Source organism: Arthrobacter sp. A5, from assembly GCF_051131705.1.
In the GTDB taxonomy this organism is placed as follows: Bacteria; Actinomycetota; Actinomycetes; order Actinomycetales; family Micrococcaceae; genus Arthrobacter_M.
The window spans coordinates 1662883-1719160 of record NZ_CP180316.1 but is presented as its reverse complement, the minus strand read 5'-3'; the positions used below and the strand labels follow the sequence as shown (position 1 = coordinate 1719160).

At 62.7% G+C, this 56278-nt stretch carries 57 protein-coding genes and 4 pseudogenes (2 of these 61 running past the window's edge); 31 read left to right on the top strand and 30 right to left on the bottom strand.

Going from position 1 to position 56278, the window contains the following annotated elements; translation table 11 throughout:
- Positions 1–774, bottom strand: a pseudogene (locus ACLLJI_RS07890) (IS1380 family transposase) (it extends 622 nt beyond the left edge of the window).
- Positions 775–903: 129 nt separating this feature from the next.
- Positions 904–1951: pseudogene (locus tag ACLLJI_RS07885) on the bottom strand (IS110 family transposase).
- Positions 1952–2623: 672 nt separating this feature from the next.
- On the opposite strand from ACLLJI_RS07885, the gene ACLLJI_RS07880 reads away from it, so the two are divergent.
- The 3 genes from ACLLJI_RS07880 (at position 2624) to ACLLJI_RS07870 (ending at position 4726) form a co-directional block, all read left to right on the top strand.
- Positions 2624–3706, top strand: a complete 1083-nt coding sequence (locus tag ACLLJI_RS07880) for an IS630 family transposase (RefSeq protein ID WP_434616348.1) — start codon at positions 2624–2626, stop codon at positions 3704–3706.
- Between the two features lie 185 nt (positions 3707–3891).
- Positions 3892–4065: an antitoxin VbhA family protein gene (locus tag ACLLJI_RS07875; RefSeq protein WP_434619954.1), complete on the top strand. Its 174-nt coding sequence runs from the start codon at positions 3892–3894 to the stop codon at positions 4063–4065.
- Positions 4031–4726: a Fic/DOC family protein gene (locus tag ACLLJI_RS07870; RefSeq protein ID WP_434619951.1), complete on the top strand. Its 696-nt coding sequence runs from the start codon at positions 4031–4033 to the stop codon at positions 4724–4726. The genes ACLLJI_RS07875 and ACLLJI_RS07870 overlap by 35 nt, the downstream gene beginning before the upstream one ends.
- A gap of 97 nt (positions 4727–4823) precedes the next feature.
- Here the strand turns inward: ACLLJI_RS07870 and ACLLJI_RS07865 are convergent, their stop codons facing one another.
- Positions 4824–5474 carry a hypothetical protein gene (locus ACLLJI_RS07865; RefSeq protein WP_434619948.1) on the bottom strand — a complete coding sequence of 217 codons (651 nt, stop codon included), beginning with the start codon at positions 5472–5474 and terminating at the stop codon, positions 4824–4826.
- Between the two features lie 2132 nt (positions 5475–7606).
- On the opposite strand from ACLLJI_RS07865, the gene ACLLJI_RS07860 reads away from it, so the two are divergent.
- The 3 genes from ACLLJI_RS07860 to ACLLJI_RS07850 all read left to right on the top strand — a co-directional run bounded on the left by ACLLJI_RS07860 (position 7607) and on the right by ACLLJI_RS07850 (position 9356).
- On the top strand, positions 7607–8044 hold the full coding sequence (locus ACLLJI_RS07860; protein ID WP_434621352.1) for an aldo/keto reductase: 438 nt from the start codon (positions 7607–7609) through the stop codon (positions 8042–8044).
- 351 nt (positions 8045–8395) lie between these two features.
- Positions 8396–8695 (top strand): alcohol dehydrogenase catalytic domain-containing protein, encoded by a 300-nt coding sequence (locus tag ACLLJI_RS07855; protein ID WP_434619945.1) that lies wholly within the window; start codon positions 8396–8398, stop codon positions 8693–8695.
- A 40-nt stretch (positions 8696–8735) separates the two neighbouring features.
- Positions 8736–9356 (top strand): hypothetical protein, encoded by a 621-nt coding sequence (locus tag ACLLJI_RS07850; RefSeq protein WP_434619943.1) that lies wholly within the window; start codon positions 8736–8738, stop codon positions 9354–9356.
- Positions 9357–9384: 28 nt separating this feature from the next.
- Here ACLLJI_RS07850 and ACLLJI_RS07845 read toward each other — a convergent pair whose 3' ends face one another.
- The 6 genes from ACLLJI_RS07845 to ACLLJI_RS07820 all read right to left on the bottom strand — a co-directional run bounded on the left by ACLLJI_RS07845 (position 9385) and on the right by ACLLJI_RS07820 (position 15886).
- Positions 9385–9783 (bottom strand): hypothetical protein, encoded by a 399-nt coding sequence (locus ACLLJI_RS07845; protein ID WP_434619941.1) that lies wholly within the window; start codon positions 9781–9783, stop codon positions 9385–9387.
- Between the two features lie 743 nt (positions 9784–10526).
- Positions 10527–10976 (bottom strand): iron chaperone, encoded by a 450-nt coding sequence (locus ACLLJI_RS07840; RefSeq protein ID WP_434619939.1) that lies wholly within the window; start codon positions 10974–10976, stop codon positions 10527–10529.
- Positions 10977–11229: 253 nt separating this feature from the next.
- The gene (locus ACLLJI_RS07835) at positions 11230–12189 is read right to left on the bottom strand and encodes an alpha/beta hydrolase family protein (RefSeq protein ID WP_434619936.1); all 960 of its coding nucleotides are present in this window, start codon (positions 12187–12189) and stop codon (positions 11230–11232) included.
- 651 nt (positions 12190–12840) lie between these two features.
- Positions 12841–13524 (bottom strand): maleylpyruvate isomerase family mycothiol-dependent enzyme, encoded by a 684-nt coding sequence (locus ACLLJI_RS07830; protein ID WP_434619934.1) that lies wholly within the window; start codon positions 13522–13524, stop codon positions 12841–12843.
- Between the two features lie 237 nt (positions 13525–13761).
- Positions 13762–14046: a hypothetical protein gene (locus ACLLJI_RS07825; protein WP_434619931.1), complete on the bottom strand. Its 285-nt coding sequence runs from the start codon at positions 14044–14046 to the stop codon at positions 13762–13764.
- Between the two features lie 436 nt (positions 14047–14482).
- The gene (locus ACLLJI_RS07820) at positions 14483–15886 is read right to left on the bottom strand and encodes an IS1182 family transposase (protein ID WP_434621093.1); all 1404 of its coding nucleotides are present in this window, start codon (positions 15884–15886) and stop codon (positions 14483–14485) included.
- Positions 15887–16592: 706 nt separating this feature from the next.
- On the opposite strand from ACLLJI_RS07820, the gene ACLLJI_RS07815 reads away from it, so the two are divergent.
- From ACLLJI_RS07815 to ACLLJI_RS07805, 3 genes and pseudogenes are all read left to right on the top strand, one after another.
- Positions 16593–17993, top strand: a complete 1401-nt coding sequence (locus tag ACLLJI_RS07815; RefSeq protein ID WP_434619928.1) for a glutamate decarboxylase — start codon at positions 16593–16595, stop codon at positions 17991–17993.
- Positions 17994–18014: 21 nt separating this feature from the next.
- Complete coding sequence (locus ACLLJI_RS07810; RefSeq protein WP_434619925.1) at positions 18015–18719, top strand: class II glutamine amidotransferase; 705 nt, start codon at positions 18015–18017, stop codon at positions 18717–18719.
- A gap of 51 nt (positions 18720–18770) precedes the next feature.
- Positions 18771–19852, top strand: a pseudogene (locus ACLLJI_RS07805) (IS630 family transposase).
- Positions 19853–20100: 248 nt separating this feature from the next.
- Here the strand turns inward: ACLLJI_RS07805 and ACLLJI_RS07800 are convergent.
- The 5 genes and pseudogenes from ACLLJI_RS07800 to ACLLJI_RS07780 all read right to left on the bottom strand — a co-directional run.
- Positions 20101–20763, bottom strand: a pseudogene (locus ACLLJI_RS07800) (transcriptional regulator); the annotation flags it as partial.
- Positions 20764–20860: 97 nt separating this feature from the next.
- Positions 20861–21073, bottom strand: a complete 213-nt coding sequence (locus ACLLJI_RS07795) for a hypothetical protein (protein ID WP_434619922.1) — start codon at positions 21071–21073, stop codon at positions 20861–20863.
- Positions 21074–21154: 81 nt separating this feature from the next.
- Positions 21155–21340 (bottom strand): hypothetical protein, encoded by a 186-nt coding sequence (locus tag ACLLJI_RS07790; protein WP_434619919.1) that lies wholly within the window; start codon positions 21338–21340, stop codon positions 21155–21157.
- Positions 21341–21765: 425 nt separating this feature from the next.
- Positions 21766–22623, bottom strand: coding sequence for a PhzF family phenazine biosynthesis protein (locus ACLLJI_RS07785; RefSeq protein WP_434619916.1), 858 nt, complete (start codon positions 22621–22623; stop codon positions 21766–21768).
- A 10-nt stretch (positions 22624–22633) separates the two neighbouring features.
- Positions 22634–22774 carry a hypothetical protein gene (locus ACLLJI_RS07780; protein ID WP_434619913.1) on the bottom strand — a complete coding sequence of 47 codons (141 nt, stop codon included), beginning with the start codon at positions 22772–22774 and terminating at the stop codon, positions 22634–22636.
- A 135-nt stretch (positions 22775–22909) separates the two neighbouring features.
- Here ACLLJI_RS07780 and ACLLJI_RS07775 point away from each other — a divergent pair, with 135 nt between their 5' ends.
- Positions 22910–23449 carry a chloramphenicol phosphotransferase CPT family protein gene (locus ACLLJI_RS07775; protein WP_434619910.1) on the top strand — a complete coding sequence of 180 codons (540 nt, stop codon included), beginning with the start codon at positions 22910–22912 and terminating at the stop codon, positions 23447–23449.
- A gap of 75 nt (positions 23450–23524) precedes the next feature.
- Here the strand turns inward: ACLLJI_RS07775 and ACLLJI_RS07770 are convergent, their stop codons facing one another.
- Entirely contained in the window at positions 23525–24160 is a 636-nt protein-coding gene (locus tag ACLLJI_RS07770) for a dihydrofolate reductase family protein (protein WP_434619907.1), read from the bottom strand.
- A 433-nt stretch (positions 24161–24593) separates the two neighbouring features.
- On the opposite strand from ACLLJI_RS07770, the gene ACLLJI_RS07765 reads away from it, so the two are divergent.
- A complete protein-coding gene (locus ACLLJI_RS07765; protein ID WP_434619904.1) occupies positions 24594–25088 on the top strand; it encodes a hypothetical protein in 495 nt (164 codons plus the stop codon).
- Positions 25089–25275: 187 nt separating this feature from the next.
- Here ACLLJI_RS07765 and ACLLJI_RS07760 read toward each other — a convergent pair whose 3' ends face one another.
- The 3 genes from ACLLJI_RS07760 to ACLLJI_RS07750 all read right to left on the bottom strand — a co-directional run bounded on the left by ACLLJI_RS07760 (position 25276) and on the right by ACLLJI_RS07750 (position 29469).
- Positions 25276–27018: a CocE/NonD family hydrolase gene (locus ACLLJI_RS07760; protein ID WP_434619901.1), complete on the bottom strand. Its 1743-nt coding sequence runs from the start codon at positions 27016–27018 to the stop codon at positions 25276–25278.
- A 91-nt stretch (positions 27019–27109) separates the two neighbouring features.
- The gene (locus tag ACLLJI_RS07755; RefSeq protein WP_434619898.1) at positions 27110–28369 is read right to left on the bottom strand and encodes an acyl-CoA dehydrogenase family protein; all 1260 of its coding nucleotides are present in this window, start codon (positions 28367–28369) and stop codon (positions 27110–27112) included.
- 2 nt (positions 28370–28371) lie between these two features.
- Positions 28372–29469, bottom strand: coding sequence for a CocE/NonD family hydrolase (locus ACLLJI_RS07750; protein ID WP_434619895.1), 1098 nt, complete (start codon positions 29467–29469; stop codon positions 28372–28374).
- 609 nt (positions 29470–30078) lie between these two features.
- Here ACLLJI_RS07750 and ACLLJI_RS07745 point away from each other — a divergent pair.
- The 4 genes from ACLLJI_RS07745 to ACLLJI_RS07730 all read left to right on the top strand — a co-directional run bounded on the left by ACLLJI_RS07745 (position 30079) and on the right by ACLLJI_RS07730 (position 33290).
- Positions 30079–31380, top strand: coding sequence for an ISL3 family transposase (locus tag ACLLJI_RS07745; RefSeq protein WP_434613694.1), 1302 nt, complete (start codon positions 30079–30081; stop codon positions 31378–31380).
- A gap of 7 nt (positions 31381–31387) precedes the next feature.
- Positions 31388–31729 (top strand): MerR family transcriptional regulator, encoded by a 342-nt coding sequence (locus tag ACLLJI_RS07740; protein WP_434619891.1) that lies wholly within the window; start codon positions 31388–31390, stop codon positions 31727–31729.
- Positions 31726–32169, top strand: coding sequence for a redoxin domain-containing protein (locus tag ACLLJI_RS07735; RefSeq protein ID WP_434619888.1), 444 nt, complete (start codon positions 31726–31728; stop codon positions 32167–32169). The genes ACLLJI_RS07740 and ACLLJI_RS07735 overlap by 4 nt, the downstream gene beginning before the upstream one ends.
- Before the next feature lie 116 nt (positions 32170–32285).
- Positions 32286–33290 (top strand): SDR family NAD(P)-dependent oxidoreductase, encoded by a 1005-nt coding sequence (locus tag ACLLJI_RS07730; RefSeq protein ID WP_434619884.1) that lies wholly within the window; start codon positions 32286–32288, stop codon positions 33288–33290.
- A 306-nt stretch (positions 33291–33596) separates the two neighbouring features.
- Here the strand turns inward: ACLLJI_RS07730 and ACLLJI_RS07725 are convergent, their stop codons facing one another.
- Positions 33597–34652 (bottom strand): DNA polymerase IV, encoded by a 1056-nt coding sequence (locus tag ACLLJI_RS07725; RefSeq protein WP_434621349.1) that lies wholly within the window; start codon positions 34650–34652, stop codon positions 33597–33599.
- Between the two features lie 697 nt (positions 34653–35349).
- Between ACLLJI_RS07725 and ACLLJI_RS07720 the strand changes: the two genes are divergently transcribed.
- From ACLLJI_RS07720 to ACLLJI_RS07695, 6 genes are all read left to right on the top strand, one after another.
- Entirely contained in the window at positions 35350–36783 is a 1434-nt protein-coding gene (locus ACLLJI_RS07720) for a flotillin family protein (protein WP_434619881.1), read from the top strand.
- 9 nt (positions 36784–36792) lie between these two features.
- Positions 36793–37053 (top strand): hypothetical protein, encoded by a 261-nt coding sequence (locus ACLLJI_RS07715; RefSeq protein ID WP_434619878.1) that lies wholly within the window; start codon positions 36793–36795, stop codon positions 37051–37053.
- Positions 37054–37286: 233 nt separating this feature from the next.
- Positions 37287–37562, top strand: a complete 276-nt coding sequence (locus ACLLJI_RS07710; RefSeq protein ID WP_434619876.1) for a hypothetical protein — start codon at positions 37287–37289, stop codon at positions 37560–37562.
- Between the two features lie 1597 nt (positions 37563–39159).
- Complete coding sequence (locus ACLLJI_RS07705; protein ID WP_434619873.1) at positions 39160–39471, top strand: GNAT family N-acetyltransferase; 312 nt, start codon at positions 39160–39162, stop codon at positions 39469–39471.
- A gap of 99 nt (positions 39472–39570) precedes the next feature.
- Positions 39571–39828 (top strand): hypothetical protein, encoded by a 258-nt coding sequence (locus tag ACLLJI_RS07700; RefSeq protein WP_434619870.1) that lies wholly within the window; start codon positions 39571–39573, stop codon positions 39826–39828.
- A gap of 568 nt (positions 39829–40396) precedes the next feature.
- A complete protein-coding gene (locus ACLLJI_RS07695; RefSeq protein WP_434619867.1) occupies positions 40397–40690 on the top strand; it encodes an acyl-CoA dehydrogenase family protein in 294 nt (97 codons plus the stop codon).
- Positions 40691–40773: 83 nt separating this feature from the next.
- Here ACLLJI_RS07695 and ACLLJI_RS07690 read toward each other — a convergent pair whose 3' ends face one another.
- The 6 genes from ACLLJI_RS07690 to ACLLJI_RS07665 all read right to left on the bottom strand — a co-directional run bounded on the left by ACLLJI_RS07690 (position 40774) and on the right by ACLLJI_RS07665 (position 46130).
- Positions 40774–41061: a YrhK family protein gene (locus ACLLJI_RS07690; protein ID WP_434619864.1), complete on the bottom strand. Its 288-nt coding sequence runs from the start codon at positions 41059–41061 to the stop codon at positions 40774–40776.
- A gap of 710 nt (positions 41062–41771) precedes the next feature.
- A complete protein-coding gene (gene hxlB / locus ACLLJI_RS07685; RefSeq protein WP_434619861.1) occupies positions 41772–42356 on the bottom strand; it encodes a 6-phospho-3-hexuloisomerase in 585 nt (194 codons plus the stop codon).
- Positions 42353–42997, bottom strand: coding sequence for an orotidine 5'-phosphate decarboxylase / HUMPS family protein (locus ACLLJI_RS07680; RefSeq protein WP_434619858.1), 645 nt, complete (start codon positions 42995–42997; stop codon positions 42353–42355). Before ACLLJI_RS07680 ends, hxlB begins: the two co-directional genes overlap by 4 nt.
- A gap of 87 nt (positions 42998–43084) precedes the next feature.
- Positions 43085–44059 (bottom strand): sugar kinase, encoded by a 975-nt coding sequence (locus tag ACLLJI_RS07675; RefSeq protein ID WP_434619855.1) that lies wholly within the window; start codon positions 44057–44059, stop codon positions 43085–43087.
- Positions 44056–44826 (bottom strand): fumarylacetoacetate hydrolase family protein, encoded by a 771-nt coding sequence (locus ACLLJI_RS07670; protein WP_434619852.1) that lies wholly within the window; start codon positions 44824–44826, stop codon positions 44056–44058. Before ACLLJI_RS07670 ends, ACLLJI_RS07675 begins: the two co-directional genes overlap by 4 nt.
- Positions 44823–46130, bottom strand: coding sequence for an MFS transporter (locus ACLLJI_RS07665; RefSeq protein ID WP_434619849.1), 1308 nt, complete (start codon positions 46128–46130; stop codon positions 44823–44825). Before ACLLJI_RS07665 ends, ACLLJI_RS07670 begins: the two co-directional genes overlap by 4 nt.
- A gap of 245 nt (positions 46131–46375) precedes the next feature.
- Here ACLLJI_RS07665 and ACLLJI_RS07660 point away from each other — a divergent pair, with 245 nt between their 5' ends.
- The 8 genes from ACLLJI_RS07660 to ACLLJI_RS07625 all read left to right on the top strand — a co-directional run bounded on the left by ACLLJI_RS07660 (position 46376) and on the right by ACLLJI_RS07625 (position 52174).
- Complete coding sequence (locus ACLLJI_RS07660) at positions 46376–47179, top strand: IclR family transcriptional regulator (RefSeq protein WP_434619846.1); 804 nt, start codon at positions 46376–46378, stop codon at positions 47177–47179.
- A 419-nt stretch (positions 47180–47598) separates the two neighbouring features.
- Positions 47599–48150 (top strand): hypothetical protein, encoded by a 552-nt coding sequence (locus ACLLJI_RS07655; protein ID WP_434619843.1) that lies wholly within the window; start codon positions 47599–47601, stop codon positions 48148–48150.
- A 114-nt stretch (positions 48151–48264) separates the two neighbouring features.
- Positions 48265–48570 (top strand): hypothetical protein, encoded by a 306-nt coding sequence (locus ACLLJI_RS07650; protein ID WP_434619840.1) that lies wholly within the window; start codon positions 48265–48267, stop codon positions 48568–48570.
- A 153-nt stretch (positions 48571–48723) separates the two neighbouring features.
- On the top strand, positions 48724–48912 hold the full coding sequence (locus tag ACLLJI_RS07645) for a hypothetical protein (RefSeq protein WP_434619837.1): 189 nt from the start codon (positions 48724–48726) through the stop codon (positions 48910–48912).
- Between the two features lie 470 nt (positions 48913–49382).
- Positions 49383–50216 carry an alpha/beta fold hydrolase gene (locus tag ACLLJI_RS07640; RefSeq protein ID WP_434619834.1) on the top strand — a complete coding sequence of 278 codons (834 nt, stop codon included), beginning with the start codon at positions 49383–49385 and terminating at the stop codon, positions 50214–50216.
- A complete protein-coding gene (locus ACLLJI_RS07635) occupies positions 50213–50944 on the top strand; it encodes a mycothiol-dependent nitroreductase Rv2466c family protein (protein WP_434619832.1) in 732 nt (243 codons plus the stop codon). Before ACLLJI_RS07640 ends, ACLLJI_RS07635 begins: the two co-directional genes overlap by 4 nt.
- Before the next feature lie 150 nt (positions 50945–51094).
- A complete protein-coding gene (locus ACLLJI_RS07630; RefSeq protein ID WP_434619829.1) occupies positions 51095–51412 on the top strand; it encodes an NIPSNAP family protein in 318 nt (105 codons plus the stop codon).
- A 249-nt stretch (positions 51413–51661) separates the two neighbouring features.
- Positions 51662–52174 carry a hemerythrin domain-containing protein gene (locus ACLLJI_RS07625; protein WP_434619826.1) on the top strand — a complete coding sequence of 171 codons (513 nt, stop codon included), beginning with the start codon at positions 51662–51664 and terminating at the stop codon, positions 52172–52174.
- 492 nt (positions 52175–52666) lie between these two features.
- On the opposite strand, the gene ACLLJI_RS07620 is transcribed toward ACLLJI_RS07625, so the two are convergent.
- From ACLLJI_RS07620 to ACLLJI_RS07605, 4 genes are all read right to left on the bottom strand, one after another.
- Complete coding sequence (locus ACLLJI_RS07620) at positions 52667–52906, bottom strand: hypothetical protein (RefSeq protein ID WP_434619823.1); 240 nt, start codon at positions 52904–52906, stop codon at positions 52667–52669.
- Between the two features lie 119 nt (positions 52907–53025).
- Complete coding sequence (locus ACLLJI_RS07615; RefSeq protein ID WP_434619820.1) at positions 53026–53160, bottom strand: hypothetical protein; 135 nt, start codon at positions 53158–53160, stop codon at positions 53026–53028.
- A gap of 274 nt (positions 53161–53434) precedes the next feature.
- Positions 53435–53818 (bottom strand): hypothetical protein, encoded by a 384-nt coding sequence (locus ACLLJI_RS07610; RefSeq protein ID WP_434619817.1) that lies wholly within the window; start codon positions 53816–53818, stop codon positions 53435–53437.
- 230 nt (positions 53819–54048) lie between these two features.
- Positions 54049–54174 carry a hypothetical protein gene (locus tag ACLLJI_RS07605; protein WP_434619813.1) on the bottom strand — a complete coding sequence of 42 codons (126 nt, stop codon included), beginning with the start codon at positions 54172–54174 and terminating at the stop codon, positions 54049–54051.
- Positions 54175–54590: 416 nt separating this feature from the next.
- Here ACLLJI_RS07605 and ACLLJI_RS07600 point away from each other — a divergent pair, with 416 nt between their 5' ends.
- On the top strand, positions 54591–55679 hold the full coding sequence (locus ACLLJI_RS07600) for an IS630 family transposase (protein WP_434615665.1): 1089 nt from the start codon (positions 54591–54593) through the stop codon (positions 55677–55679).
- Between the two features lie 9 nt (positions 55680–55688).
- Here the strand turns inward: ACLLJI_RS07600 and ACLLJI_RS07595 are convergent, their stop codons facing one another.
- Positions 55689–56195, bottom strand: a complete 507-nt coding sequence (locus ACLLJI_RS07595) for a transposase (RefSeq protein WP_434619811.1) — start codon at positions 56193–56195, stop codon at positions 55689–55691.
- On the opposite strand from ACLLJI_RS07595, the gene fadE16 reads away from it, so the two are divergent.
- Positions 56188–56278, top strand: partial view of an Rv1679 family acyl-CoA dehydrogenase gene (gene fadE16, locus ACLLJI_RS07590; protein WP_434619808.1) — the start only. The gene runs 1043 nt beyond the window's last position; the window shows 91 of its 1134 coding nt (coding positions 1–91); it begins with the start codon at positions 56188–56190; its stop codon lies off the right edge, out of view. The two genes, ACLLJI_RS07595 and fadE16, sit on opposite strands and share 8 nt — an antisense overlap.

Sequence of the window (56278 nt, the reverse complement as noted above, 5' to 3'; positions counted from 1 at the left end):
ATGGCGCGTTTGACGGCCGGGTCCATGCGCACCGTCACCGAGACTTCGGCACCGCCGGCCAAGGCAGCGGCCACGGCGGCGTGGCCATAGTAGGCAGAATCAAAACGACACAACACCTTCCCCGCCACCGTGGTGCGTTTGAGTGTGGCCAGCGCGTCCGTGACGAAGCGCTTGGCACCGCGGGCCGAGTTCGTCCCGCCCCGGCGCAAACGTTGGGCCAGGATCACCGGGGCCGTGTCCTTCGTGGAAGCGGTCGCCAGCAGTGCGTTGAGCCCGCGGACCCCGGAATACCCGTACCCGGAGCCCTGCTTCTGGTACCCATGGACCTCCACGATCGTGTCGTCGACATCGATGAACACGAAGTCTTCCCCGGACGGCGTGCCGAACAAGGGTGTTTTCTGTGCCAGGTTCACCAGGAAACCGGGAGGCGCCCGCGTCGAGTTGGCGCACATGCCCGAACGTGAAGGCACGCAGGAACGCCCCCAACGTTGACGGCGCGTAAGCGCCGGTGAAGACCTTCTTCATCCCGCCATGGCGCAACACGGCCATGTCATCAATGCTGTCGGCCCCCGCGACCATGCCCGCCACCAGGGCAGCGACCTTCAACCCGGCATTCGCGCCCTTGTCCGTCGGCACGCTCAGCCACTCATCGGCCAGTCCGTGCAGGCCGGCGTCCTGGGCCAGACGCATCACCGGGACCAGCCCGCTCGGGGACACAAGATTCTCCTCATCAAAGGAAACTGATAGGGCCGCCGGAGTGTGGGAAACTTGCATCTGCGAGATGCTCCTCTTTTGCTGGAAATGAACTCTAGACAAGCTCCATTTTCCGCTAAAAGACGGGCATTTCGGGTTTAAACCGCCGGCAACCCCAAAGAACTTCGGTGGACCCTTTTATGTTCAAAGTCAAGCCGTTAGGTGTTGCAACTGACGGAATATGCTGCGGGCAACGTAGCGTTTCAGGATGCGTTTGATCTCCCGGTAGCTCATGCCCTCAGCGGTGCGGCGCTTAACGTATTTCTTGGTTTCCGCATCACATCGCATGCGAACCTTGGCGATCACGTCCAGGGCGCTGTTCAGTTGCCGGTCACCATGCCGGTTGAGCCGGTGGCGCACCGTGTTTCCCGAAGATGCCTGCAACGGTGCGGCACCGGCCAACGCGGCGAAGGCTGCCTCGGAGCGGATTCTGCCATGGTGTGAGTACGCGACAAGGATGGCACCGGTGGTGACCGGCCCGATTCCGGTCTGGTTCTGCAGTCCAGGGGCAAGTTCCTCGCCCAGCTCGGTCAGCTGCTCTTTGTTTCCGTTTCAGCTGCTTGTCGGCTTGGCAGATGGCCGTGGCTAGCATGACAGCCTCTTCCCGTGCGATACGCTGCTCAGTCGTATCGCCGGTACGGTGGCGCCATGCACTGATTTCGGTGAGCTGCCGGTCGGTCAGGGCTTTTCGGGTGTCGAGACCGAGGTTAATCTCGCGCACCAAGGCATTCAAGGCGTTGCGGTTAATGGTGCGTTGGTGATCGACACGATGCCGGCTGGCCAGCAGCACGCTGATCGCGGTACGCACTCCCTCAGCCCGCGGATGCAGTAGGTTGCTGAGGTCTTTGCCCAGCACGCTCATTGCGGCGGCTGTTGCATCGATTTCATCGGTTTTCCCGACCCCGGCACGGGCCTGCTTCTTCGGTGGTTTCACCTCGACCACCGGGATGCTCCCGGCGGTCAGTGCGGCTGTGATCGAGGACCCGTAGGAGCGGGTTCCTTCCACCGCGGCAAGTACCTCTCCGGTGGTGTTCCGACCGATCCATGTAATCGCCCGTCGCATCCCGGCAGGACTCACTGGGAAGGCTTCGCAACGCTCACGTGCGCCGGTGCGGGTGTTGATGACGGCGTAGGTGTGGGTCCGTGCATGGGTGTCGATTCCAACGACGTACTCGTATTCTTCTGTCACCATGGTCATGACGGTGATCCTCCAGTTCCGGTTGATGGCCGTTAAGGGCGGCATCGGTCTGGAATAGGGTTCTTGTCAGGCAAATCTCTAATGAGGCACGCAACGTGTGGTTGCGGCCAGCCTTTTATCAGGCCATGGCAAGAGGTCAGGTCGGTGCCGCTCCACCTTGATGGACGGGTCCACCGAAAGGCACATTGACTACTGTCAACGGCCAGATCAAGGCTGAGTCACATCCAGGTGGATTAGCACCATCCTGCCAGCGGGTACCAGACCTGCCAAGAACAATTAGAGATCAAGGTTTAGAGCAAGAAATCAGACTTGGATTTGGTACTTCGGTCGATGAGATTCAGGATGCCTATCGGCATCCGCTCAGGGGCTTTGCTGAGGCCCCGAATCAATACACGGGTAAGGCGCAGCAAGGTACTCAGTACGGCTAGGACAACGCCTGCGAGCACGCCACCGCCCCACGAAGTGTTGCCCCGTACGAGAGCTTCTGCAATTACTGAATCGACTGTCATGAGGTGGAGAGTATCTTGAGGGCGCGACATTTAGGTGTAGGACTGGACATGAGCCAACCCTTGCACTTCCCGGCCGCTCCCCTACGACGCTTCTCACCCGAGAATGACCTAGTGTAGCGTGTCGTTGATTCCTTTGGGTCTGATTGTTTGTCAGACTTGATCCATGGTTTATCTGGCAAAGGCACTTCAGTTGCGCGACGGGGACCGGGGCGCCCTGGAAGCGTTGACTCGTGGGAATTCTTCCACTGCGACGTTGGCGTTGCGGGCGCGCACGGTTTTGTTGGCTGCTGACGGGATGCCGAATGTCCAGATTGAGAAGATCACCGGGTTTTCGGCGCCCACGGTTTTGAAGTGGCGCAACCGCTATGCCGAGGGCGGGATCGAGGCCCTGTCCGATGTCCAGCGCCCGGGCCGGGAGCGGGAGATCGACGAACTCGCCCTGATTGCCGACACCCTGACCAATGACGGGAACCCGCCGGCGGAGCTGGGGATCTCGCACTGGTCCGCGCGCATCATGGCCGAACGCCACGGAATCTCTTTTTCGTCCGTGGCCCGAATCTGGCGCCGTTGGAAGATCCAGCCGCATCGGATCGAGACGTTTAAATTCTCCACCGACCCGGCCCTGGAGTCCAAGCTCCGGGACGTGGTGGGCCTGTACATGTCCCCGCCGGAAAACGCGGTGGTGGTGAGCATTGATGAGAAGACCCAAATCCAGGCACTGTCCCGCACCGGCCCGGACCAGCCGCTGTCCCCGACCCACCCGCTGCAGCAGACGCACGACTACAAGCGCAACGGCACCACCACCTTGTTCGCCGCCTTGGAGGTTCTCACCGGCAAACTCAGCGCGAACGCCTTCTACCCAAAGCACACCAACATCGAGTTCGTCGATTTCCTGAGCCGGGTCGCCCACGCCCACCCCGGGGTTGAGCTGCATGTCATCTGCGACAACTATGCGACCCATAAGCACCAGAACGTGAAGGACTGGCTGGCCGAAAACCCGCGCGTGAGCCTGCATTTCACCCCGACCAGCTGTTCCTGGCTGAACATGGTGGAGATCTTCTTCGGGATCATCACCCGCCAGTGCCTCAAACGCGGAGCATTCAGCTCCGTGAAAGAGCTGGAGGAAACCATGGAACGCTACATCGAGAACTACAACCAGGACGCCAAACCATTCACCTGGACCAAGTCAGCGGAGTATCTCCTGGGCAAGATGAAACGCAAACAAACCATTAACACGGAACACTAGTCTTCTAGGTTCGGATGAGCCAGAATTCTTCGGCGATAGCTGCGGCCCCACTAGGCCGTTCAGCACTGCAATCACGACCGAGGCCAGACCTAACTCAAAGGGTCAACCACACGCCATCCGCGTCATCAACCTCCGCGGGCAATCCACCTGGGTCCCGTATAGTGGAAACAGAAAAGGAGCAGGAAATGACTGTGACTGAAGCACGTGCAGAAATTGTTGAGGCTGCTATCCACAGCGGGGAGATCGAAGGCCTGACCGTGTCAGACGCCACCCGCGCAGACGCCGATTCATACATTGCCGGCCGCATTGATTCAAACGAACTTGTTGATCGCGTTCGTGCCCGGTATGGACTCGCCTAACTTCGTCGATCCATACCTCATACCCGGAACTGCAGTCCTTCGAAATCTCGTCGGGGCGAGGACTCCCGAGGAGCTCGCTGCGGCCGAAGCTGACCTGTCTTTTGTCCGCGCAACCCAGTTGCTCGATGAGCCAGTGCCACCGACCAACGATCTTGCCGAACTGAAGGCGATCCATTTTCACCTCTTCCAAGATCTCTTCGAATGGGCCGGCCAAACCCGAACGGTGGACGTCAGGAAGAACGTACCGGATGCAGAGTTCTTCCTGCCATGGGCCTTCATCGAAACTGCGTCAATTCACTGCTTTCAGGAACTCGCCTCAGAGAGGCACCTCAAGGGGTTGGCCCGTACCGCCTTCGTGGAGCGGATGGCTTATCACTACGAAAAGATCAACTACGTGCATCCTTTTCGGGAGGGCAACGGGCGAACACAACGGCTCTTTTGGAATCGTCTTGCCCTAGAAGCTGGATGGCAGCTTGATTGGCGACCAGTGCACGGAGAGGAAAATCACCGTGCGGCGCGAGCCGGCTCGGACGACGGTGACCTGGCCCTGCTTATCGAAATGTTCCACAAAGTCGTAGCGGTCCCGTCACGGCCCATGGGAGAGTCGTGGACTACTCAAGAACTTCAACGCCTCTCCATGAAGCCCCCAGACAACGCGTAAAGAGCGTTTAGTTACGCCTAATGGGAATCCCTTCCATGAATGACGGCGCCGGCATCCGTGTCCAACCGTGTCCGCCGTTGCAGGTGCCGTCAGAGTGCTATTCATCCAGTTGCTGAAGCCTGACGGCCGCGCGATCACCCGCAGCCGCCAGCCCGTCAACAATTCGATGGTACTGACTTCTAACCTCGCCCACGAGCATCCCAGCGCGACGAAGCTCAATCAGCCACTCCTCAAGGAGCCCCAGATGATTCGCAACCAGATCAAAGCGCCTATCAATGATCGTTTCGATCCATGTCATCGCGACGGTTGTCTGCCATGCACGCGGCGTGCCCTTTGCGAACTTGACGACCGCATCGACTGCTTTAGGTTCACGACGCGCGAGGACCAACCAACGGTTAGCGAGTTCACCGAGTGCTTCGGGTTGTATCCAGTTTTCGCGGCAGCGAACGAGGGTTCCATCGATGTCTGGGTCCAATGACCTCGGGCTCGGTGTGGGGAGCAAAGCCGCCGTCATATAGTCAAACCAGTGGTGCTTGGAACGCATTTGAGTTCCATCACCGACGGCATTTAGGGCAATCTCCAGCGCCCACGGCCAAAAGTCGGGCAGGGATCGTCGGAGATCCTCGTCATAGGTAAAGGCCGTCGCGAATCCGTCAAAGAGGAGGTGAAGTGCGTTTGAGTCAGCGGCTAATGCCTCAATGTGCGATCTGATGGGGTCGCGGTCACCTTCTAGGGCGAGAACGATCATTCGCCGAGCGATTGGCTCGTGGGCGATGTGCGACTGGTGGTCGTATCCCTCCTTCCACCAGTGGGCGAGGCCCCTTGAATGGGCGCCCCAAAGCGGTGCCCATAAATCTCCGACCGGGCTTTGGAGACAGGTGACCTTTCGAGCGTCCACAATGCAGGCAAGGGTCATGCGAAGGTGGTTGACTAGCAGCCCATCGCCTGGGACGCTCGGGAGTGACTTGTGGAACGGGGTCGGGAGAGGATCCGGCTCCCCTTGCCGAGTCTGCTGGTTCCATGGTCCTAGCCGGCAGTCGATTAGCCCTGCAGCTGCGGCTTCCCACGCCAACTGATGGCGACGGCATCGCCCGGTGGCTTCGTCCATGTCGCATGGCATGTCCCAAACCGGGCCGCAGCCCTTGACATAGATCGCACGTACCTCGTCGAACGTGCTCGTGGCGAGCAACCGAAGACAAGTCTCGATTCTCTGTCTGTCTAGGCTCATGTGGTCAAACGGTCCAAGGAGCAGCAGCGGCGCGGATGCGGCAGCTGCCCGATCGGCTCCCAGCGAGAACATCGATCCGCTGTAGCTCATGCCGTCGCTCTGTGGATTCTCGGCAGCCCACATCACGGCGTCAGCGGCCCATATTAGATCGGACGGTTCCAATGCGAAGAGCCCCAAGGCATGGGCTCGGACGGCCGCCGCGGCGACAGCCACAAGAGCATTCTCCGGCCACAGCATGCCCTCTGGAGTGTGATCGTCGTCGGCGATTTGGAGGGCGGTCGCCAGATCTTCATGAAGATTTTCGACTGGCCAGTTTTCGGGGGCGTCGTTATAGCGCGAGGCCTAAAAGTAATCAGCAAGTCATGTTGCATCCGGCCCTAGCTGCCATGAACTGGTGAAGACGAAAAAACCAAAGGGAAAGGACAATGAAGGATGAACTCCCAGAAGAAGCCCGTCCAAGCAGGACCCGGCCCACCGGACTGAGCCCACTCCCCCACAACCGAATACGGGCCTCCGGGAACCCACACACCCCGGAGAACCAGGTCGGAGGCTGGAGTGTGCACATTGTGCACACGGAAAGCACTAATTTCAGAGAAAAACGCCTCTGACCTGCGGAAACACTTGTGCCCGAGGTGGGACTCGAACCGGCTCCCAACCCCTGCAAACATTGGGAAGCCGCGTAAACATAACGAAACCGAAGCAGTCTGCCAGCAGTACGAACCGATGCGACGCCCAAAGTGTGCACATTGTGCACTCCCTCTTTTTGCACTCCGACAGCAACCCGCGAAGACATACAGATGTCAGCGACCGGACCGCGGTTCAGCAGCACTCCCCCGATCATCATCATGATCATCCCCCTTCAGGCTTGGAAATCGTTCCAATCGTCCATCGGGAGCTGGGCAGCATCCGACATGACCGCAGGCCATCCACATCGAGGACCGAACCTTTCAGTGCCACTGACGATCTTCACGGATTAAGTCCGTCGACGGCTCTGGCTGCCCGGGCTACAGTTGCCGCCCCTGCGGTCCCAATCGTCCCGCTGGGCATCTTCCTCATCCCAAAACGGCATGTCGACGCGACGGACGCGGATCAGGCGTCCAAGGAGAATCCCGCTGAATAAGGCGGCAGCCAGACGGACCAGGCCGACAACGGCCCACAACGAGAACCGAAAGCTACCACTGGTCATTCTTGGTTCAAGCCGTTTGGGAGCACCTGGATCCGCCATGTTCGCAGCCTACTGCCGTTGATCTGGGTAGTCGCGGTCCGCTTCGTCCTGCGCATCACGCGATTGGCCGTCGAGTCATTGTTCCAACTCGACTGCACGGCATGTTCAAAGCCGTCTGCGCCGCCGCCCAGCCCGAAAGGGGAACCCTGAGTGGGACACTCACCAGCTTGATTGTGGATCCGTATCAGACACGAGCAAGAAAATGATTCGCTCGATGGGACGACCTACTGTCCGACGTTCCATAGAGGTCCCCGACCGTTGGGGGTGCGAACCTCGGGGCGTATGGATACCCACGCTTTCGGCCCCTTCCGTGTTCACCGCATCGGCTTCGGTGCGATGCAACTCCCTGGCCCCCGCGTTACAGGGCCGCCGCGCGATCATGACGAGGCTATAGGGGTGCTGCGGCGGGCGGTCGAGCTCGGCGTCAATCACATCGACACGGCTGCGCGACGAGGGCAAGATCGCCGGCGTCGGCATCTCCACCGGCACCCGCGCTCAGGTCAAGCAGGCCATCGCGCAGGCGGACATCGTCTGCGCGCAGAACGCGTTCAGCCTAGTCGACCAACGCGACGGCGACGTTCTGGATCTCTGTCACGACTCCGGTATCGCCTACGTGCCGTACTTCCCGCTCGGCTCCGCCTTCCCGGGCCTGCCGAAGGTTACGGAGAATGCTGCCGTGCGGGGCGTTGCCGAGCGAGTCGGCGCTTCGCCCGCCCAAGTCGGGCTGCGGTGGCTTCTGGCGCGCCGCGACAACGTGCTGCTGTTCCCGGGCACATCAAGACTCGCGCATCTGGAACAGAATATGAAGATCGCCGACGTCACCCTTTCCGACGACGACATCGCCGAACTTGAGAAGGGTGTCTAGGGTTCTGAACGATGGAATCGCGGAACTGGTCGGCGCCCTTGTTCTGGTCATCGACTCACCGATCAGGGGAATCGCGCAACTGGCGACGTTGTCTGAGGACATCGGACGACGTACTGGATGCCGATCCCTCACCGGGTGACCTGTCGCCCGTCACTTCTCAGGCATTGTCAACCACTAAACGATGAGGATGTACCTAAATGCCTATGAACACGGCGGCCTGGCTTGGGCCGAAGCATGCCAAACTGGAGGTCGAAACCGCTCCGTACACGCGCCCTGATGAGGACCAGATTGTGGTCAAGAACCATGCAGTGGCCGTCAACCCCGTCGATTGGATACTTCAGCTCGCCGGCAATGTCATCTACCCTGGATCAGATACCCTTTATCCTGGGCGAGGATGTCGCGGGCGAGGTCGTTGAGGTCGGGACGAGTGTCACTCGTTTCAAGGTCGGCGACCGGGTTCTCGGTCTTGCTGTGGGAGCGGATAAGGACTACAACTCCTCGGCGGAAGGCGCCTTTCAGGCCTATACCGTTCTCCTTGCCGGGTTGGCGGCGCCGGTCCCGACCACTATGCCGTACGGGAATGCCGCTGTCATTCTTTTGGGCCTGTCCACTGCTGCGTGGTCTCTTCCAAAAGGACCATTTGGCCCTTGAGTATCCCTTGGTGAACCCAACACGTACAGGTAAGACTCTTATGATCTGGGGTGGTTCGACGAGCGTTGGCAGCAATGCCATTCAGCTCGCCGTCGCCGCCGGCTACGAGGTCATCACCACTGCTTGGCCAAAAAACTACGACTACGTCATCAAGCTCGGAGCATGCCAGATCTTCGACTTCAGGAGCGCGGGCGCCGTGCAGGACATTGTCGCCGCTTTCCAGGGAAAAACGCTCGCCGGTGCGCTGGCCGTGGGGAAGGGATCTGCCGAGCGTTGTGCTGATATAGCCCAGGCCTGCGCTGGCAGGAAGGTCATCTCCATGGCCAGTACGCCGGTCTCGTTTGAAAAGCTCGCCGACAGCAGCGGCAGGGGCTTGCGGCTTCCTGCCATCCTTCTTCGGCTTGTGTCCTCGAACGTGGCGCTGCGGGTGAGGTGCCGTCGCAGGGGCATTCACACCAAGTTCATCTACGGCTCCGACTTGAAGAAAAACGAGCTCAGCAAAATCATCTACGACGACTTCCTGCCGCAGGCTCTCGCAGACGGCAGCTACATCGCAGCCCCGGACCCGTACGTCGTCGGACAGGGGCTCGAGTCCGTCCAAGCCGGGCTCGAGGCCCAACTCAAAGGCGTGTCAGCCAAGAATGTGGTCGTCTCATTATGAGCTTTTCGATGGCGCTTTGCCGTTCATCTCAAGCCGATGCAGTGTGGAAGTAGTACCCCGCCTCCAGGTTGTCAAGGAGCCCGGGGTGGGTGGGGGTCGAACCGAGCAGCTGCTGCGTGAACGCGCTCGATGCGTGGACGTTAAGAGCGAAGAAGGCGCCGATCCAGCCGAAGTGCTCGGCGGCATCCTCGGGTGCGACTGACACGACCGGAACATCCAGATGGCGGCCGATGACCTCAGCGATGTCCCGGGTCGGGATGCCCTCCTCGGCCACTGCGTGCACGACGGAGCAGGCCGGCGCCTTCTCGAGCGCCAGCCGCACCACGCGGGCGGCATCGAGTCGGTGCACTGAGGGCCAGCGATTGGATCCGTCCCCGACGTAGCCGGAGGTGCCCTTCTCGCGCGCGACGCGCACGAGAGTCGACACGAGGCCGTGGTCGCCTTCTCCGTGTACCGTCGGGGCGAATCGCAGGCTGACGGAGTGCACGCCGCGTTCGGCCTACTCGAGCGCGAGTTGCTCGCTCCCGCCGCGAGGCGCATCGGGTCCACCCATCGGAGTCGCGTCGAGCTCGGTCAGTACGCGGCCAGGAACGACGATGGCGACGCCAGATGCGAAGAGCAGCAGCCGGCCTGAGCCCTCAAGTGCCTTACCGAGCGTTTCGATGGCGGCGCGCTCCGTGCGTCCGGCGCCAGCATAGTCGGAGAAGTCGTGCTTGAAGGCGAGGTGGATGACGCCGTCGAAGCCTCCGCAGCCGACTGCAGACTGTCGAGGTCATCAAGACTGCCGCGCCACACTTCGGCGCCCGCCCTCGTTAACGCCGCAGCCGCGTCATCGGAGCGAGCCCGATGATCTGATAACCTGCGGCGATGAGTTCAGGCACGACGGCAGAGCCGATCCATCCCTTTCGCAAGCGTCCCGGTATGTACATCGGGCGGGGCACAGCAGGCCGCGCCCGTCGATAAGTCTCGATCGGTGTTTCCGGTGGCGGAGCGCGCTCCATCGACGACACGGCTTCGCGTGGAAGTATCCACCTGAGGGCATCGTCCCGCCGGCGGTTCTCCTGCGGGCACCCAGCTGTCGATGACCCCCTGCCCTACGCAGCCAGCTGCGGTCCGGCAGTCCGACGAAGCGGTATGGGTTGCCCTCCTGACCCTGCGGTGACGGCGTTGTCAGGAGATCGCGGCCTTCACCAATTCAGCAATCTGCTTCTCCACCACCGGGCTCCATTTTTCCAGCGCGTACGACACGGGCCAGATTTCGCCGGCGTCGAGGTGTGCTGCATCCTGGAACTCCAGGGTCGAGTAGCGGGTGTTGAACTTGCCCGCGTTCTTGAAGCAGAAAACGACCTTGCCGTCCTCGTTCGCGTAGGCCGGCATCCCGTACCAGGTCTTCGGCGACAGCCCCGGGGCATTCTCAGTCACCGACACGTGCACGCGCTCGGCGAGCACGCGATCTTCCGGTGCCATTTTCGCGATGCTGTCCAGGACCGCCTGCAGCCCATCCGCCTTCTTGGCGCCCTGCTTACCCTCGGCACGCAACTCCGCAGCGCGCTCCTTCATCGCGGCATGCTCCGCTACTGAGAAGCCGACGGAATCGGACTTGTCATTCTTCGTGGGCATTCTTCGCTCTCCCTTTGTGATGCGCGGTGCTGGACGCCGCCGCCTTCTGTGAACAGGCTATGCCAGGCCACGCTTGGGTGCTTCTCCATTCCTGCTCGGATCGCGGCCCCTGAGTGCACCGTTCGCCCTTGCGCTCCCGGGATGCAGCTTTGGACACACAAAGTCCAGGTGTGGGGCTTCGTCATCGCACCGCTCTGCCCCGCGTCACACGCTGCGCACCAGGTGCGGGACGCCGTCGTATCCACCGCCTTTCTCAGCCAGCCATGATCATCTCCAGGCTTTCCGGGTCCAGATGCGTATCCGGATCGTTGTATCCATTCCCTGGTGACGCGGCGACTTCGGCAGGGCTGCGCATGTCTTCCTTGAACACATGATTTGCGTTGGGCGGGAACGCGAAGGTCACGTTCGACATCCCAGCGGCGGCCTCCTGAAGCGGATCGCCGTCGGCGTGCATATCAATCTGAACGTCACTCCCGCCGATCAGCACCAGCGTGGGAATCTGGGTTTTTCCAAGCGAGTCAGTCGTGGATTCGACCCACAGCTCACGGGCGAACGCGAGGTTCGCCGGAGTCTCGAGGCTGGACAGGACCATCTTCACACTGTCGGGCAGGGCTGGATCCGGATTCATCGGCTCGCCAGCCGCGTAGCGGGCGGCAGCTTCCCGAACCTTGGGCATCAGCTCGGCCCCTCCAGGAAACTGGGCAGATTGAAGAGCCAGTTGGGACAACAGCACGTCCTGGATCGGGCGGCCGGGCGGAGCCGCGAGCACGATCCCGGCGAAGGGAACAACCTGGGTACTTGTTGCGTAGTGGAGCACATGCAGAGCGCCCTCGCTGTTGCCCAGGCCGATAACTCGTGAGGAGCCGACAAAATCCAGCCTGGACACCACCTGGACGGCCGCGGCCAGCTCGTCCAAATGCGACTGCATGCTCAGCGACCCGATGAGCTTGGGAACATTGTCCCTGGCGTGCGGGCCCGACGCCCGCTTGTCATAACGCAGAGATGCGATGCCAGCACGGGCAAACGCCTCCGCGAACAGCCGGCCGCTCCCGTTGCTGCCCGGAAGCAACGGCGAACACCAATCCCGGTCGGTGGGACCGCTGCCGGCGACAAGGACCACCGCGGGGAACGGCCCATCACCATCGGGAAGGACCACCGTGCCTTCCATCGTGATGCCATCCAACTCCCAGGAAACGTCAACAGTGCTCACCATGGTCACAGTCTCACTGCGAAGCTCCAACGGCACAAGCCTTCCGCACGCAAGCCAGGCAGGTGCACGCTCCTGCCTGGCTTGTGAATACCGCTCTTGCAAGTCCGCCGCCCAGTTCCTTCTGGGCGATACCGCATGGGACGGCCACGTTGCGAAGTCCTGACGCCGGCGCCCCCTGTATGCCCACGGCCCCGTCCACGATCATTTTATGGACACGAACAACGGCAGCAGGAAACCTTAGGAGTGCCCCGGATTCTCATGAATCAGGCACATAATGTTTATATGGAAAATCCTTTAGTCATGGTTTGGCTCCCGGTCTTAGTGCTCCTTGTAACGCTGAGCGTTTGGGGCTACAGTCTGGTCGACTTTTCCCGGACGGACGAGAGTGAAATGCGGACGTTTCCAAAAGAAGTATGGCTACTGATTCTGGTCCTCGGCAGTTTCCTTGGCGGCGTCATGTGGATCGCTGCAGGGCGACCCCAGCGCCATTAAACCCGAAAGCGCTTACCCCGAAAAGCCATAACCAACGGATCTACTCTTGCCCGCAGGAAAGCAAGGATTCCAGGACACAGAACGACGACGTGTGCCCTCGCCTTCTGGCGTCATACACGTCCCATGTACGCACAGCCTCCACGTTCCAGAGATCAGGCGCAGCTAGGACACGTTGTCATCCTGCCGCCGGGGCGGTTCAGGTGCGATGCTGTCGAGGCGTGCCCGAAGCGTCGGCACGCCCGGGCCTTGGAGGTATTCAAGGTAAGGAACGCGACCGGCCATCGTCATCACCAAGGCAACGGTTGGCCCGGTAACCAGCGATCCCGTACCCGCTGTGAAGGCCCCGTCATCTGCCCTCAGCTGGAGGCCTGCAGCGTGCGTGCGGCTGGCAACCGTGAAGTTGCGGCGTGCGTAGAACTCCGCGACGGGTGTCAATGCATCAATGCTCGGAGTATGGGGAAGCCCCAGTGCGTGGCGAATATCTTGGGCGTGCACGACAACTTCCCCCAGGTAGGCCGGAATATCGGAGGACGGTGCAATGCTGCTATTGATGACGGCGCGAAACAGGTCCAGGGTCTCGGCCGAGGTGTTACCGTGGTGCTCCTGTAGCCGGCGCTGGTTGTGCACATCTGGCCGGAAACGGGCACCGAGCATGCTGCGCAGCCACTGCCACTGGTTCAGGCTCGCCGCGGCAGTCAGATGCGCGACGACTTGCTCAACATCCCACTGCCCACATAGCGTGTCGTGATGCCACTGCTCCGGGCTGAGGCCCGCTAAGTCCTCCGCCAGAGCGGCGCGCTCAGCATGCGCGAGAGCCCAAAGGTTACCGTCAGAAGATTTTGCCATAACGCCAGTTTCCTCTATTCCGTTTTCGTGGCTTCAATTCTACGCCGCCCTTACAGATGCTTTCAGGCAGAAGTTGGCGCCTGGTTGGGGCCTTAGTCGAAGGAAGAATCATTAGGTCAGCTCACGGCGCTACCGTGATGCCGGACGGTCGGGAGCGCGCCTAGTTTAGAATCCGCCAGCTGTCCCATGGGACGAACCGTTGGCGGACGCTTCTCGACGGGTCACCTTGGAGTTAGCTCAACTTCCTTGGCGGTGCAGGATGGCCTGCATGACGAAGGTGAAGAAGAAGATCAAGTACGCAATGAAGAACAACGCGCCCAGGCAGAACCAACCAATAGCGATCCACCCAAGCACCCTGCCGGTCTTGGCATCGATTCCATAAAGCTCGGCCTTTCTGGCCTGTGATAGGGCAAGAGGGCCGAACACGATTCCAAGCGTCAGGATGCCCAGAACACCGAACAGGGTTGCATCACGGGCATGCTGAACACCTTCCATATACCAACGGAATTGCCCGAACGTCATTGGCGGTTCATCCGATGAAGGACCGGGGTAAGTCTGCGCTCCGCCGGGCGGGGTGGCTGACATGGAGTACCTTTTCTCTTCGCTCGGATGGCGGGCTCAGCGTGATTCAACGGCCGCGGGCACCAACCTGCCGCGGACATCTCGTACCGCTGGCCTTCTCGTCAATGAAGACATGCTCACCCTATGCCGCCAAGAACGAGCCGAACGCCGAACGGGGTCTTTCGCCGGACGGGTCTGACGCCGCCGGGATTTCCAGCTAGGTGCATGGGTCGGTAGTGGTTTTAGCCGTTTGATGTTCGGCGGCGTGGCAGCCGATGAATCCTGATGCCGGTAATAATTTCCTTTGAAGGAGGCGCCCCCGCCCCGAGGGATCGTTCAGCGAGGTGTGAAGAGCCGCCGTTGGCGTCCCGGGGCTGCCCCGTTGCCGGCCCCCGTTCTACATCCGCGCCAGGGAGGCCGCCCGGGTGCGGTGGCTGAAGAGCTTCATTAGGTTGTGGCACCCTGCCAGCAACTCCCACTCACGCGCTGCCTTCTCCATGCCGCGCAGGAGCACGTTTTTGCCCTGCCGGGTCTTGATCTGGCCGAAGACCGGTTCAACGATCGCTTTGCGCCGGGCATAAATTTTCTTGCCCTTCTTGGTTTTGAGTTTCCGTCCCATCCGTTCTGCCAGGCTCGCGTTGGCCGGGATCCTGCCCCGGGGCGACTCGGGAATCGGCGTACCGTGTTTCATGCGTCGGGTGGAGATGAAGAACTCGGTTGAATGAGCCGTTTCAACGTCTTTGACGTGCTCGAGGTTGGCTGCCGAGCAATACCCGGCGTCGGCACTCCACGTCGTGGGCATTGCACCTACAGAGACAGCCGTGTGTTCGATCATGGGGGCCAGCTGCTGCACATCCACGGCCACGTTGTTCAATCTGGTGGCAACAATTACCTGGTGGTCAGCATCCACGACGGCCTGGCCGTTGTAGCAGTAATGGTATGAACCATCCGCGGTTTTCATGATCCGCGCGTCCGGGTCCGTGAAGTTCCGTTGCGCCGTGGGCTTCGGCTCGGCCTTCGCAGCGGCAGTGTCGCCGGCAGCGGTGATGTCCTCGTCATCATCGCCGCGGGACCGGGCCTTCTCTTCCGCGAGCTGGCGGGCCTTGGCAGCGGCTTCTTCCTCCAGTGAGGCACGGGCCGTGGCCATCGCCGCGGCCCGGGCCCGCCTGTTCGCCAGCTCCGCGGGGAGTTCGTCCCCGCGAGTGCCCGGCCCGAAGCGGGCGTCCTCGGCCGCGTCGACGGTCTTCGCCTCTTCCATCAGGTCGCTGATCTCATCGGCCAGGACCTTCTGCTTCGCGCTCAACCGGGCATAGCTCATGGCCTTGTGCCGGGACGCGTTGGCCCGCACCTTCGTCCCGTCCAGGGCCACCCTGCCCAGGGAGACCATACCCGCGGCCCGGCACAGTTCCAGGGCCTGGAGGAACACGTTCGCCAGGGCCGCGAGGTGGCGTTCGCGGAAACGGGCGATCGAGCGGAAATCAGGGGCCTGCTGCGCGGCCAGCCACCGGAACGCGACCACATCCGTACATGCCCGCTCCAACTCCCGCGAGGAGCGGACCCCGACACAATATCCGTACAGGACGATGCGCAGCATCAGGCGCGGATCATACGGCGGCTGGCCCTTGGCCTTCGCATAGGACTTGTAGAAGCGGGCCAGGTCCAGCTCCGTGTCCACCATTTCGGCAATGAACCGGGCCAGATGGTTTTGCGGCAGCCACTCATCCAGTGACGGCGGGACCAGCATCACCGCCTCGGGTTCAAACCCCCGGAACCGCTTCCTGGCCCCGCCGTTGGCATCCATCGGCTCATCAACGGCCGGAGGCACGAGGGGCCCCACGAGCGACTCGGCGAACAAACCATCCTGGGAACCGGCATCCATACCCCAATTCTCCCAGCCCCACATCCGGCAGCCCGGCTAATCCGCCGGCGTTTTAAATAATTCGCCGGCGTTTTAAAACTAGGACGGACTACTGACCCACGCACCTAGACGCGATTTGCGCACTTTATGACACGTCAGGGCCGGGCGAACTTCACCCGTTCCTCTGCGGATAGTGCCAGAACCTGAGCGTGCCCCTAATCCAGGTTCTCAATGCATCGCACTCCTCCACTGAAATAGCGCCAATTGATGGCGCGCTGACGGCCACTTCCGCCGAAGTCATGGAAATCTGCCCCGACACCATCCGTGCGGTTTTGCCCGAACTCCCCCGGCGGGAACCGGTGCGTTGACATCGAATACCTCAATGACTCTGAAGGGCTCACCGACGTGTCCGCCCCAGCTCGTGACGCGAATCGCTTTGGAGATCGAGCCTCGGCGGCGTCCAAGTCGAGGAAGACAGGGACGCCCCCCGGCGCTGAACCAGTCAATGCTGCCAACTGCTGCTCCGGCGCCCCCACCGGCGAGACGGATAACGACGACGACGGCCGGGGCTGCGTGGATCAGGGCACCTATGCCGATGATGCCGGCCGCAATCAGCACGCCATCATCAGACAGACCAGGGAGTTTCGAAATGCAGACCGGGCACGGTTCCCCGAAAGAGGAGTCAAACACGGCGGTTGGACTCAATCCCCTGTTCAGCAGGCCGGGCGAGGCGACGGAGTTTCCCCGGTTCGTCCTTCCGGACGGAGAGTCCCTGCCGGAGACCGCCTATCAGGTGGTCCACGACGAGTCCATGCTAGACGGCAATGCCCGGCTGAACCTGGCCACGTTTGTTGGCACGTGGATGGACGAGCCGGCAAAGCGGCTCTACGCCGAAGCCGCGGACAAGAACATGATCGATAAGGATGAATATCCCCAGACCGCGGCCATTGAGACCCGCTGCTGGCGGATGCTGGCCGATCTTTGGAACGCGCCGGACCCGCCCGAGGCCATCGGCACGTCCACGATCGGTTCATCCGAGGCGTGCTTGCTCGGCGGGCTGGCGCTCAAGCGGCGCTGGCAGCATCTCCGGAAGGCAGCGGGGAAGCCGGCAGACCGACCAAATCTGGTGCTCAGTTCCGCCGTGCAGGTGTGCTCGGAAAAGTTCTGCAATTACTGGGATGTCGAGGCGCGCTTCGTCCCCCTTTCGCAGGAGCAGCGGGTCTTCGATGGCCACGACCTGGACCGGTATGTGGATGAGAACACCATCGGCGTGGTGGCCATCACGGGCGTCACCTACACCGGCCTGTACGAGCCAGTCCAGCAGATCGCGGCGGCGCTGGACGCGATCCAGGCACGCACTGGGCTGGACGTCCCGATCCACGTGGACGGCGCATCGGGTGCGATGATCGCGCCGTTTCTGCAGCCGCAGATCGAATGGGACTTCCGGCTCAAACGCGTTGCCTCCATCAACACCTCCGGCCACGAGTATGGCCTGGTGTATCCAGGACTGGGCTGGATTGTCTGGCGCAGCGAGGACCGGCTGCCCGAAGACCTGGTGTTCAAGGTCAGCTACCTGGGCGGGGACATGCCCACCTTTGCCTTGAACTTTTCCCGCCCCGGGGCCCAGGTGCTGATGCAGTATTACCTCTTCCTCAGGCTCGGCTTCGAGGGGTACCGGACGTGCAGTCCGCCTCAAGGGACGTGGCCCTCTATCTATCAGGTGAGATCTGCAGCATGGCGCCCTTCCAGCTTTGGAGCGACGGCTCTGACATCCCCGTCTTCGCCTGGCAGCTCAAGGACGGATACACCGTCATACTGGAACCTGCACCACCTTTCCGAACGGCTGCGCATGAGCGGCTGGCTGGTGCCGGCCTATCCGATGCCGGATGCCCTTTCCGTCATCACGGTCCAACGGATCGTCGTCCGGAACGGCTTCACGCGCGACCTTGCCGGCAGTTTCCTGGCCGACCTACAAAAGGCGGTCGCCTACCTCGACGCGATGGACGGAACGATGCCGGCAACAGGCCACAGCGCCGCGTTCCACCACTGACTGCCAGAGAAAGGGAGGCCAATGATGTGCCGGTTGTTTGGTATGCACGCAGGCACCACCCCCGCTAAAGCGCCCTTTTGGCTGCTGAAGGCCCCGGACAGCCTGAGCGTGCAGAGTCACCGGGAGCCCGACGGCACCGGCATCGGCGTGTTCGACCGCGATGGGTCCCCACAGGTGACCAAACCGCCGATGGCGGCCTGGCAGGATCGCGTTTTTGCCCGGGCCGCACGGGAGCTGGAAGGCACCACCTTCCTCGCCCACGTCCGCTACGCGAGCACGGGAGCACACACCTCGGTCAACACGCATCCCTTCGAACAGGACGGACGCCTGTCCGCCCATAACGGTGCCTTTGGGGGGCCTGAAGTCCTTGATGGCAGACTCGACGAGCTCGGCAGCCGGGACCTGGTCCTCGGGCAGACCGACAGCGAACGCAAGTTTGCGCTCATCGCCGCCGAGACACGGCGCCACGGCGGCGACGTCGCGGCCGCGATCCAGGAGGCCGTGGCCTGGATCGCGGAGAATCTGCCGGTCTACAGCCTGAACCTGATAGTGGCATTCGGTACCGAGATGTGGACGCTTCGATACCCTGCCACGCATGAACTCTATGTCCTGGCGCGGACCGCCGGCGGGCACACTGGGGGCGCGCATTTGGAGGCCAAGAGCCACCGGATCCAGGTCCACAGCCGGGCCTTGGCGGAACGGCCGGCCGTCATCGTCGCTACCTAGTGTAGCGTGTCGTTGATTCCTTTGGGTCTGATTGTTTGTCAGACTTGATCCATGGTTTATCTGGCAAAGGCACTTCAGTTGCGCGACGGGGACCGGGGCGCCCTGGAAGCGTTGACTCGTGGGAATTCTTCCACTGCGACGTTGGCGTTGCGGGCGCGCACGGTTTTGTTGGCTGCTGACGGGATGCCGAATGTCCAGATTGAGAAGATCACCGGGTTTTCGGCGCCCACGGTTTTGAAGTGGCGCAACCGCTATGCCGAGGGCGGGATCGAGGCCCTGTCCGATGTCCAGCGCCCGGGCCGGGAGCGGGAGATCGACGAACTCGCCCTGATTGCCGACACCCTGACCAATGACGGGAACCCGCCGGCGGAGCTGGGGATCTCGCACTGGTCCGCGCGCATCATGGCCGAACGCCACGGAATCTCTTTTTCGTCCGTGGCCCGAATCTGGCGCCGTTGGAAGATCCAGCCGCATCGGATCGAGACGTTTAAATTCTCCACCGACCCGGCCCTGGAGTCCAAGCTCCGGGACGTGGTGGGCCTGTACATGTCCCCGCCGGAAAACGCGGTGGTGGTGAGCATTGATGAGAAGACCCAAATCCAGGCACTGTCCCGCACCGGCCCGGACCAGCCGCTGTCCCGACCCACCCGCTGCAGCAGACGCACGACTACAAGCGCAACGGCACCACCACCTTGTTCGCCGCCTTGGAGGTTCTCACCGGCAAACTCAGCGCGAACGCCTTCTACCCAAAGCACACCAACATCGAGTTCGTCGATTTCCTGGGCCGGGTCGCCCACGCCCACCCCGGGGTTGAGCTGCATGTCATCTGCGACAACTATGCGACCCATAAGCACCAGAACGTGAAGGACTGGCTGGCCGAAAACCCGCGCGTGAGCCTGCATTTCACCCCGACCAGCTGTTCCTGGCTGAACATGGTGGAGATCTTCTTCGGGATCATCACCCGCCAGTGCCTCAAACGCGGAGCATTCAGCTCCGTGAAAGAGCTGGAGGAAACCATGGAACGCTACATCGAGAACTACAACCAGGACGCCAAACCATTCACCTGGACCAAGTCAGCGGAGTATCTCCTGGGCAAGATGAAACGCAAACAAACCATTAACACGGAACACTAGCGGATGGATCAGGACCCGGGCTGGCGGCTGTTGGAAGCAGGTGAACTGCTCCACATCGACTCGCAACTGCGCCGACACAGTACCTATCCCGTGGGTGGCTGGGCCGGCACATCCGCTCGCTCTGGCGGACCTGGACCCGGTCGCTGCGGCGTCCCAGCATCCGTAGCCGGTGCGCTCACAGAACACCCCGTCGTGTCCTTGCCGGGGCCGTTCAGGTGCGGCTCCACTGAATGACCGCCTTCCCGTCCCTAACGGGCCGCGGCCGCTATGGATCCTGTAGCTGCCCAGCTAGCGAGCAGCCGCAGTCGCTCAGCGCTGGGCGAGCCGGGCTCGGCGGTGTAGATCATGAGGACGAACCCTGGGTCGGCAGTAATGTTGAGTTCTTCGTAGGCGAGAGTGAGCTCGCCGACGACGGGGTGGTTAAATCGTTTTGTGCCAGACCCGCGGGTCCGGACGTCGTGCGCTCCCCACAGCTGCCGGAATGTGTCGCTGCGCGTAGACAGCTCGCCAACGAGGTCGTGGAGCACTTTGTCATTGGGGTCGCGGCCGGCTTCGGTGCGCATGATCGCTACGCACATTTCAGCGAAGAGCTCCCAATCAGTATAAAAATCGCGGGATGCAGGGTCGAGGAACTGGAATCGGGCCACGTTCGGAGTGCGACCGCCGTCGCCGATGAGGGGCGAATAGAAGGTCCGGCCGAGCTCGTTCGTGGCAAGGAGGTCCTGGTGTTGGTCGCGCACGAACGCTACGCCGTCAGTGATCGTACTGAGCACCCAGTGAAGACTCGGACGACTTATGGCGTTTTTCGTGGAGCGTCGGCGGGGACGCCCGGATAGCGGAATACCGTCGGCCGCACGGGCCAGGTCGAAGAGGTGGGTACGCTCCGTGTCATCGAGGTTGAGGGCGCGAGTGTCGCAACTTCCGTGCGGCGAAGCCCGGCAACGCGTCTGTTCGACGAACTCGGTGCGCTACCGGATACCAGCACGGCCGAGGAAGTCGTCCCCTTCATTATCGTCGGAGCCGAACCAGGAGCACGCCATTGAACGCCTCACCAACGCGATTTGCACCCAACTGCAATGCCTTTGACGCGCCGTTCACCACTTCTGTGGAAATGACAACTGCACGCTTCAGCTGACTGTGCCGTCCCGCCAATGGTTCCTGGGTCGCGGCCGATCGCACCCGGCCGCCTGCGACGTAAATACCGTTGTCGATCTGTGCCATGGCGTACTTTATTCCTTGCAGCCCAACCGTGCGCAACCTCTCAGATGTTTGTTGCCGGCGCATCAGGACCGTAGAGGGTTCTCATTCGCCAGCCTCCTCGAGTGCCGCTTCTGCTCTTTCGGGGCTGCCTTCGGCGAGGCCGCGGCGGGATGCGAGACACATCACGAGACCGACCAGAAGCAGGGCGACCTCGGTGATCGTCAGCGCCCAGATGATGCCGCCGAGCCCGAACCATAGGTCTCCGAGGAACACGACTGGGATGAACAAGACACCTTGCGTCACCGACATCACGGTTGCCGCCAGGGCGCGTCCCGTGGCCTGGAATAGCGTGGACGAATGCCCTCCGAACGGGACAGGGCCCGGCTTCATCCGCCGGCCCTATCGTCTCTCTCCCGACGATCGACCATTGAACGCTGCCGCAACGACACCGATCACCGGCCGCCGCGCCGCCGCAGAAACGGGGGCTGGAAGGGGGTGAAAAGTGAAATATCCGTCGCAAAGGTCTGCTGCTCGGGCTGCACGGTTCAGAGATTGCTGATTGCCAGGTGAACCCCACAGATCCCCTCGCCTACGACGACGTGCACGCAACCGTGGTCGACGCACTCCGTTAGGACCTATCCGGCGAGGCCCTCGACCATGCCGCCCACGAAGTTCCGCAGCGACTCCGGGATACCTGTCGATGGTTCCTTTCGTTATTGAATGACGGAAGCGGTCCCAGAGACCACTATTCCGCCTGTCGCGGGGATATCGACAGCAAGGATACTTGGCCGCCCGACATGTCGGCCCTGGTGAATAGTGATTCGGGCCGGCACCCCGACCAGATGGAGCGCACGAAGGTATCCACCAACGGACGCCGCTGCGGATCCGGTGGCAGGATCCTCGCTCATCGTTCCAACAGGGAAAAGATTGCACGCCTCGAATTCCAAGGGGCTGATTGCATACAGCGTGGTCACTGTGCCCGCCCATCCCCGTTCATCCATCAGTGCTCGCATAGCATCCGGGTCGAAGGTGAAACTGTCGAAAGCAGAACGCTCTGCGAAGACGATCACGGGGTGAATGTTGCCGGCGAACGAGAGCCGCGGCGGGTAATGCGGGTGCAAATCTGCGGCAACGATACCCAAGAGTGTCATCAGGCGCTGAAGCACTGGCTCCTCCATCGACTCGACGCGCGGCTCGACGCTGGTGAAGGAAGCCATGGTGCCGGCAGCGGTTCGCTGAGTCTCGATCTTCACCTCACCGATCGGCGTCTCGAAGAGGAAAGTTTCGGCTTCACCGCGATTAGCCAGTGCGACGGCGGTCGCTATCGTGGCATGGCCGCAAAACGGCACTTCGGCCGTTGGGGAGAAGTAACGGATTCCAACGCGAGATGGCACGAGCGACGTGGCCGGCCGAGTGACGAATGCCGTCTCGGCATAGCCGATGTCCGTGGCGATCTGCTGCATCTCCGAGGTGGACAGGGCACTCGCGTCAAGCACAACGCCGGCGGGGTTTCCTCCGGACGGTTCGGAAGCAAAGGCCGTCAATCGCAACACCGTAGTTCCCTCGTCCATGTCCGCAATTCTAGGGCACCGGTATGACCACCCCCACTGCCGTCGGTTCGTGGCAGTCGACGGCGTCGATGGCGTCGATGGCGGCGGTAAGACTTCCTTCGCCGCCAACCGGGTAGCCAAGATCCAGGACAGACCCGGGATCGTCATGCACGCCGACGACTTTCTGAACCCCTCGCCAGGCAGGCGGGCCAAAGGATGCGCGTCACCGAAAGGCTCTGGGAGGACACTGACAGCTATGCCGTTTCTTGGCTAGGCTCGTGGGGTGTCTACCGGTTGGAATCCCCAAGTGATCGTACTGAACGGCGGGTCGAGCTCCGGCAAGTCCTCAATTGCCAGAGCGCTTCAGGAAATCCTCCCGGGCATCTGGTTGACGTTTGGCGTCGACACGTTCATCGATGCACTTCCTGGTGGGGGTAACAGCCCGAACGCAGGAATTACCTATGAGCAGGGCGGCACGATTGCTTTTAGCACTGCGCATCGCGCCTTGGAGCGCAGCTGGTATTCCGGACTCAGCGCTATGGCCCGGGCAGGGGCCCATTTGATCCTTGATGAGGTCTTCCTCTCCGGGGGCGCTGGACAGGAGCGTGTGCGGTCAACGTTCGGCGAAGCGGACCTGATCTGGGTGGGAGTGCACTGCGAGCCGGACGTCGCCGCATCCCGCGAGGCACAGCGCCTTGACCGTGTGGAAGGAATGGCGCGACAGCAAGCACTGAGCGTGCACGCCGGGATGGTCTATGACGTAGAGGTCGACACCACATATCGCTCAACCGATGAGTGCGCACGTGAGCTCGCGGGCCAGCTCTCGCTCGATGCTCTGCCCCGTTGAGGGATCCTCTGCTGCTTCGCAGGGACGCCCACGCTCCCCCTGACTTCCAGATCGAGGGAATCCCCACGGATTGACTCACTTCGGACCGCTGCCCGGCGGACCGCTGAGCACCGTGGGGACGTACTCAAGCAGCTGGAGCCGACCGTCGAAGGTCCTGCTGTCCACCATCTCAAGAGAAACACCCGGATAGCCGTCGTAGATCCGCTCCCGCCCGGTGCGCCCCGTGATCACCGGGAAGACGACCAGCCGGAACCGGTCCACGAGGCCCGCGGTCAGCAGCGACCGGCAGAGGCTGAGGCTGCCGAGGGTACTCAGGGGCCCGGTCCCGGTCCGTTTCATCTCGGTCACGGCCTCGACTGCGTCCCCGGTGACCAGCTCCGAGTTCGGCCAGGTCAGGGGCGCCTGCAGGGTGGAGGAGAAGATGACCTTGGGCACGGCGGCAAGGCCGGTCAGGCTGGCCCCCTCATCCTCGGAGAATCCCGAGCCCCCGGCCGCGGCCTTCTCCGACATGCCGGACATCAGCCGATAGGTGTTCGCCCCCAGGAGAATGGTGTAGTCCTTCTCCCCCTCCTGCTCGAGCCAGGCCAGGTATTCCGGCCCCTCCAGACCCCACCAGCCGGGCCACCCCTCGGCCGAGGCATACCCGTCCAGTGAGATGATCAGGTCGACCAGCAGGTCTGCTGATGACGTCTCTGCAGTTATCTCGCCCATCGCCGTCTCCTCGATCTGATCGACGCCAGTCGTCGCTGGGCCCCTCAGCCAGGGACGGCCGGTTCCCGTCCGGGTCGAACCACACCATGCCTCGCTCCCAGTCCTTGACCGGCACCATGCTGGACAGGTGCGTCATCGACCCCTTGCCGGCATGGTACCCCCGGAGCGATCAGACATCAACGTTCGAGGTCGCGTCGACTCATCAAAGATGCCCGCGTAGCTTGCACAGCTATATCCGCACGGGTTTTCCGATACGGACAGGTCGGCGCTGTGTTTGCGGCGCTGGACTTTCATTGATGCGAGGGGCTCAGTCGTGCAGGATAACTTGCTAGAGATTGTGGTCCTGCCATTTCCCGTGAATCTGCAAGTATCGAGGCGCCACCCCGATGTACCGTAAGCCCGCCTTCGTTAGCACCCGCTGCGAGCGAACATCGTGCAAGAGAGTACTCACTTCTATGTGGTGCAGTCCGCGATTCAAACATCAGCCAACGTTACTCGCGATCGTCGTTACCTTTATCAATCGGAAATTGATGCAGCGATATCCAGCGGACTTGAAGTTGTCGACAATGGGACCTGCGCGCCTTGCCGGCTTGTACGCTGGCGTCATGGCACCACTGGCGAACGAGCCATCGAAGAAGGACTCACGGCCATGGCCTGCGGATTCGCTCGAGGGGATGCCGCCGAAAAACGGCGGTTCATCGTCTGGTGGCTCGTCTTCTCCTGTGTGTTGTATCAGGTCGTCGCATTTCCTTTGAAGCTTATTGGCGTCCCATGGTTCTGGGCGGTGTTTCTTGCATTCCTCATCTTCTTCGTCGTCGCTATCCCGGTCATCAGGGCTGCGCGAAGTGGACATCGCGAGCTCCACCCCGCAAAGGACGACGACCCTCCCGAACATGAGGCACCAAGGTGTACCGCTCCCGACGCCTAACCAGCAGCAAGGCCACACAACAAACGATGCAGTGATCGATTCCTTGGACGTTTAGCCGGCTGGCGTCGGCCACGCATGACGGAGCCCGACGACGATGCCTGGACCGCCGACGTCGAACCGGAATCGCTACGTTCGGCAACCGTGAGCGCAACGAGATCCTGCGATAACTTGCTGCCCATGGGCCTGCCTACGAATCCGCATGAATAGGGAGTTGCAGATAAGAGGCGTGTTCGCCACCGGTGTGGATGACGTGCTGCCCTCTGTTGGCGCCGACGTATTCCTCGATTCCCGGCATCATCGTCCCCAGGAGGTTACGGGAGCTGATGACGAAGCGGAGCTGTTCGCCGGGATGGAAGGCGAGACCGATAGGGAGCAGCTCGACGTCGATTTCGACGATCTCGCCGGTCGAAAGCTTCTCGACTCGGTCAAAGGTGTGAGCGGGCACGTCGTCGGTCGACAGGGTCTCGTCGAGGTGACGGGTGGAGACGCGCAGGCGTCCATCCGATCCCTTGTAGCGCAGGATGGTCGCTCCGTGATCGGTGAGGTCGTGGGCCATTGGGCTCTGGTTGGGCACGGTGAAAGCCTGCAGCGGTGTTCCCCATTTATCGAGCTTCTGCACGAGCACGAACAGGTCCATGTCGTCGTAGCCCCGGGCTTCGACCCAGAGGTGAGCCTTCGGGTAGCCGACGAGCACAGTCTCCTGCTCGAATCGCGTGATGAACGACACCGCGGTCGGATTGGAGTCGACGGCATAGGTCACCGGCACCTCGCCCGCAGGCGCTTCGGCGGCCAGGGCCCGCGAGCGTCCGTCGAGGTAGTACTTCGTCGACGTGACATCTTTCGGGGGGAACTGGTCCGCGGCGACATTGACCCGGTCGCCGCCCTCGAGATCGAGCAAGGCGTAGCGGACGCGTGGCGTCTGCTCCCATCCGTTGTCCTCGTCCCTGAGGAATCGGTCGAAGAAGCGACGGAGGTCTTCCTGGTTCATCTCATCGTAGTAGTCGGGCCACTCCTGGCTGTTGTGCACGCGCAGCCATTTATCGTCAGAGGCGATGCGCCGCCAGGCGCGGAACGTCCCCGCGGTGTGCAGCGTGTTGGAGTAGCTGGCGACGACGTAGGCAGGCACGTCGATCCGGTCGAAGTCGGGGATCTTGTTCTCCCACAGGTCGCCCATGAGCGGGTAGCGCTCGGCCTCCGCGAGGATGTCCTCTTTCCGGCCCTTGCCGAAGAAGCTGCCGGTTTGCAGCTGGCGCGCGAATCCGGTGTCCGGCATCCCTCCCCGCCTGACCAGGTCGCGGTAGATGTCGCTCACGCCCTCCCATGGGTTGATGGCGGCGAGGTGCGGCGGCTGCTCGGCCGCTGCGAACCACTGCGTGGCCGCCAGGTATGACGTTCCGCTCATCCCGACCCTGCCGCTGCACCACTGCTGCTCGGCCAGCCACTCGATGATGTCGTAGCAGTCGCGACCGTCCTGACGATCCCACAACACGCTGTCACCGTCGGAGTCGACAACACCGCGGATGTCCGGATTGCAGATCGCATATCCCTGCGCGCACCAGAAGGCCGGGTCGGGGCCTTCGAATTTCTCCAAACCCGAGACGACACTGTTGTCCAGGCCGACGAGGCCGAAGATGCCCATCACGCTCGGCGAGGTGCCCTGGCCCTTGCCATAGGGGCTGTACGCCACGATCACGGGCACCTTCTCGCTGCCGGCCGGACGGAACACGTCGACGTGGATCCTCACGCCGTCGCGGAGCGTAACGGCGACGTCCCTTTCGAAGACGATGTCGACCGGCAGCGAGCGGAACTGCGGCGCGATCTGAAAACCGGCCTCGAGAGTTCGCGTTCCCGGATCGAACTCCGTCAGCAAGCCGGTCCTGGCCGCCGGCAGCGGGCCGGACGGCAGATAGATCTTCTTCTCATCGCTCATGAGAGTTCCTTCTCTTTCCTGGTCCGAAGACCGGTTCTCGCGTCAGTGCGGGCGTACGTCTTTTGGCCAGCTCAACGCCGCTTGAGTTATTTTATGGAACCGGCGAAAACCGGTCGAGTGTGGTGATCCCGGCGAACTGGTGCGGGCGAATGCCGGCCATCAGTCGTCCGTAGTTCTCGGACAACGCCTCGAGGTTGAGCGCTCCGTGCAGCGTGATGATCCGGGCATCACGCCAGGAACGCTGAATGGGCTCGAAGTCCATGATCGCCGTGGACCCGGAGTTGCGCTGCAGAAGCTCGATCGCCTCTGCACACCACTTGGCTGCGTAGGCCGTCTCGACAAGGACTCTGGCCCTGAACAGTTGCATGTACCCGGGGTCGGCCGGCGTGCCTGCTGCAGCGAGTTCGCCCAGTCGATCGGTCTCGTCGGCATTGGCCCGCGTCATCAACGTCGCGGACTGGATCTTGGAATGGACCTCCGCGAGCATCAGGTGCGTGAGGGGCGCTTCCAACTGGTTCTTGTACGTTGTCCCACGGATGGGGCGCCCGGCCGGGCGCTCGAGGAAACGCTCGAGCGCGCCTTGGGCGATGCCGATCGACATTCCCGCCATCAGGCTGAAGGACCAGCCGAGCGATGGCGCCTTCCAGAGGGATCCCGCCAGGCCGCTGTCGATTGCCCCCGAGGTGATCTTGCGGAAGTCGACGCCCCGATAGTCCGGGACGAACAGTTCCTCGCCCTTGAGCGTGACGGAGACGCTTCCGGTGCCGCGCATGCCGGCGACGTGCCAGTCGTCGAGGAACGTGAGCTCGTCGCGTGGCACCTGCACGCCGACCAGATAGGGTCCGTCGGCACCTTCGGCGATGCATCCGAGGTTGGTGAAGGGCGCCCAAAGGGACGCGGTCGCAAAGGTCCAGGGGCCGCCGGTGATGATCCAGCCACCCTGGACCTGCTTCGCGCGCCCGCGAGACGCCGGAAAATGGCTCGAGCCGGCAACCCGGGGTCCGACCCACTCCGGTCCGAAGACCTCCTCCAGCACTCGGGGGCCCGAGCCGGCCGGGATCCAGTCTGTCAACGCTCCGGCCCACACGACCCATCCGCACGAACCGTCCCACTTCGAAACTTCGGTCACGACGTCGAGCTGCTGTCTCACGGAAAGCTCAGCACCGCCGAACTCGGCAGGGCTGGCGATGGTAAAGGCGGCGGTGGCATCCAGATCGGCTATCGTCGCGTCCGAGAGTCGCGCGGCACGTTCTGCCTCCGGGGCGCACTCCCGCAGGGACGGTCCGATGGCGCGCACTTTTTCAAGGATCGTTCCGAGCCGCTCGGCGGTGGTTGTGGTCGGGTCCATCATGGTTAGTTCCTCGATTCGTTCTGCGGCACTATGGGCAACTGCACGTAGCTGGGGTGGTCTGGGCCGGTGTGAACGGTGTTCGTCGCCCCGGCGTGATAGCTCTCGTCGTAGGCACGGGAGGGAATTCCGGCCGGCGAGTACGGTTGGATGTCGACCCTGAGCCGGCAGCCCCGGCGGATCACCGCACTGCTCGGATGGAGGCCGACCTCGACGAAAACGACCTCGCCACCCTCAAGCGGCCGGTAGTCCGCCTCGAGGTGCGTCTGGACCGGCCAGTAGTCCGTCGACCGCTCCTCGTCGATCGTGCGATGCGACACTTTGAGCAGACCGTGCCCGGTTGGGTGGATGTTCGCTGGATCGATGGGAGGCACGAGCGACTCGTACCGGATTTCGCGATCCTGCTCGTCGAGCACTCTCAATGACACGTAAACATCCATGTCAGTGCTCGTCGACGACACCCACAGGCCCGCCTTCATGTAGCCGGCGAGCACCATGTCTTCCGCCATCGGTTCGCTGATAAACGAGACACCCGTCGCCCAGCGCGCGGTGCCCCCGACATAGCCGGTCGGGGCCGGGATGGGATGCCCCCGGTCGAGCGCGGCGTCGTAGCCCGCCGATGCCTTGGTGGTCGGGATGGACGCGCTGATTCGCCGGAAGTCGTTGCGGCGGCCGTCGCCTGTCCAGTCCGACGGCGTCGCGTCGAGGTACCAGCGCGGGTAGGTCGTGCGCGCTAGTGGCCATTCATTCTCTTCGAGCACATAGTGCCCACCGTTTCCGCTACGGACCTGCACCCGCACGGGTGCGCCATCCATCACCCCGTTATCCTCGCCCTTCAGCCAATGGCCGAAGAAGGCCAGGTGGTCGGCGATCGTCGAGCTCTTGTAGCTGTACGGAAACCACGCGTCGACAAAATCGAACTTCTTCGATTGCACGCCGGTCGAGCGGATAAAGGTCTCACTGCTGCCGAGCTGGTGAATGACGATCCCGGTCTGTGGACCGACTATCCAGACCGGCGCCGTCGCCTTCTCCAGCTCGGGACGCATGAATATGGAGCCATTCGGACCGTATGCCGCCGGATCGTTGAACGGCGTAGCCAGCATGCGGGCCAGCCAATCGGTCTCCTGCCGCCTTCCGTTGTAGTTTTGATAACCGCAGGGCGATCGCGCTATACGAATCACTTGGTTTCGTGCGGTACGGTGCACTACCTCGTTTCGTCGCTGTAGGAGCCGTTCGGTACGACAAATATCTTTATGCACTGGACCTGCGCGACAACCTATCTACTCCTCTCGCTTCCTCGCCCTGACCCTACTGGATGGCCGTGATGACGAGCCACGCCCGGACGCCAGGCCATCGGAGGAGCCTATCCCGCAGGGCGTTCCCGTCTGGGACGCCGCCGATTCGGAGCCTCAACGTCGCCCCGTTGGTTTCAGCCGCTCCGTCGGCCGAGCCTCATACGGGAAACTTGCGGAGGGGAGAGGGAGCCCGGAGTTGACTCTGACCCCAAGGGCAGGGTTTAACGTGAGAGCAGGAGGTAATAATGCGCATAGGTGAGTTGGCCGAGCGGGCCCAGGTCTCGATCAAAGCAGTGCGCTATTACGGCTCTTGTGACATATCCGTGGGCGTGACCTGCGCGCCTTAACGACCACACGCCGCTTTCTACCTAGGATTTTTGACTGTCAAAGGTACAAAAATCGAGGTTGGAAAACGGCGTGCAGAAATCAAGCATATGGTGCACCCTGCTGGGTGTCGAAAAAACGATTGTCCGGGGTCTGGATTTCGAGGAGGACACCGGTGTTTTCATCGCCTTGGTGAGCCCCATGAAGTCCATGCGCAACCGGTGCGGGATCTGTTCCAGGCGGTGCCGCCGATACGACCGCGGCGGTGGTCCCAGGAGATGGCGGACCCTGGATCTGGGAACCATCGAAACCTACCTGGTCGCCGAATCACCGCGGGTGCGCTGCCCCGAGCACGGGGTCACCGTCGCCGCCGTCCCGTGGGCCCGGCACCAGGCTGGCCACACCAGGATCTTTGACCAGCAGATCGCCTGGCTGGCCACCCAGACTTCCAAGAGCGCTGTCACCCAGTTGATGCGCATCGCCTGGCGCACCGTGGGCTCGATCATCGATCGGGTTTGGAAAGACACCGCCGCGACCTTCGACCCGTTCGCGAACCTGACACGCATTGGCATTGACGAGATCTCTTACAAGCGCGGACACAAGTACCTCACCGTGGTCGTGGACCATGATTCGGGCCGGCTCATCTGGGCCTCGCCGGGACGGGACAAGGCCACCCTGGGCAAGTTCTTCGACGCTCTGGGGGACGAACGGTGCACCGAGATCACGCATGTATCCGCGGATGCGGCCGAGTGGATCGCCACCGTCGTGGCCGCGCGCTGCCCCCAAGCGGTCCGCGTGGCCGACCCGTTCCACATCGTCATGTGGGCCACCGACGCCCTGGATGCAGAGCGGCGCACCGCCTGGAACCGGGCACGGAAAGCGGCCCGGGAGAACGAACCGGCCCGTGGCCGCGGACGACCACCCAAGGTCGCGCCGGAGAGGCCCGACAGTGAGCGGGCCACCAAGCTGAAGAACAGCCGCTACGCACTCTGGAAGAACCCCGAGGACCTCACCGAAAAGCAGCAGGCGAAGCTGTCCTGGATCGTGCAGACCGACCCCGTCCTGGGCCGGGCCTACTACTTGAAGGAAGGGCTGCGCACGGTCTTCAAGCTCCCTTATGCCGAAGCCGTGGTGGCCCTGGACCGATGGGTGTCCTGGGCCAGGAGATCCAGGATCCCCTCCTTCGTGAAACTCCAAAAGGCCATCGTCAAGCACCGCGACAGCATCCTGGCATCCATCGAACACGGGCTGTCGAACGGACGGATTGAATCCATGAATACGAAGATCAGGCTGATCACCCGGGTGGCGTTCGGGTTCAAGTCCCCCGAGGCCCTGATCAGCCTGGCCATGCTCAGCCTGGGTGGCCGTAAACCGGTGCTCCCGGGACGGAAATGACCCACGGATGTGTCAGGAGAGCCGCTATTACGAGCAGTTACGCCTGGTGCAGCCGGGCCGTCTGTCCAATGGGTACGGCGACTACTCTGATCAGGATTTACGGGTGATCAGTGAAATACGTGCGTTGTCCGGGCTCGGAATCAATCCCGCTCGTGCTGCACCGTTTATCGAATGCCTGGATGCAGGGCACCAGCACAGTGACGAGTGCCCGGCATCCCTGGCTGCCTACCGAGACGGCATTGCAGAGTTGGTCGGACAATCGAATCCCTTGCCTCCTGGCGCGAGCACCTGGTCGAAAGGCTGCACCAGGGCGCGTACCGCACCTTTAGAACGGAGAGCACCACCGTGATCGACTACTCCAAGGTCCTTCCCGATAATCTTCCCGCCCCAGTGGACGACGGAGCCGCCGACCATCTGGTCGGGCTTGCAATGCCGAAGCTGACGTTGTCCGCCACCGCCGGCCGCAAGGTCAATCTCGCCGACCTCGGAAGCGGCCGGACGGTTATTTACTTGTATCCGCTAACAGGTGTCCCGGGGACAGATCTACCCGATGGTTGGGATGCTATTCCGGGTGCCCGCGGATGTTCCACAGAGGCGTGCGATTTCCGGGACCACTTCATGGTGCTGGGGGACGCCGGAGTGGAAAATGTTTTTGGGATGTCCAGCCAGGACACGTACTACCAACACGAGGTCGTCGACCGGCTGGGTCTGCCCTTCCCAATGCTGTCCGACCCCACCTTTGCTCTCGCGGACGCGCTGACGCTGCCAACCTTCGCGGCGCCGGGTTAAGACCGGCTCTACGCACGCCTGACGCTGGTGATAAAGGACGGCGTCATCGAGCACGTGTTTTATCCGATCTTCCCGCCCAACACCCATGCCCAACGGGTCCTGGATTGGTTGCAGCCATGACCGTGCCAGTGGCCCGATCCGCAGCTGTCCCGCCATGGATGCTGGCCGTGGCTGCCATGTTGTTCGTGCAGCTAAGTTCCGCCTTGTCGGTGTCCCCCCTTACCGGAGCCGCTGGCGGCATGGGGCGGGTGATCGCGACCGAGCTCGCCCGCGCCGGCGCCACCGTCGTCGCGCTCACCCGCACCGCCAGCAGCGGGGACCAGCTCGTTCGGGAGATCGTGGCGGGGACCGACAGCCGGCGGGTCCAGATCGTCGTCGCGGACCTCGCCGTCCAAGCGGACGTTCGCCGCGCCGCCGCGGAGGTGGCTGCCCACCACCAGGCTGTGCACCTGCTCGTCAACAACGCCGGAGCGCATTACCGCCATCACCAGATCAGCCCGGACGGCATCGAGATGAACCTGGCAGTGAACCACCTTGCTGGCTTCCTGCTCACCGAACAACTGCTGCCTCTGCTTCGAGCCGGGTCCCCCTCCCGCGTCATCAACGTCGTTTCCGCCGCCATGGCCGACACCCGCCAGATCAAGCTCCGCCGACGGCCCCGACCCGTAACGCTGGAGGCCACCGATCTCCGAGCTCCGCAGCGCCTTAGCGCCGAGCAGGGCTACGATCCGTTCACCGCCTACGCCCGGGCCAAGCTGCTGACCCTCATGTGCGGCTACGTGCTCGCGGAGCGGCTCCGTGCTGACCGCGTCACCGTCAACGCCGTCCACCCCGGCCTGGTCGCCACCGACCTCATCGGCGACGTCGCCCCGGCAGCGTTCCGGCCGTTTCTGGGACTGCTCCAAGGCGCTTTGCTCACCCCGGAACAGGGAGCCGCCAGCCCGTTGCACCTGGCCGTCGATCCCCAGCTGCAACAGGTCACCGGCGCCTACTACGAGCGCACCCGCCCGCGCCGCTCCCCTCCGATCTCCTACCACCGCGACCTACAGCAACTGGCCTGGACCGCCAGCCAGACCCTGACCGGGCCACAGCCTTCCCCGTCTGACATGGGGACCCTCTAAGTCTTAATCCACCGATGAACGACCTGCCGTTACATAGCTTGCGGACACGAGCCGTGCGACAGGTGCTTCTGCTCGAGCCCGGGGCCGACCGGGGAGTGTCTCGTGGACAGCACCGGGGGCCCCAGCCGGGGACTGGGCCGCAGCATGGCCGGCCACCTCAGGTGTCATTTTCGTAAGACGACTGCATCACCGTCAGAAGTCGTCTGCACAAGCATTAGGGCCGGATTGGCCCGGCTGCCCTGCTGTGGCTACGCTCAATGGCCCTGTAAACGGTGGATCGGCCGACCGAGGAAGGGAGCGACGCCGTCACCAACCGCCGCGCGTTGGCGTATGTCCCTTTCGGGCATCGTCGGACATTGCCATTTCGGCCCGCAGGCCCAGGAGTCGGATCGGCCGGCCCGCTTCGATTCCGGCAGCGAGGTCCAAGACCTGCGTGAGGATTTCGTTCCAATCGAATGTCTCGGGAATCTTCCTCGCGTGGGTCTTGGTGAAAAACGGCGCGTACCGAACCTTTAGGGTCAGCCCAACCACGGGCCGTCCTTCGGCCAGAACATCCTCAAGGACACGCGCTGCCAGCCCCCTCACGGCGTCGTCCACCTGGGCAGGCTCGGTCAGGTCGCGTTGGAAAGTGGTCTCCCGGCTATGCCCGCGGGCAACCCACGGGGTGTCGTCTACAACGCTGGCGCCGTCCCCGCGTCCGAGCTCCGCGTACCAAGGACCCATCTTGGGGCCGAACTCCGGGACCAGGTCCTGAGGGTCGGCTCCGGCGAGCTCGGCGACTGTGCTGATGCCGAGTTTGGCCAGTCGGCCCGACACTTTTGTTCCGACGCCCCACAGGTCCTTGGTGGGCCGACTGCCCATGACGTCCAGCCAGTTCCCGGAAGTTAGACGGAAGACTCCGGCCGGCTTGCCGAAACCGGTGGCGACCTTGGCTCGGACCAGGGTGTCGCCGATGCCCACGCTGCAATGCAGCTGCGTTCGCTCCAGGATAGCGGCCTGCACCTGCCGGGCGTAGGCTTCCGGATTCTCTGTCTCGGTGCCTACAAAGGCTTCATCCCAACCCAGCACCTGCACAGTGGCACCGGGCTGCGCGCGCAGGGTATCCATCACCGTTTCAGACGCCGCGAAATAAGCCTCCTGATCGACGGGCAGAATCACAGCGTTGGGGACTTTCCGGGCCGCAATGCGTAAAGGCATTCCGGAACCAACTCCGAACGCCCTGGCTTCGTAGGATGCGGTCGACACCACAGCTCGTTCCGTGGGGTCGCCCCGACCGCCGACAATGATCGGCTTGCCTGCAAGCTCCGGCCGCCGGAGCACTTCGACCGCCGCGATGAACTGGTCGAGATCCACGTGCAGCACCCACCGGATTACGCTCACGCCACCAGTCTGCCCTAAACATCGCTGGCATGCATCGGCTCTCTACCGAGCCTGGCCGCTGAGTCTGCGGCCTCCTGAACTTCTTTAAATTCCAGCGCCGCCGAACACCGCCACAGGTAAACGAGCTCTAGATAGTGCTTCGAGGAATGCAGATAAGTCTTGACCTGCGGCCATCAGGCGCTCCCTGAGTCTCTTCGGTGCCGGGACGACCGTGTTCGCGCCAGCGTGGACTTCTCTTCCGAGCTGGGTTCGCTGCAGGGCGCGGCCGGGCCGGGGAACCTGGACCGCGACCACGCGGTGATCGAGCAGGTTTCCACCGGCGGCTGAGCCCGTCCAAAGCCCGCGATCGCGCCACGTGAGTTCCCGCACTGCAAAGACCGCCGCTTCCTCAGTTTCCGCAACTGAGGGAACGTCTTTTTCGTGCACCCCGACGTTCGGCCGAGCGGGCACTTAGCGCACCCGACGACGTAGACCAGGTACCGTCGTCGTCTGCCAGTTCCGTTGCAGCAGGCAAATTTCATGCAGGCTATGGACTCTTGAGCGGGGCCCAATCAGACTGTCTACAACAGCTGTCCCGGCAGGCCTGAATTACCCGTATTTCGACCGGTCGGGAATGGACAGCTGCATTTATTGGGGCTTTGCCGCGATGCCCGTTCCACACCCTTGAAAGGACCTGGTCATGCCGGACTTCTCAGCATTCTTCCCGCTTATTGCCACCATCTTGGCGGTGCTTTTTGCCGTGGGTTTTATTTGGGTGGCAACAAAACTGATGTGGAAGGTGGCTGAACCCAACGAAGCCCTCATCATCTCCGGGCTGACCCGTGGAACCATTGAATCCCGGGCCGGGATGGATTTCAAAATCGTCACGGGCAAGGGCGCACTGGTCCTTCCCGGCCTCCAAACGGTGCGGACCTTGTCGCTCACATTAAATGAAACTGAGCTCAAAGTTTCCTGTGTTACCTCGCAGGGCATCCAGGTAATCGTGGAGGGTGTGGTCATTTACAAGATCGGCGACGCCCCGCCCTTCATTGCCAATGCGGCACGGCGCTTCCTGGGCCAGCAACCCAAAATGGAAAGCCAGGTGTATAACGTCTTTGAGGGCCACCTGCGCTCCATCATCGGCAGCATGACCATGGAGGAGATCATCCGCGAGCGGGACAAGCTCGGTTCGCAGGTCCGCAGCGCCAGCGGCGTGGAGATGGAAAAGCTCGGGCTCGTGGTGGATTCCCTGCAGATCAAGGACCTGCAGGACCCCACGGGGTACATCCAGAACATCGCGAAGCCGCACATCGCCCAGGTGAAGATGGAGGCCCGAATCGCGGAGACCACCCGCAACCGTGAAGCAGCCGAGAAGGAAGCGGAGGCCGCGGCGCTGATCGCGGACGCGCAGAGCCTTTCAGCAATCAGGCAGTCGGTGGCGCAGGCTAACGCCGAGCGCGCCAAGGCCAACGCAGCCCAGGCCGGCCCACTGGCTGACGCCACGGCGCGGCAACAGGTGGTGGTCCAGGAAACCGAAGTCGCCAAGCTCGAGGCGGACCGGGAAGAGCAGAAGCTCCAGACCACCGTCCGGAAACCCGCAGACGCTAGAGCCTACGCCAAGCGCACCGACGCGGAAGGCCAGAAAGCGGCCGACATCAGCGCCGCCGAGGCACTCGCACGCCGCACCGAGCTTGAAGCCCAAGCCAACGCCCGCCGGACGGAACTGCAGGCCCAAGCGAATGCCACCGCCGCGGCTGCCGCTGCCGGAGCCACCAAGGTCACCGGCGAGGCCGAAGCCGCGGCCACCAAGGCCAAGGGTGATGCCGCGGCCTCCGCGATCAAGGCCAAGGCGCTGGCCGAGGCAGACGGCATCAAGGCGCGGGCCGAGGCCTTGGGGACCAACCAGGACGCGGTGATATCGCAGCAGCTCGCCGAAAACATGCCCGCCATCATCGCCGCAGCGGCCGAGCCGTTCTCACACGTGGGCCAGATGACCGTCCTGAACGGCGGCGACGGCGTCAACAAGATGCTCGGCGGAATCCTCGCCCAGGCGGGCGACTACCTTCCCGCCCTCGCGTCCGCGCTCAGGAACGGCCAAGAAGCCAAGCGCCCGCCCAAAGCTCCCGGCGCATAGGGACACCGTATGCACAAGGACGTTGACCGGAGCCTGACAGGCACGATCGGGCGGGTGACCGGGCGCATCGGACCGGGCACCATCGGCGAAGTCATGCTGCCCTACCTTGGCGGCACCATGGCCTTCCACGCTCACCCGTTCAACAAGACGAGCGGCTTCGCAGTGGATGATGAGGTGCTGGTGATCTACTTCGAGCCGCCACAAACGGTTTACGTGGACGAGCTTCCGGACGTGTTGAGGCACGGCGCTGACCCTGACCCGGCCGGCTGATTTGGACCCCACCTTTCCCTCCGCTCTACCCACGGCCGAAGGGTTCCTCGACTCGCGCCCGGCGTTCGGCCGATAGTCGGTCAGAGTCCTCACCTTCTCAACGCTGGCACACCTAGTAGAGCTCGTTCTGTTCTACAGTGTTTGGATCATCTACCTGGCCCGAACACTGCCCTCCGTAACCGTCGCGAACAATTGGAACATTGCGTGGACTGCCTTGGACAGCTTCGAAGGACTTGCAGCGCTATTCAGCGCCGTACTCCCTGCACAGACGCAGCAAGTACGCCGTGTTGCCCACGACAGCGTTCTCAACGAGCCTATGCATTGATGCACTCTTTGCCATCACCACAGCCCCACCGGGGATGCCCCTGACCGTGGCCATCCTCGAGGCGGTTCTCGTTGAACTTCCCGTCGCCACCCTCGCCGCAGTGCTCGCCCTCAAACTACTCAACACCGGTGCATCCGCCCCCTCCACCCGGCCCGGACCGTCTGGGCCCGCGACGGGAAGCTGACGCCCACGGAGTCACCGCAATCCAAAATCCTCGCCGCCGCTCAGACAGCCAGCCGAAGGCACTGACGTAGACCGTCAAGCACTGGAAAGCGGGCACGCGAGCAACACATGTGCACGTTTGTGCAAAGGTCACGGGAAACAAGTCCCTGACCTGCGGTTTTACTATTCCCAAATGGGACCCGAACCGGATCCTAGCCCCTGCTAACACTGCCCTCTGCCGGAAACATAGCGATTTCGAAGCAGTCCGGCAGCAGTACGATCCGATCCGATGTCGGGCCTGTTGAAGTCGCTCAGCACGACCGTCATAGACACGATCGTTGCAGCACGGAGCCTTTGGGGCGACCGCAGGAACCATCCGATGCTTCTTCCTCAGCTACCCGGGCAGTGGCATGTACCTGGCCAGAAAGCTCGACGTGACACCGTCGGACCGCGCATGCCGGTCGGAAACCCCTGCGGAGCGGTGTTCTGGTCTCAGATACAGGAGTAGTCATAGTCGAAGCCACCGGCGACGTATTGTGTGAGCGTGACTTTGCCTCCTCCGGTCAGCGGTGCGGAGGAGCAGATACGCTTTGCGGACGCCAGGGAGCTTGCCCCGGGGAGCCAGCTTCTCAGAGTGTAGAGCGGGCTCGATGCGGGCACGGTGCCGACTATCTGTGACCACTGGGCGCTCGTCGAGTGCCCAACCTCGATCTGGTTTCCAACTGGCGATCATTCCTGGACTCACCGAAAGATACTTGCGACGTCTATAAGGGACGCCCGACGACGAGACTCGGCAGGGGTCGGGAGCATGACTCAGCGATGCCACCTCCGCGTCAAAAAACGCCCGCAAAGGGTTCGGCTCATGGGACGGCATACAGCTTCTTGGGTTGCGCCGGAAATGCCGACCGGATTGACTGCTGTCATGACAAACAGCCGGTTTGCGACGTTCGTTCAAAGGAACCCGCGCCGCGCGATGCCCATCAACATTGATGTGCGTTTCGCCCGTACCGGGGATCTTCACACGATCCGTGCCATCGACGCTACCAGCGGGCGACGGCCGTGGCACCGGCAGGCCACTGCCTCGGCGGGGTCACTGTCCATCCGGATTGGAGACGGCCCGGAACGGGCATCGCGCCGACGGCAGCCCGCATGGACTGGATCTGGCCTAGGACCGATCAGGCTTGGTAAATCGTCAATGCCAGCAACCTTGCCTCCATGGAGTTGCACCGCGCATGGGGATTTAAAGAGGTTGCCCGTGCACCGGGCTTCCACCCGACCAACTTCACCGGGGGAACCGGACTGCTGATGCGGGCCCGACGCACCAGCAGTCCGCTTTGCGCTCCCCTCACGGACCCTGAACGCGGAGGCACGCGCCTACCGTAATCGATGATCATTTTCGGAACGGGTGACCTCGGTGGAAGACTGGGTTGATGGACCGTCAGCAAGCACGAGAGCATACGTCCGTAGTGATCCGGCCCTACGAGCACGCGGATGCTGCAGAAACGCTGGCGGTGTTCCTCTCGGCCGTGACAGAGACTGCTGCCGCGGACTACACGGCGGAGCAAGTACAAGCGTGAACTCAGCCCGAGAGGCGCGACGTCGGGACTTGGCACAAAGCCATGCTGACCCGGCACAGCATCGTTGCCACAATCGGAGGCGAACTCGCCGGCTTCTCGGATGTAAGCCCCGACGGTTACGTGGACAAGATGTTCGTCTCGCCGCGTCACCAGCGACGTGGAGTAGCGCACCAGCTACTCGCCCACGTTGAGGCGCATGCACGCCGCGAAGGGACATCAGCGCTCTCAGCCAACGTGAGCATTACAGCGCGGCATTTCTTCGAGCGGCATGGCTTCACAGTCGAAGCAGAACAGCACCCGGTGAAAGCAGGGGTGGAGCTGATTAACTTCAAGATGCGAAAAGAGCTGCGATAGGGGGATCCGCCGGACAAAGCGGACCGCGACAACCCAGGTCAACGGCAGTAGGCTTCGAACATGTCGGAACCAGATGGTCCCCATCGGCTTGAACCGAGAATGACCCGGGGTAGCTTCCGGTTCCTGTTGTGGGCCGATGTCGGTCTGGCCACCGTCAGCACCATACTCGCTCTGAATGCCCTGTTCTGGCGAAGTGCAAACTGGGACCTTCCAGCTTTCCTTCCGGCTGCCGCCTTATTCCTGATCAGCGGGATTCTCCTAGGATACCTGATTCGCGTCCGGCGCAACGACATGCCGTTTTGGAATGAGGAAGAGGCCCGGAGGGACGATTGGGACCGCAGGGGCCGGCAACTGTAACCCGGGCTGCCTTCATTTATCGCCGTCGTCGGCCAGTGGACGACGGCGAGTTCGTGGGTATACAGGACTTCTTGAATCGTCGGGCGTCCGCTCAGCGTTCCCCTTCCGGGGTGGCCGTTGTGTGCGGGGTCCGAATTAGGTCGTCAAGGTGCCGACGCCATGGCCGCGCCTCGATGGCAGGGACTCGCACCAGCACCGAAGGTTCGTAGAGCAACACGCTCTATGCCAGCATGTCGAAATAGGTTGATCCCGCGTTCCAGGACACGGGGTACAGAAGCGTCCCGACGGCGGAATGAGTGCGGGCTGGGGCTGCGCGGCAACGCGTCGAGCCCGATGTCGGTGTCGGTGACGGTTCCGTCCAGCTATCGCATCGGCGAGGCGGGCAGCGGATTCGGCACGATGATGGCAACCGTGCTGCCATGGTTTAACTTAGGCAACTCGGCTGTCTCGCTCGGGCTCTCTCGGGCGGCGGTGGATGCGGCGACGACCCACGTGACCGGTGCCCGATTGCAGCATCTGGATCAGGCGCTGTCCGCGTTGCCGACGATCCGCGCTCAGGTGGCGAAAAATGAGCATTGCACTCGCCGCCCAGCGCTCTTACCTTGCGCAGGCGGCGGCACGGGTCGCGACCCCAGCCGATGACACCGCACTGTTCGTGCCCGGAGTGAAAGCCTCGGCCAACGACGTCGCGCTGACGATTACCGAATCGGCGATGCGGGTCTGCGGAGGGGCTGCGTTCTCGAAGCATCTGCTGATCGAGCGGGCGTTCCGGGATGCACGCGCCGGCTCGGTCATGGCGCCGACCGCCGACGTGCTCTACGACTTCTACGGCAAGGCCCTCACCGGCCTTCCCCTGTTCTGAGCGCCGGATGTCGCAGCAAAAGCAGAGGGCCACCGGTCCCGGTCAGCACTGATGTGGCTAACCAATTTCCTGGCAGTCCAAAGTCAGCCGGGGTGGCGTTCAATTTCGGCCAGCTTATCGATCTTGTCCAGTTTGAGGTAATGAAGCTGACGGACGAGGCGCAATGTCGGCTTGAGGGCAAAACAGACGGACCCGATAAGGAAGCACCACAGGGCCGGCGACATGGCCGAGGGGGAGAAGAAAAGGATGCTGCCGATGATGAAGAGAGCGGCGGCGGTGAAGTCAACAACAGTGTAGATGAGCTCAATGGTGGCAAACCATCGTGCGTGCGCTGGGCTTTGTTGGCTACGGGAGGGGTCAAACAATCGCATATAGTTCTCATTTTCTATTTTCGATTCTGATACGCACCCCGCGGACCCTGGCCGCTGCCTGTCGAGAGTGCCGGTTTTGTTCGCCGATCAATAGCTAGGAGGAGAGGGTATTGGAGGAAATCGGAGTAGTTTCCGCGCCCTTGCAAATCCAAGTAGGGACTGCCCGGATTCCGTTGACTCCGGGGGTTCAGTGTGCCACTCCGCTATTATTTGTCTCGAACGCGACCGGCGTTAGCCCTCCGAGGCACCGCTGACAGCGTTGCCGATACTACGTCTTCGACCCTGTCTGGGAAAACGCCGGCAGGCCAGAGAGCTACGAGGCAATCCCCCTTCATGCAAGTCTGCCCGTGAGACACCCCGGTCTGATGCATTTTGTAATAGGCCCGTTAGGATACAAACCAAACTGACGCCAGGGTAAGGTCAGGCTTCTATGGCAGGCGTTGCCATAAGTGACCGCTACATCGAAAAGTGTGATGCCCTCCTCGATGGCCGCATGGACCACAGTGTTCGTCCCGCGCTGTGATTCCGCGGTGTTCCGGGCCGGCCACGATTGTTGCAGCCCCGGCCGACGGCGGAGACGGTGAGGCAGGCGGTACCAAGTTGCCGATAGTCAGTCATGCAACCATCCTGATATGACGCGCCGGGTGGGGCGTTTCCACGCCCCTTCTGCGTCATCGCATGGACGATGACGCAGGCTATCCTGATCTGTCTTACTCAGTGTTCGCATGTGCGGCCGCCGCGGCCGCGTTATCGACCTGCAGGCGCGTTGCCAGGAGCAGGCAGACGACGTCGAGACCCACGTGCGTGGCCTGGTCAAAGAGGCTGGAGAGCGGCTGAACGGTCATGGCCTCGCCCGGGCGGCGGTATTTCGTGGCTGCGGGCAGCACCAGCACCGTCGCGGCCTGGGCGGCGAGCGGCGAGTCAGGATCAGTTGTGACGGCGTGCACCATCGCGCCGACCGTGGCAGCCTGCAGCGCCACCCGGACCGTGCCCGCCGTCGTGCCTGATCCCGAAATCGCCACGAGCACGTCGCCGCGTTGTACCGACGGTGTGGTGCTTTCCCCGATGACGTGCACGGGCAGGCCGAGGTGCATCAGGCGCATCGCAAATGCCTTTGCCATCAGGCCACTGCGGCCCTCGCCGGCGGCGAAAATTCGCGGGGCGCCGGCCAACACGTCAGCCAGGCGCTGGATATCCTCCCGCTTGACGCCCTGCACCACGGTGGTGATCTCGGACAGGACGACGTCCAACAAGTCCAATTGCTGCTGCCCGGGGGCCGCATTGGTTTCATTCATCGCGGTGCCACCTCACGCTCGGCGGCGTCAGCGGCGGCGCGGACCGTCCATGCGGCGGCGGCAGGATCCTCGGCGCCGGTGATTGCGGAACCAACGATGGCGCGGAGGTTCTGGACTCCGCCAAGCGAAGCCAGTTCGTGCGGTCCGAGGCCCCCGGCAACGGCCACCGGGCGTCCGGAAGCCCACGGTCCCAGGAGGTGGACCGGCTTTGCTCTGGATTGCTGCGCGTCCTTGCCGATGTGCGCGGCCAGTACAACATGGGAGGGCAACCGGGCCGCCAGCCCAGAGCGCCTCGTTTCCGGCACAACCATCAGGTCGACGACGGCTTCCAATCCCCGTTCCGCAGCCACCCGGACTGCCGTGTCGACGGTAACGTCCTCCGCAAGGGCCAGTACCGTTGCCGATGATGCACCGGCGTCGTAGGCCAGGCCGAATTCGAACGCAGCGTCATCCACGGTCTTCAGGTCGGCCAGGACCGGCTTACCACCGGCTGCCTGGACAAGCTGGGCCACCGCGTCCATACCGTAGTGCTTGACGAGTGAGGTGCCCACCTCTATCCAGTCGGCGTAGGGGGCGACGGCTCGGGTGATGTCGATTGCCCGCCGTAGTGGCATCCGATCAAGTGCGATCTGCAGCTGCACTGCTTACTTCCGTTCTGTTGGGTGGAGCTTTCATGGTTCGATTGACAGTGCTGGTCCTCAGCCGAGTCCGCTCAAGGCAGGCTCCCCTCAATTCAGGGCGGCCGTCAAGTGCTGTTCCGCCAGGAACGCCGCAAGCGCTGGCCGGTCAGGAAGGCCATCCTTGTCGCCGCTGCTGGTGGTGGCAAGCGCGCCGATCGCCGCCGCCCTCTCGAGCGCGGCCTCGACCGACAGCCCGTCCAGGTGCGCGCTGATCAGGCCTGCGGCGAACCCGTCCCCGGCGCCGACGGTGTCGACCACCTCCACCGGGAAGATCGGGCGGCCCCATCGGCCGGCAGCCGTGTGCAGCGAGGCGCCCTGTACGGCGGCCTTCACGACGACGCGCTGCGCCCCGCGGTCCAAGTAGAACCGGGCCACCTGGTCCGCGTCTGCACCGGTCAGACCGGACAACAGCCGTCCCTCGGCCAGACCGGGCAGAACCCAATCCGCGGTGGCGGCAACATCGTTTGTCACCTGGATCATTTCTTCCGGCGACGCCCAGAGGCCTGGCCGGAGATTGGGGTCAAAAGAGACCGTCATTCCTGATTCCCGGGCTATTGTGATGGCCCGGAGCGTGAAGGCACGCGTGCTGGGTGATAGCGCGAGCGGGATTCCGGTCACATGGAGATGGCGTCCCGAGGAGATATAGGCATCCGTGGCGGGCGACGGCGCCAGGCGGCTGCCGGCCGAGTTCCTCCGGAAGTAAGCGACCTCGGGGTCTCCGCCGTCCGCACGGCTCTTGAGCTGGAATCCCGTGGCGGCCTCTGGGTCGAAGGAAACCGCAGCGGTGTCGACGCCATTGTTGGCCAGTTCCGCGAGCGCAAAGCGGCCAAAATGGTCCTCCCCCACGCGGCCCACCCAGCCGACGCGATGGCCCAGCCGGGCGAGACCGATGGCGACGTTCGTTTCCGCTCCGGCCAAGGCACGGCTGAAATTCACTGCGCTCTCCAGTGGCCCCGACTCGGTAGCGACGAACATCGCCATCACCTCCCCGAAGGTGACGACGTCCAACACCGGGCCGTTCACGACGCTGCTCCGGCGGCCGCAAGGACGGGTTCCGCAGCCACGGTACTCTCCAACCGGCCGAGCAACGGCGAGCTGACCGAGACCCGGTCCCCGGGCCGAATCCTGCCGACCGCACCCGGCGCCCCGGTGAGCACGACGTCCCCGGGTCCCAACGTCATGAAGGAGGTGATGTACACCAGCACCTCCACGACGCTGCGCGCCAGATTCGCGGTGCTTCCGGATTCGAGCGGCACCGCGTTAATACTTAACGTGAGCCGCACATCCGAGAGATCAAGCGCGGTTTCGAGCCAAGGTCCCAGCGGGGTCCAGCAGTCGAAGCCTTTGGCTGTTGTCCAGAGCGGATCGCTCTCCTGAAGGTCGCGGGCAGTGACATCGTTCGAGAGCGTGAAACCGAGCACGTGCCGGAGGGCGTCCTGCGGCGTCAGGTGCCGCGCCGTCCTGCCGATCACGACGGCAAGTTCGGCTTCGGCGTCCACCCGTCCTATGCCTTGCGGAACCGGGATTGCGCTCCCCGGACCGGTCAGGGCCCGGGCCGGTTTGAGAAAGGCCTGAGCCGGCAGTTCCCGATCTGCGGGCCCGGTGTTGTGCGCCATGCCCACCACGTTCATCGGTGTGACCGGCGCCAGCAGCCGCGCGCCCTTCAGCGGCACCCTCTCACCGGTGGCAACCGCCACGCCCGGCCACGGGTCCTCGATCAGCACCAGAGTGGAACCCTCGACGACGGCCCACCTGGGGCCGCCGTCGTGCTCTACACGGACGAGCCTCATTCACGTCCTCTTCGGCTCTCGCTGGAGAGTGGCAACTGCGCCCCGGGGAGGGTTCGTGAGGCTGCAGCGGGACGCACCCACAGCATGATTGCTGCCGCCGCGGCAAGGGACGCGGCCATCAGCAGGAAGGATGCTGAGGAAGATCCGGTGAGGGAATCGAGCCAGCCGACCAGGTAACTGCCGATGAACCCGCCGATGGCACCGAAGGAGTTCACCACGGCAATGGCCGGCGCGGCGATCGCCTTCGGCAGGAACTCGGAGATGTTCGCGAAGTACGGCCCGTAGGGGGCGTACATTGCGGCGCCGGCGATAATCAGCAGCGGGAAGGAGAGCCAAAAGCGGTCCGGTCCCAGAAGATATGAGCCGTAGAAGGCAACAGCCCCCAGCGCGAGCCACGGCCAGACGAACCGGTTACGGTTCCCCGAGCGGTCAGAGGCGCGACTGTTGAACACCATGACGATGATGGCCAGCGCATAGGGGGCGCCGGAGAGCAGGCCTGTCAGTCCGATGCCCTGGCCCGATCCGGCCTTGACGATGGTCGGGAGCCAGAAGACGAACCCGTAGACACCCAGGCTCCAAAGGAGGTACTGGATGGAGAGCAGGACGACGTTGCGGGAGCGAAGTGCGGCGGCCAAGCCGCCCTCGACAGGGGCGATCGACTTTTGTTCGGCTTCCAGGGCATTGATGACCTGGTCGCGCTCCGTGGGGTTGAGCCACTTCGCGTCATCCGGGCGGTCGGCCACCAGCTTGCGGAAGACGAAGGCCCAGATGATCGCCGGGATGCCCTCGAGGATGAACATCCAGCGCCACGAGGTCGCCTCGATCAGGAATCCCGACACCACCGTCAGCCAGAGGACCGTAACGGGGTTGCCGAGGATCAGGAAGGTGTTTGCCCGGCCCCGCTCGGCTTTGGTGAACCAGTGAGCCAGAAAGATGACCATGGCCGGGAGCACGGCGGCTTCGACGGCGCCGATGAGGAACCGGTCGATGATCAGAAGGGTCACATTTTGGATCACACCCTGGGCTGCCGCGAGGGCGCCCCAGAGAATCAGGCTCCAGAAGATCAGCGTGCGCACGCTGCGCTTTTCCGCGTACTGCGCTCCTGGAACCTGGAAGAGGAAGTAGCCGATGAAGAACGACGCGCCGATCAGCGCGGAAACGCCGCCGGTGATCCCGAGATCGTGCTTCATCCCTCCGGCGACGGCGATCGAATAGTTCGACCGGTCCAGGTACGCAAGGCTGTAGGTGACGAAGGCTATCGGCAGCAGCCGTGCCCAACGCTGGTGGCCCAGAACGTCTCCCACGGTGGTACCCGGGTTGGGCGAGCGGCCAGCTCTGCTAGATCCCTGGGACTGATGCGCCCCTGATTGCGTGTCCATATTGGCTCCCTTGCCATGGTTGGAGGATTATCACGACTCCCATATAATGGGAGTAACTCTCATCAGATAGAAATAGCGTGCCTTCTTCTGCGCGCGCTTGTCAAGGAAATATTCCACTCTCCGGGCGCTGTTCCCGTATGGTGGGAGTAGTGACGGATACGGAGGCGGAGATGAGCGAAACTTTTACCGAGGTCGATGACCCGGCAGACGCGCGGAGAAGCAGCGGACGGGACATGGTAGCCAAGGCTCTCGGCCTGCTAAATCGACTGGGCGAACACCCGCACGGCGCCGCAGCCGCCGAGCTGGCCCGTGAGTGCCAGCTTCCGCTGAGTACCGCGCACCGGCTGCTGGGGTCACTTGTCCGGGACGGCTTTCTGGAGTTCGAGCCAAAATCGCGTCGATACACCCTGGGTCTACAGGTGTTCGTGCTCGGGCAGTCCGTGGCCCAGGCCCGCGGGCTGACGGGGATGGCGCGCCCGATCCTGGAGGAAGTCTCAGCGCTGACGGGCGAAGCAACGCTGATGGCGGTCCGGGAGGGGGATCAGCAACTGTACGTCCACTCGGTCCAGGGGCCCCAAGGCGTCAGCGTTATCGGCAGGCCGGGTACCCACGGTCCACTGCACTGCACCGCCCAGGGCAAAGTCTTGGTCTCCATGGCGCCCCAGGCCGTCCGCGAAGACCTGTTGAGCAGCCTCGAGCTGACTGCCAAAGGCCCCAACTGCATCACCGACCGCCAGCATTTCCGCGCGGCCATCGACGAAGTGCGGACCCGCGGCTGGGCTCTGGCCGACCAAGAACACGAGGTCGGCATCCGCGCCGTGGCAGTCCCCGTTCTCGGGCCGGATGGCGTGGCACTCGCCGCGATCTCGACCGCCGCGCCGGCTTATCGGACCAGCATCGAGCAGCTCATCGAATACGTGCCGGTGCTCACTGCGGCCGCACGCCGGATCGCTGTTCGGATGCCGTCCCGCTGATCCCCTGCTCTAGCGCCCCGGCTCCTAGCATCTCCCGCGTTCTCAAGCGTGCGGCCATTGCGCGCACCGAGGAAGTCGTGGCGGGTCTCGAAACCATCCAGCGCGGGCTGACCACCGAGGCGTTTTACGCTTTCCGTCCGCTCAGCCTATGGTCGAATTGATACTTGCAACGGCGGGCTGTGCCCCGGGCCGGCCGCCAGGACGCCGGCATTCACTGACACATCGAAAGGACAATGGGATGATCCGGATGCCAACCGCTTCCCCCACCGGTACCGGTCTCAGCCGCAGCCGCCCTTGCTGTTGGTGCTTACGGCGAGAACCGTCGTCGGGCCTGCGGCGTCGATCCCAGCGGCCGCCGCGGTGACTGCACAGGCTCCCACCCAGTCACCGGCCAAGCTTGGAAGCGAGGGGGCGGAACGGTGTCGTTAGCGGGCAATTGGTCCGGCGGCCCATCGTTTACCGACGTGAAAATCGGGTTGGTGCTGGTGGCCACAGCGATCATGGCGATCTCGGTGGGCCCGAGCATTTTCTCGAGCCTGTGGGGCCGGAAATGGCGTAGGACAGCCATTGTCGCCGGGACCGGCATCGTTCTGTTCTACAGTGTTTGGATCATCTACCTGGCCCGAACACTGCCCTCCGTAACCGTCGCGAACAATTGGAACATTGCGTGGGCTGCCTTGGACAGCTTCGAAGGACTTGCAGCGCTATTCAGCGCCGTACTCCTGCACAGACGCAGCAAGTACGCCGTGTTGCCCACGACAGCGTTCTCAACGAGCCTATGCATTGATGCACTCTTTGCCATCACCACAGCCCCACCGGGGATGCCCCTGACCGTGGCCATCCTCGAGGCGGTTCTCGTTGAACTTCCCGTCGCCACCCTCGCCGCAGTGCTCGCCCTCAAACTACTCAACACCGGTGCATCCGCCCCCTCCACCCGGCCCGGACCGTCTGGGCCCGCGACGGGAAGCTGACGCCCAGGGAGTCACCGCAATCCAAAATCCTCGCCGCCGCTCAGACAGCCAGCCGAAGGCACATAGCCAAAGGACGGGATGGGCCGCCGCCACCTTGGGAATGCTACTGGAATTTTGGCAATTCCGACCGGGATTTTACTCGCGGTCGTCGCTGATGAACGATGGCGGCGGCACCAGCTGGCCGTCGGACGCGCAGCAATAGTGCTGGCCGGGGTCACCGTCGTCGTCACCTTTTTGACCAGCCGGGTGGACGCGACCGATCGTAATTTGCCGCTGACCTACGGTGACCAGCCCGGCATGGAAGTGTTCCTGTGGGCCGGATCGGCATTCATCATCTGGGTCTGCTGCGACATCGCCCGCGTGTGCTGGCTCAATATTCCGGGGATACACTCCCCGCCTTTAAAACCGGGTTTGTCCTGATCGGGATCGGATGCCTGGCATTCTGTCTGGTACTCCTAGACCGGCTTCTCTACGGTGCCTTGACTATCAAGGAGGGCCCCGGGAGCCGGGACGCCGGAACCTTGGACGTCATCTATTCAACTGGCGAAACACTCGCCGTCATTTTCGTCAGCGTTGGTCATCCTCGAGAGCACGAGCGGCGGCGTGCTCAACACATTGCGACCCCATCCGGAGACCAGGCTGCACCGCCAGCTCGTCGAGAACCGGAACTGCCAAATGGCCGGCGGCAAGTTAACGACGCTGCAACCTGGCGAAACCGCCCTCGTTGAACGGGTCGAAAAGATCCTCAGCCGCCAGCCGTAACCCAACAACCACGCAATTCTCCATGTAACCGGAATACTATCCAAAGCGTCACGACGTCCCGTTCCCCAGCGACCATGAACTGACTAAAACCGGCTCCGACGGCGCCGACGTGGCGGATCGGGCCGGTGAAGTCGTGGAAGGATTCCGACGGCGATTGTACTGCGGCGGATCTCGCGCATTTGTCGCTTGTGGAGCTGCCAGTGTGGTCATTTCATTGTCGTCTACAGAGACGGCGCCCATTGTTTTACCTGACGGGATACCTGCCGGCAGGGCTTTAGACAGGGGTATCCTGATACCGGTTGTGGCAGGTCGCAATGGTCTTAGAACCGGGGCCGCGCCGGTGCTTGGGATGACATTATCGCCGGGGCACGCTGCGTCCAGCAGACTGACGACCGGGCACTAGTGGCGCCTAAGCGACGCGGTGAGCCCCTTTTTTTCCGCAGCTATGCAAGGCACCAGAAAGGATCGCCATGGGTGAGCAGGACGGGCCGGTGCGCCGGGAACAGGTGACAGTGAACGGAACTGAGTTGTCGTATCTGGCCTCCGGGGATAAAGGAGCTCCCCCGCTGCTTCTGCTGCACGGAACGTTCTGGAGCCGGGTCTGGCAGCCGGTGCTGCCCGCGCTGGGCAGGGTCAGGCGGTGTATAGCGCTTGACCTGCCCGGATTCGGCCGCAGCGGCGGCGAGCTCGACGTTGGCCGTGCCACCATCCCCGCACTCGCCGCGACGGTCCTTGACGCAGCCGACGAGCTCGGAATCACGGATTTCGACCTGGCTGCACACGATATCGGGGGCGGGATCGCCCAGCACATCGCTGCGACCAGCGGCCGGGTGCGGAGCCTTGTCTTAATGAATTCGGTGATGTTTGATTCCTGGCCCGTGCCCGCCGTCGAGAAATTCCGGGATCCGGACGTTCGTGCGGCCACCAGCGGCGCAGACCTGCTCGGCGCGCGGGAAATCTCAATCCGCGGCGCCGTCGCCCGGCCGCTGCGCCAGGAAGAAGTCGACGACTATCTCTCGCCGTGGCAGGAGCCGGCGCGGCAGCGGTCATGGATGGCAATGGCCGCCGCCGCCGATCCGCGCTACACCATGGACGTGGTCCCTGCCCTGCAACGGGCCGCCATCCCCACACGGTTGGTGTGGGGCCGCGACGACGACTTCCAGAAGGTCTCCTTCGCACGCCGGTACGTCGAAGAAATCCCCAATGCCGAGCTGACTGAAGTTCCCGGCAAGCACATCCCGACCGAGGATTCGCCCGAGCAGGTAGTCGCGGCGATCCTCCACCATTTGGAGGCCCACCAATGAAAAACCCTGACATCCGGTTCTACTTCGATCCGGTGTGCCCGTTTGCCTGGATGACCAGCAAATGGGTACGCATGGTCGCACGGCAGCGTGATTATCAGGTGGAATGGCGGTTTATTTCGCTCCGGCTTATCAACGCCGACGTTGACTACGACGCCCGTTTCCCGGAAGGGTACGATGCCGGACACACCGCAGGCCTGCGGCTGCTCCGCGTGGCGGCTGCCGTCCGTGCCGACCACGGCCCGGAGGCGGTCGGCGCTTTCTACGAAAGGCTGGGAGCACGGGTCTTCGATTCCGACCCCGACCCCAGCCTGGACACACCCGAGCTTGACCACCGCGGCACCTCGGACTTCGTCGAGCCCGCACTGACCGCCGCAAATCTGAACCTCTCGTACGCCTCGGCGCTGGAGGACTCGTCGTGGGACGCCGTGATCCGTGCGGAGGGAGAGGAGGCGCTGGCACTTACCGGCAAGGACGTCGGCACGCCAATTCTTCATTTCGAGCCGCCCGCGGGGATCGCCTTTTTTGGACCCGTGATCAGCCGGCTTCCCCGCGAAGACGATGCTGCGGCCTTATGGGACCACGTGGTGGGCCTGGCGCGCTTCCCTGGGTTCGCTGAGATGAAGCGCAGCCTGCGGGAGCAACCCCAGCTGCGCAGCTTCGGCGTGCGGGACGACGAGGCCGGCCTGCAGGAGGACTGGCACAGTGGAAGCCGCCGCACCCACAATTAGGGGAGGGGCGCCTGTTTCACGGTCCGCCTGTCCAGAACGCCGCAGACGTAGCAGCGGCGTGGCTACGGATCAACGCTTCACCCACTAAGTTGCACAACCAGCCCACCCGGCGCCGACGTCAGCCGGGAGAACAACGAAAGAGGCTATACCATGACATTCGAACTGCGCACCTATAACTCGGCCGAGGGCAGGATGGAGGATCTTCTGCAGCGCTTCCGCGATCACACGGTCGAAATTCTGGAGCGGCACGGGATGAGCAGTATCGGGTACTGGGTTCGCGCCTCGGATGCCAACACCCTGGTTTACCTGCTCCAGCACCGAGGGGCACCGAAGGAGAACTGGGCAGCGTTCGCAGCCGACCCGGACTGGATCAGCGCCCGCGCGTCCTCGGTGCAAGATGGCGAGCTCACGACCCGTATCGAGTCGGTACTCCTGGACGCGGTTGATTTCTCTCCACTTCAGGCCTGAAAGTGCCGTACCGGACTTCACCGCCTTCCAAGCCGCAGAGCTCCGGGGTCCGCCCGCGGGCGTCCCTCCGGGACCAACCTTCGACGTGGACGGTCCCGTTCCCGGTCAGCGCATTGCCGCCCCACAGCCATACCGGACATCGGGTCATAGGCTGATGGCGATGGCACTGGCACTGGCACTGGCACTCGCCTACCGCAATCAGCACAAACAGGCGTTTTAGCAGCTCATCAACAGTTAGAAGGCGCTCCTATGGACATTACGGAAATCATCCTCAATGACCACCACGACCAGCGGCGCATGTTCGCCCTGCTTGACGAGATGCACACCGCAGAACAAGGCCACGCCACCGCAGTCTGGGAGCGGCTCCGGATACTCCTGGAAGTCCATGCCAAAGCCGAAGAATTGCTTTTTTACCCCGTCTTGCTGACACTGGGGACGGACACCAGCGCCAACGGGAGCCCCGGCGAGGAAACCAAAGACGCCATCCACGACCACAACGAGATCCGCGACGCCATCCAGGATGTTGCCGCCCATGATCCCGGATCAGATCCCTGGTGGTCAGCAATCGCGAACGTTAATAAAGTCAACGGCGACCACATGGCCGAAGAAGAACGGGAAGGACTAACCGATTTCCGCCGACACGTCTGTCTGGACGAGCGCCACACTATCGCTGTTGCCTTCTGCGCTTTTGAAGCAGCCCACGCCGCCGGCATCGAACCCTATGATGTTGATCCGGAGGACTACGTCAAGGACCGGCAATGACCGTTCAAAGTAAGTTATTGTATGGGATGCCCCTGCCTTCATAGGACGGTCAGGGCCGCCTCGGTGTAACGGGTGTTCCACCCGGCGGACAACGCCGCCCAGCCGTCCTTGAGCCAATTGGTTGGCCAGTCAATGTGAAAAATTTCCAACGCCAAAGTCTTGCAGCGCCCTGGTTGCCTGTACTTGCGGGCGTATGGTCGCCGGTATGCGGCCAGATGAAGTCGCCGGTTCGGCTGGGATACTCGGACCGGTGCATTTTGTGCGACGGACCCCATCTCAACGCTGACCCACCAAAGCCGAGTTTCTAAAGCCTCAACAAAAGTCACAGTCAGTGATCCATCACAACGCCAACCAGACCGGCCTGCCGCCGCAACCTGGCATAGAGTAGCAGCACGAACCGTAGGGTGCTCGCGAGCCATACACTTCAACTCCGTAGGGGCCGCCGATCATGGCACGGATCTTGTTGATTCAACCGGTGCTAGTCGCGTGTGTCTACAAGATCTGGATGTTGAAACGGCGGCCGACGGCCGAGAGGTCGCGATTGTGTAGGTCGATAGGAGTTCCGTCGTCAACGACCAGGCTGTCTTCGGCAAGCCCGAGGTCACGGTGACGTAGCCAGTACGCCCAGCAATGATGGCCTCCGTGTTTGCTGGTGAATCGGATCCCGGCGGCGGCTGAACCGTCGTCCAAAAGCCGGGACCGCAGCCAACTGGCGATATTCGTGGTGGCCAAGCGGTTTTCTCCACGCAAAACGCCCAAGTCAAAGACGTAACATCAGCTTCCGCGGCAAGCTGATCACCAATTGCTTCCCCGATCACTGACATCGATTCGGGATGCTCTATGTCAATCCACTAACCGTTGTCCGGTATCCGCACCTGGTAGAGGAGGCGCCGGTCCCGCCAGTGCCGCAGCACGCACCCGGTACGCATTGCCTGCGACTCGGCCCATTCTCCGGCCACCTCGTGGAGAAAGTCAGATAACGTCATTCCGAGGAATTCAGCCTCTTTCTGCAACGGGTCGGCGGTCCCGAACCTGCGCTTGAACCCGAGAGCATCTCCGCGAACGCCGTTCGAGGGCCGTCCGAAAGATAGATTGTGGACCCTGGAGTGTCATACCTGTTCCAGTGGGGCCGCCCCTCCCCCGCCAGCCTCTCCAAAGGCGATAAAGGACCATAGGCCCGAGTCGCTACCCGCCAACCAACTACGTCGGCGCGGAAATGGCGTAACCCGGTTCGGGTGCAGATGCGTCCCCCATCACCCACTACAGATCCTGACGGTCTTCCAGCAAAAAAGCGACTGCGTCCATCACAGCCTTGTCCCGGTCCTCGCGGATCGCCGTCACGGGCGTGTCCTCTCCCAAAAACGGGTTGCCGCCGATAAACCAGGCACGGGCAACATGGTCAGTTTCCGCATCGGCGATATTGACCCAGGCACGGTGCGCCAGGCGCAGCCGCTTCTCGAACGTCGGCCCGGGTTGCGGACCATCCGGCTTCGCCCACTTATGCGGCAGCTTGCGGTCCTTCGACCCAGACAAGGCCGCGACCAGGGTCGCTCCGAGGTGCGTATTCAACCGGCGGACAATTTCATGAATGTCCAGTCGTGCCGTCCGGGCGTGGCCGGAACTGATGATGGACTCAATACTCATACCACCAAGATAACACCGCAATTACACCCATTCAATAGGACTCCGTCTCTACGCAGAGGCCGCCGGAACCAACAACGGCTTTCCGTGCGCAGGGCCATCCCCCGGAAACATGGCCAAAGATCGTCGTGCGCGAGGTCCCTCGCCAACACCGCCGGACGCAGCGTCCCGCCGCCACCCCGATGACCGCCTTGAATCTCGCTTTCCTTGAGGTTCACAGGATCTACGCTCTCTCAGCCCTCGATTGAGAGTTTCCGTGGATCAGGGAATCCGAGGGCAACGTATCCGGCTGCACGTTTGTTCAGCGACGCGGCCAGTACCGGGGTGGACTCGTCGATGTAGTCGTGAACCGTCGCCAACGCTTTCCCCGGATATGGCCGGATGATGCGCCCGGCGTACTGGACCAGCCTGCCTTTGAATGAAACAGGCGCGGCCAGGAACAGGGTGTTCAGTTTCGGGCAGTCAAAACCTTCACCGATGTAGGAGCCGGCCCCAGGACCAGCAGTGGCTGTTCGTCATCGCTGCCGGCCAGCCGATCGACGGCGGCCTGCCGGTCCTTCGTCTTCATCCCTCCGGAGAAAACCACCGGCTCCAGGCCCGCATACCGTGAAGGACCAAGGACAGCGCCGGTGCGGGAACGGCCCGCACATGGCCCGGCAGTCTAAGCCTCAATTTTTGCCCTCCGACAGCCATCCCCCCTGGCAAAAAAGTCAGCGACCGGCCCCTAGTGGTGTGTCTCCAAAATAGTTTATGACTTGTGGATTAAGCTGGGAACATGTCGAATCCAGCTCCCGCATTGACCCTCACCGACGCCCAGCACGAGGTCTTGGAGGCCCTGTCCAAGTCTCGGCTTGCTTCACATCGCGAGGTGCAGCGGGCGCAGGTTCTCCTGATGGCTGCCGAGGGCCTGGCTAACGAGTGGATCTCCCGGGTGGTGGGTGTAAGCCCGGCGACGGTGCGGGCTTGGCGTGCCCGGTTCGTAGGGGAAGGGCTGAAGGAGTTCGGCAAGGTCAAGGAGGGGCGGGGGCGCAAGCCGGCGATCCCGGAGTCGAAGATCGCCGAAATCGTTGAATTGACGCGGTTTTCCAAACCGGAGGGTGCGACGCATTGGTCGGTGCGGTCCATGGCGGCACGTGTCGGTGTGTCTCCGGCGCAGGTGCAGCGGATTTGGGCGGCACGTGGGCTGAAGCCGCACCTGATCAAGACGTTCAAGCTCTCCACCGATCCGAACTTTGACGAGAAGCTCATTGATGTGTGCGGGCTGTACCTGAATCCGCCGGAGAACGCGATGGTTTTCTGCATGGATGAGAAGACCTCGATCCAGGCTCTTGACCGTTCCCAACCGTCCCTGCCGATGGTCAGGGGTCGGGCCGAGACCGTAACGCATGACTACAAGCGCAACGGAACCACCACGCTCTTCGCGGCCTTGGAGGTCGCCACGGGAAAGGTCCTGGGATCCTGCGTGCCCAAGCACCGGCACGATGAATTCCTGGGGTTTCTAAAAACCATCGAGAAGGAGGTCCCCAAGGGCCTTCAAATCCACCTCATAGTGGACAACTATGCGACCCATAAGCATTCGAACGTGAAAGCGTGGCTGGAGAAGAACCCGCGGTTTCACCTGCATTTCACCCCAACCTCCTCCTCCTGGCTGAACCTGGTGGAGCGCTGGTTCAGGGACCTCACGGAGAGGGCACTGCGCCGCGGGGTCTTCCACTCGGTGCCGGATTTAATCGAGAAAATCGAAGCCTACATCCGCGTCAACAACGAGAACCCCACGCCGCTGATTTGGACAGCGACCGCCGACTCCATCATCGAAAAAGTCCGCCGCGGACGCGTAGCCCTCCAAGCCACAAAACAAAACTGAGACACTACACTAGTAGTGCGCTGAACAAGTGGTAATTCTGGTCCGCGGATTTCGTTGCTGACTCGTTTTCCCGGACCGTGGGTGGCTCGCTGGGGCTCTCTTTTCTGGCTTCGGGTATTTCCGGGTGAGGGTTTTTTGCGGGCTTGGAAGCCGGTTGTGTGACTTTGCATCGGCAGGGTCGTGGGTCCGGGCAGGACAGGCCCCGTTTTGGCCGGTAAGTCCCCGTTTCAGCAGTCGTCGAAGGTTCCGTGCAGCGACGCGTTCCTGCAGCCAAATATGATTCTTTTCCACTCCGAGGTATCTCAGACGCCGGTTCCCGCCGGCGACTACCCAGCCGATGGATCGTTCCGCCAGGGGCCGGTAGGCCCGGTAGTCGTGCTGGAGCCCTTCTTCACGGGCGGCGGCCCGGTGAGCTCGTTGGCGTTGACGTCCCGGTGGTGCATACTTAGCCAAACGCTCCCCGCGAAAGCGGTGTCGAGATACCTGATCAACGAAGACAGGACACCGGATGACCATGACGCAGACGACGCTTGACGAGGCGGTCGCGGAGGTTACCGCAGTGGCCACCGCTCACGCCGAACAGGTCGATACCGACGGCA

Coding starts and splice junctions, on each gene's coding strand:
- ACLLJI_RS07880 (WP_434616348.1), top strand. CDS start 2,624: ATGGTTTATCTGGCAAAGGCACTTCAGTTGCGCGACGGGGACCGGGGC.
- ACLLJI_RS07875 (WP_434619954.1), top strand. CDS start 3,892: ATGACTGTGACTGAAGCACGTGCAGAAATTGTTGAGGCTGCTATCCAC.
- ACLLJI_RS07865 (WP_434619948.1), bottom strand. CDS start 5,474: ATGATCGTTCTCGCCCTAGAAGGTGACCGCGACCCCATCAGATCGCAC.
- ACLLJI_RS07855 (WP_434619945.1), top strand. CDS start 8,396: ATGTCATCTACCCTGGATCAGATACCCTTTATCCTGGGCGAGGATGTC.
- ACLLJI_RS07850 (WP_434619943.1), top strand. CDS start 8,736: ATGATCTGGGGTGGTTCGACGAGCGTTGGCAGCAATGCCATTCAGCTC.
- ACLLJI_RS07840 (WP_434619939.1), bottom strand. CDS start 10,976: ATGCCCACGAAGAATGACAAGTCCGATTCCGTCGGCTTCTCAGTAGCG.
- ACLLJI_RS07835 (WP_434619936.1), bottom strand. CDS start 12,189: ATGGTGAGCACTGTTGACGTTTCCTGGGAGTTGGATGGCATCACGATG.
- ACLLJI_RS07830 (WP_434619934.1), bottom strand. CDS start 13,524: ATGGCAAAATCTTCTGACGGTAACCTTTGGGCTCTCGCGCATGCTGAG.
- ACLLJI_RS07825 (WP_434619931.1), bottom strand. CDS start 14,046: ATGACGTTCGGGCAATTCCGTTGGTATATGGAAGGTGTTCAGCATGCC.
- ACLLJI_RS07820 (WP_434621093.1), bottom strand. CDS start 15,886: ATGGATGCCAACGGCGGGGCCAGGAAGCGGTTCCGGGGGTTTGAACCC.
- ACLLJI_RS07815 (WP_434619928.1), top strand. CDS start 16,593: ATGCAGACCGGGCACGGTTCCCCGAAAGAGGAGTCAAACACGGCGGTT.
- ACLLJI_RS07810 (WP_434619925.1), top strand. CDS start 18,015: ATGATGTGCCGGTTGTTTGGTATGCACGCAGGCACCACCCCCGCTAAA.
- ACLLJI_RS07795 (WP_434619922.1), bottom strand. CDS start 21,073: ATGGCACAGATCGACAACGGTATTTACGTCGCAGGCGGCCGGGTGCGA.
- ACLLJI_RS07785 (WP_434619916.1), bottom strand. CDS start 22,623: ATGGACGAGGGAACTACGGTGTTGCGATTGACGGCCTTTGCTTCCGAA.
- ACLLJI_RS07770 (WP_434619907.1), bottom strand. CDS start 24,160: ATGGGCGAGATAACTGCAGAGACGTCATCAGCAGACCTGCTGGTCGAC.
- ACLLJI_RS07760 (WP_434619901.1), bottom strand. CDS start 27,018: ATGAGCGATGAGAAGAAGATCTATCTGCCGTCCGGCCCGCTGCCGGCG.
- ACLLJI_RS07755 (WP_434619898.1), bottom strand. CDS start 28,369: ATGATGGACCCGACCACAACCACCGCCGAGCGGCTCGGAACGATCCTT.
- ACLLJI_RS07750 (WP_434619895.1), bottom strand. CDS start 29,469: ATGCTGGCTACGCCGTTCAACGATCCGGCGGCATACGGTCCGAATGGC.
- ACLLJI_RS07740 (WP_434619891.1), top strand. CDS start 31,388: ATGTGTCAGGAGAGCCGCTATTACGAGCAGTTACGCCTGGTGCAGCCG.
- ACLLJI_RS07730 (WP_434619884.1), top strand. CDS start 32,286: ATGACCGTGCCAGTGGCCCGATCCGCAGCTGTCCCGCCATGGATGCTG.
- ACLLJI_RS07720 (WP_434619881.1), top strand. CDS start 35,350: ATGCCGGACTTCTCAGCATTCTTCCCGCTTATTGCCACCATCTTGGCG.
- ACLLJI_RS07715 (WP_434619878.1), top strand. CDS start 36,793: ATGCACAAGGACGTTGACCGGAGCCTGACAGGCACGATCGGGCGGGTG.
- ACLLJI_RS07705 (WP_434619873.1), top strand. CDS start 39,160: ATGCTGACCCGGCACAGCATCGTTGCCACAATCGGAGGCGAACTCGCC.
- ACLLJI_RS07700 (WP_434619870.1), top strand. CDS start 39,571: ATGACCCGGGGTAGCTTCCGGTTCCTGTTGTGGGCCGATGTCGGTCTG.
- ACLLJI_RS07695 (WP_434619867.1), top strand. CDS start 40,397: ATGAGCATTGCACTCGCCGCCCAGCGCTCTTACCTTGCGCAGGCGGCG.
- ACLLJI_RS07690 (WP_434619864.1), bottom strand. CDS start 41,061: ATGCGATTGTTTGACCCCTCCCGTAGCCAACAAAGCCCAGCGCACGCA.
- hxlB (WP_434619861.1), bottom strand. CDS start 42,356: ATGAATGAAACCAATGCGGCCCCCGGGCAGCAGCAATTGGACTTGTTG.
- ACLLJI_RS07670 (WP_434619852.1), bottom strand. CDS start 44,826: ATGAGGCTCGTCCGTGTAGAGCACGACGGCGGCCCCAGGTGGGCCGTC.
- ACLLJI_RS07660 (WP_434619846.1), top strand. CDS start 46,376: ATGAGCGAAACTTTTACCGAGGTCGATGACCCGGCAGACGCGCGGAGA.
- ACLLJI_RS07640 (WP_434619834.1), top strand. CDS start 49,383: ATGGGTGAGCAGGACGGGCCGGTGCGCCGGGAACAGGTGACAGTGAAC.
- ACLLJI_RS07635 (WP_434619832.1), top strand. CDS start 50,213: ATGAAAAACCCTGACATCCGGTTCTACTTCGATCCGGTGTGCCCGTTT.
- ACLLJI_RS07630 (WP_434619829.1), top strand. CDS start 51,095: ATGACATTCGAACTGCGCACCTATAACTCGGCCGAGGGCAGGATGGAG.
- ACLLJI_RS07625 (WP_434619826.1), top strand. CDS start 51,662: ATGGACATTACGGAAATCATCCTCAATGACCACCACGACCAGCGGCGC.
- ACLLJI_RS07615 (WP_434619820.1), bottom strand. CDS start 53,160: ATGACGTTATCTGACTTTCTCCACGAGGTGGCCGGAGAATGGGCCGAG.
- ACLLJI_RS07610 (WP_434619817.1), bottom strand. CDS start 53,818: ATGAGTATTGAGTCCATCATCAGTTCCGGCCACGCCCGGACGGCACGA.
- ACLLJI_RS07600 (WP_434615665.1), top strand. CDS start 54,591: ATGTCGAATCCAGCTCCCGCATTGACCCTCACCGACGCCCAGCACGAG.
- ACLLJI_RS07595 (WP_434619811.1), bottom strand. CDS start 56,195: ATGGTCATCCGGTGTCCTGTCTTCGTTGATCAGGTATCTCGACACCGC.